The sequence below is a fragment of the Tsukamurella sp. TY48 genome (assembly GCF_019656655.1).
Lineage (GTDB): Bacteria > Actinomycetota > Actinomycetes > Mycobacteriales > Mycobacteriaceae > Tsukamurella > Tsukamurella strandjordii.
Genome location: NZ_BPMV01000001.1, coordinates 2,772,495 through 2,830,165, shown reverse-complemented (window position 1 = coordinate 2,830,165; position 57,671 = coordinate 2,772,495). Strand labels below are relative to the sequence as shown.

49 protein-coding genes, 1 tRNA gene and 1 riboswitch (2 of these 51 cut by a window edge) are annotated in these 57,671 nt (G+C 70.7%); of the genes, 19 read left to right on the top strand and 31 right to left on the bottom strand.

Annotated elements, in window-relative coordinates; genetic code table 11:
* The 8 genes from TTY48_RS13845 to TTY48_RS13810 all read right to left on the bottom strand — a co-directional run.
* A protein-coding gene (locus tag TTY48_RS13845) for an acetoacetate--CoA ligase (protein ID WP_220658034.1) crosses the window boundary here: on the bottom strand, window positions 1-1,765 show its 5' portion. Its footprint begins 122 nt before the window's first position; the window shows 1,765 of its 1,887 coding nt (coding positions 1-1,765); the start codon lies at window positions 1,763-1,765; the stop codon falls past the left edge of the window.
* 4 nt (window positions 1,766-1,769) lie between these two features.
* Entirely contained in the window at window positions 1,770-3,395 is a 1,626-nt protein-coding gene (locus TTY48_RS13840; RefSeq protein WP_220658033.1) for an AMP-binding protein, read from the bottom strand.
* Between the two features lie 28 nt (window positions 3,396-3,423).
* Complete coding sequence (locus TTY48_RS13835; protein ID WP_220658032.1) at window positions 3,424-4,266, bottom strand: CoA ester lyase; 843 nt, start codon at window positions 4,264-4,266, stop codon at window positions 3,424-3,426.
* 3 nt (window positions 4,267-4,269) lie between these two features.
* Window positions 4,270-4,779: a MaoC family dehydratase gene (locus TTY48_RS13830; protein WP_220658031.1), complete on the bottom strand. Its 510-nt coding sequence runs from the start codon at window positions 4,777-4,779 to the stop codon at window positions 4,270-4,272.
* The gene (locus TTY48_RS13825; protein ID WP_220658030.1) at window positions 4,776-5,924 is read right to left on the bottom strand and encodes an acyl-CoA dehydrogenase family protein; all 1,149 of its coding nucleotides are present in this window, start codon (window positions 5,922-5,924) and stop codon (window positions 4,776-4,778) included. The genes TTY48_RS13830 and TTY48_RS13825 overlap by 4 nt, the downstream gene beginning before the upstream one ends.
* Before the next feature lie 2 nt (window positions 5,925-5,926).
* Window positions 5,927-7,894: a biotin carboxylase N-terminal domain-containing protein gene (locus TTY48_RS13820; protein ID WP_220658029.1), complete on the bottom strand. Its 1,968-nt coding sequence runs from the start codon at window positions 7,892-7,894 to the stop codon at window positions 5,927-5,929.
* Between the two features lie 8 nt (window positions 7,895-7,902).
* On the bottom strand, window positions 7,903-9,435 hold the full coding sequence (locus tag TTY48_RS13815; protein WP_220658028.1) for a carboxyl transferase domain-containing protein: 1,533 nt from the start codon (window positions 9,433-9,435) through the stop codon (window positions 7,903-7,905).
* Window positions 9,436-9,534: 99 nt separating this feature from the next.
* Entirely contained in the window at window positions 9,535-10,155 is a 621-nt protein-coding gene (locus tag TTY48_RS13810) for a TetR/AcrR family transcriptional regulator (protein ID WP_220658027.1), read from the bottom strand.
* 57 nt (window positions 10,156-10,212) lie between these two features.
* Window positions 10,213-10,388, top strand: a riboswitch (M-box (ykoK) riboswitch).
* 274 nt (window positions 10,389-10,662) lie between these two features.
* Between TTY48_RS13810 and TTY48_RS13805 the strand changes: the two genes are divergently transcribed.
* From TTY48_RS13805 to TTY48_RS13790, 4 genes are all read left to right on the top strand, one after another.
* Window positions 10,663-11,385: an MgtC/SapB family protein gene (locus tag TTY48_RS13805; RefSeq protein ID WP_220658026.1), complete on the top strand. Its 723-nt coding sequence runs from the start codon at window positions 10,663-10,665 to the stop codon at window positions 11,383-11,385.
* Window positions 11,382-13,148, top strand: a complete 1,767-nt coding sequence (locus TTY48_RS13800) for an ABC transporter permease subunit (protein ID WP_255585674.1) — start codon at window positions 11,382-11,384, stop codon at window positions 13,146-13,148. The genes TTY48_RS13805 and TTY48_RS13800 overlap by 4 nt, the downstream gene beginning before the upstream one ends.
* Window positions 13,149-13,196: 48 nt before the next feature.
* Window positions 13,197-14,519 carry a nitrate/sulfonate/bicarbonate ABC transporter ATP-binding protein gene (locus TTY48_RS13795; RefSeq protein WP_220658025.1) on the top strand — a complete coding sequence of 441 codons (1,323 nt, stop codon included), beginning with the start codon at window positions 13,197-13,199 and terminating at the stop codon, window positions 14,517-14,519.
* Between the two features lie 191 nt (window positions 14,520-14,710).
* A complete protein-coding gene (locus TTY48_RS13790) occupies window positions 14,711-15,697 on the top strand; it encodes a M23 family metallopeptidase (RefSeq protein WP_220658024.1) in 987 nt (328 codons plus the stop codon).
* A gap of 65 nt (window positions 15,698-15,762) precedes the next feature.
* Here TTY48_RS13790 and pcrA read toward each other — a convergent pair whose 3' ends face one another.
* The 3 genes from pcrA to TTY48_RS13775 all read right to left on the bottom strand — a co-directional run bounded on the left by pcrA (window position 15,763) and on the right by TTY48_RS13775 (window position 22,186).
* A complete protein-coding gene (gene pcrA, locus TTY48_RS13785; RefSeq protein WP_255585673.1) occupies window positions 15,763-18,183 on the bottom strand; it encodes a DNA helicase PcrA in 2,421 nt (806 codons plus the stop codon).
* 193 nt (window positions 18,184-18,376) lie between these two features.
* Window positions 18,377-20,206 carry a hypothetical protein gene (locus tag TTY48_RS13780; RefSeq protein WP_220658023.1) on the bottom strand — a complete coding sequence of 610 codons (1,830 nt, stop codon included), beginning with the start codon at window positions 20,204-20,206 and terminating at the stop codon, window positions 18,377-18,379.
* 204 nt (window positions 20,207-20,410) lie between these two features.
* Complete coding sequence (locus TTY48_RS13775; protein WP_220658022.1) at window positions 20,411-22,186, bottom strand: hypothetical protein; 1,776 nt, start codon at window positions 22,184-22,186, stop codon at window positions 20,411-20,413.
* A gap of 43 nt (window positions 22,187-22,229) precedes the next feature.
* On the opposite strand from TTY48_RS13775, the gene TTY48_RS13770 reads away from it, so the two are divergent.
* From TTY48_RS13770 to TTY48_RS13750, 5 genes are all read left to right on the top strand, one after another.
* Window positions 22,230-22,514 (top strand): chorismate mutase, encoded by a 285-nt coding sequence (locus TTY48_RS13770; RefSeq protein WP_013127915.1) that lies wholly within the window; start codon window positions 22,230-22,232, stop codon window positions 22,512-22,514.
* A gap of 97 nt (window positions 22,515-22,611) precedes the next feature.
* Window positions 22,612-23,409 (top strand): Stf0 family sulfotransferase, encoded by a 798-nt coding sequence (locus TTY48_RS13765; RefSeq protein ID WP_220658021.1) that lies wholly within the window; start codon window positions 22,612-22,614, stop codon window positions 23,407-23,409.
* Window positions 23,406-24,332: a sulfate adenylyltransferase subunit CysD gene (gene cysD, locus TTY48_RS13760; protein WP_220658020.1), complete on the top strand. Its 927-nt coding sequence runs from the start codon at window positions 23,406-23,408 to the stop codon at window positions 24,330-24,332. The genes TTY48_RS13765 and cysD overlap by 4 nt, the downstream gene beginning before the upstream one ends.
* Window positions 24,332-26,221: an adenylyl-sulfate kinase gene (cysC, locus tag TTY48_RS13755; protein ID WP_220658019.1), complete on the top strand. Its 1,890-nt coding sequence runs from the start codon at window positions 24,332-24,334 to the stop codon at window positions 26,219-26,221. Before cysD ends, cysC begins: the two co-directional genes overlap by 1 nt.
* Window positions 26,218-27,132: a formylglycine-generating enzyme family protein gene (locus TTY48_RS13750; RefSeq protein ID WP_308443061.1), complete on the top strand. Its 915-nt coding sequence runs from the start codon at window positions 26,218-26,220 to the stop codon at window positions 27,130-27,132. Before cysC ends, TTY48_RS13750 begins: the two co-directional genes overlap by 4 nt.
* On the opposite strand, the gene TTY48_RS13745 is transcribed toward TTY48_RS13750, so the two are convergent.
* Both TTY48_RS13745 and TTY48_RS13740 read right to left on the bottom strand, forming a co-directional pair.
* Window positions 27,106-28,566 (bottom strand): sulfatase, encoded by a 1,461-nt coding sequence (locus tag TTY48_RS13745; RefSeq protein ID WP_220658018.1) that lies wholly within the window; start codon window positions 28,564-28,566, stop codon window positions 27,106-27,108. The two genes, TTY48_RS13750 and TTY48_RS13745, sit on opposite strands and share 27 nt — an antisense overlap.
* 67 nt (window positions 28,567-28,633) lie before the next feature.
* Window positions 28,634-30,097, bottom strand: a complete 1,464-nt coding sequence (locus tag TTY48_RS13740) for an NAD-dependent succinate-semialdehyde dehydrogenase (RefSeq protein WP_220658017.1) — start codon at window positions 30,095-30,097, stop codon at window positions 28,634-28,636.
* 70 nt (window positions 30,098-30,167) lie between these two features.
* Between TTY48_RS13740 and pgi the strand changes: the two genes are divergently transcribed.
* Window positions 30,168-31,811: a glucose-6-phosphate isomerase gene (pgi, locus tag TTY48_RS13735; RefSeq protein ID WP_374758709.1), complete on the top strand. Its 1,644-nt coding sequence runs from the start codon at window positions 30,168-30,170 to the stop codon at window positions 31,809-31,811.
* Window positions 31,812-31,818: 7 nt separating this feature from the next.
* Here pgi and TTY48_RS13730 read toward each other — a convergent pair whose 3' ends face one another.
* Window positions 31,819-32,919 carry a serine hydrolase gene (locus tag TTY48_RS13730; RefSeq protein ID WP_220658015.1) on the bottom strand — a complete coding sequence of 367 codons (1,101 nt, stop codon included), beginning with the start codon at window positions 32,917-32,919 and terminating at the stop codon, window positions 31,819-31,821.
* Window positions 32,916-33,137 carry a hypothetical protein gene (locus tag TTY48_RS13725; protein WP_220658014.1) on the bottom strand — a complete coding sequence of 74 codons (222 nt, stop codon included), beginning with the start codon at window positions 33,135-33,137 and terminating at the stop codon, window positions 32,916-32,918. Before TTY48_RS13725 ends, TTY48_RS13730 begins: the two co-directional genes overlap by 4 nt.
* A gap of 198 nt (window positions 33,138-33,335) precedes the next feature.
* On the opposite strand from TTY48_RS13725, the gene TTY48_RS13720 reads away from it, so the two are divergent.
* On the top strand, window positions 33,336-34,568 hold the full coding sequence (locus TTY48_RS13720; RefSeq protein ID WP_220658013.1) for an HNH endonuclease signature motif containing protein: 1,233 nt from the start codon (window positions 33,336-33,338) through the stop codon (window positions 34,566-34,568).
* A gap of 1 nt (window position 34,569) precedes the next feature.
* On the opposite strand, the gene TTY48_RS13715 is transcribed toward TTY48_RS13720, so the two are convergent.
* Window positions 34,570-35,262, bottom strand: a complete 693-nt coding sequence (locus TTY48_RS13715; protein ID WP_255585672.1) for an SDR family oxidoreductase — start codon at window positions 35,260-35,262, stop codon at window positions 34,570-34,572.
* 8 nt (window positions 35,263-35,270) lie between these two features.
* Window positions 35,271-35,912, bottom strand: a complete 642-nt coding sequence (locus TTY48_RS13710; RefSeq protein WP_220658011.1) for a YitT family protein — start codon at window positions 35,910-35,912, stop codon at window positions 35,271-35,273.
* Between the two features lie 61 nt (window positions 35,913-35,973).
* On the opposite strand from TTY48_RS13710, the gene TTY48_RS13705 reads away from it, so the two are divergent.
* A complete protein-coding gene (locus TTY48_RS13705; protein ID WP_220658010.1) occupies window positions 35,974-37,422 on the top strand; it encodes a PLP-dependent aminotransferase family protein in 1,449 nt (482 codons plus the stop codon).
* A gap of 54 nt (window positions 37,423-37,476) precedes the next feature.
* Complete coding sequence (locus TTY48_RS13700) at window positions 37,477-38,139, top strand: DoxX family protein (RefSeq protein ID WP_255585671.1); 663 nt, start codon at window positions 37,477-37,479, stop codon at window positions 38,137-38,139.
* A 126-nt stretch (window positions 38,140-38,265) separates the two neighbouring features.
* Here TTY48_RS13700 and efeB read toward each other — a convergent pair whose 3' ends face one another.
* The 3 genes from efeB to TTY48_RS13685 all read right to left on the bottom strand — a co-directional run bounded on the left by efeB (window position 38,266) and on the right by TTY48_RS13685 (window position 42,492).
* Window positions 38,266-39,519 carry an iron uptake transporter deferrochelatase/peroxidase subunit gene (gene efeB, locus TTY48_RS13695; protein WP_220658009.1) on the bottom strand — a complete coding sequence of 418 codons (1,254 nt, stop codon included), beginning with the start codon at window positions 39,517-39,519 and terminating at the stop codon, window positions 38,266-38,268.
* Window positions 39,509-41,542, bottom strand: coding sequence for an iron uptake transporter permease EfeU (gene efeU / locus TTY48_RS13690; RefSeq protein ID WP_220658008.1), 2,034 nt, complete (start codon window positions 41,540-41,542; stop codon window positions 39,509-39,511). The genes efeB and efeU overlap by 11 nt, the downstream gene beginning before the upstream one ends.
* Before the next feature lie 77 nt (window positions 41,543-41,619).
* On the bottom strand, window positions 41,620-42,492 hold the full coding sequence (locus TTY48_RS13685; protein WP_220658007.1) for a DNA-formamidopyrimidine glycosylase family protein: 873 nt from the start codon (window positions 42,490-42,492) through the stop codon (window positions 41,620-41,622).
* Between the two features lie 22 nt (window positions 42,493-42,514).
* Here TTY48_RS13685 and TTY48_RS13680 point away from each other — a divergent pair, with 22 nt between their 5' ends.
* Window positions 42,515-43,267, top strand: coding sequence for a 3'(2'),5'-bisphosphate nucleotidase CysQ (locus TTY48_RS13680; protein WP_220658006.1), 753 nt, complete (start codon window positions 42,515-42,517; stop codon window positions 43,265-43,267).
* An 18-nt stretch (window positions 43,268-43,285) separates the two neighbouring features.
* Here the strand turns inward: TTY48_RS13680 and cobF are convergent, their stop codons facing one another.
* Complete coding sequence (gene cobF, locus TTY48_RS13675; RefSeq protein WP_220658005.1) at window positions 43,286-44,065, bottom strand: precorrin-6A synthase (deacetylating); 780 nt, start codon at window positions 44,063-44,065, stop codon at window positions 43,286-43,288.
* Window positions 44,062-44,703 carry a TetR/AcrR family transcriptional regulator gene (locus TTY48_RS13670; RefSeq protein ID WP_220658004.1) on the bottom strand — a complete coding sequence of 214 codons (642 nt, stop codon included), beginning with the start codon at window positions 44,701-44,703 and terminating at the stop codon, window positions 44,062-44,064. Before TTY48_RS13670 ends, cobF begins: the two co-directional genes overlap by 4 nt.
* Before the next feature lie 143 nt (window positions 44,704-44,846).
* On the opposite strand from TTY48_RS13670, the gene TTY48_RS13665 reads away from it, so the two are divergent.
* Entirely contained in the window at window positions 44,847-45,650 is an 804-nt protein-coding gene (locus TTY48_RS13665; RefSeq protein ID WP_220658003.1) for a hypothetical protein, read from the top strand.
* A 1-nt stretch (window position 45,651) separates the two neighbouring features.
* Here TTY48_RS13665 and TTY48_RS13660 read toward each other — a convergent pair whose 3' ends face one another.
* On the bottom strand, window positions 45,652-46,254 hold the full coding sequence (locus tag TTY48_RS13660) for a pyridoxamine 5'-phosphate oxidase family protein (protein WP_220658002.1): 603 nt from the start codon (window positions 46,252-46,254) through the stop codon (window positions 45,652-45,654).
* 32 nt (window positions 46,255-46,286) lie between these two features.
* Between TTY48_RS13660 and rnhA the strand changes: the two genes are divergently transcribed.
* On the top strand, window positions 46,287-46,739 hold the full coding sequence (gene rnhA, locus TTY48_RS13655) for a ribonuclease HI (protein ID WP_220658001.1): 453 nt from the start codon (window positions 46,287-46,289) through the stop codon (window positions 46,737-46,739).
* 7 nt (window positions 46,740-46,746) lie between these two features.
* Here the strand turns inward: rnhA and TTY48_RS13650 are convergent, their stop codons facing one another.
* Together TTY48_RS13650 and TTY48_RS13645 are read right to left on the bottom strand one after the other, a co-directional pair.
* The gene (locus tag TTY48_RS13650) at window positions 46,747-48,117 is read right to left on the bottom strand and encodes an MFS transporter (protein ID WP_220658000.1); all 1,371 of its coding nucleotides are present in this window, start codon (window positions 48,115-48,117) and stop codon (window positions 46,747-46,749) included.
* Between the two features lie 45 nt (window positions 48,118-48,162).
* Entirely contained in the window at window positions 48,163-49,320 is a 1,158-nt protein-coding gene (locus TTY48_RS13645) for a metallophosphoesterase (protein ID WP_220657999.1), read from the bottom strand.
* 46 nt (window positions 49,321-49,366) lie between these two features.
* Between TTY48_RS13645 and TTY48_RS13640 the strand changes: the two genes are divergently transcribed.
* Window positions 49,367-49,443, top strand: a tRNA-Arg gene (locus tag TTY48_RS13640).
* 3 nt (window positions 49,444-49,446) lie between these two features.
* Here TTY48_RS13640 and TTY48_RS13635 read toward each other — a convergent pair.
* The 4 genes from TTY48_RS13635 to TTY48_RS13620 are packed head-to-tail and all read right to left on the bottom strand — an operon-like array spanning window position 49,447 to window position 53,225.
* Complete coding sequence (locus TTY48_RS13635) at window positions 49,447-51,030, bottom strand: VWA domain-containing protein (RefSeq protein ID WP_220657998.1); 1,584 nt, start codon at window positions 51,028-51,030, stop codon at window positions 49,447-49,449.
* A gap of 31 nt (window positions 51,031-51,061) precedes the next feature.
* The gene (locus tag TTY48_RS13630) at window positions 51,062-51,289 is read right to left on the bottom strand and encodes an antitoxin (protein WP_220657997.1); all 228 of its coding nucleotides are present in this window, start codon (window positions 51,287-51,289) and stop codon (window positions 51,062-51,064) included.
* A 9-nt stretch (window positions 51,290-51,298) separates the two neighbouring features.
* The gene (locus TTY48_RS13625) at window positions 51,299-52,489 is read right to left on the bottom strand and encodes an MBL fold metallo-hydrolase (protein WP_220657996.1); all 1,191 of its coding nucleotides are present in this window, start codon (window positions 52,487-52,489) and stop codon (window positions 51,299-51,301) included.
* A 1-nt stretch (window position 52,490) separates the two neighbouring features.
* A complete protein-coding gene (locus tag TTY48_RS13620) occupies window positions 52,491-53,225 on the bottom strand; it encodes an enoyl-CoA hydratase (RefSeq protein WP_220657995.1) in 735 nt (244 codons plus the stop codon).
* 23 nt (window positions 53,226-53,248) lie between these two features.
* Here TTY48_RS13620 and TTY48_RS13615 point away from each other — a divergent pair, with 23 nt between their 5' ends.
* The gene (locus TTY48_RS13615) at window positions 53,249-54,340 is read left to right on the top strand and encodes an NAD(P)-binding domain-containing protein (RefSeq protein WP_220657994.1); all 1,092 of its coding nucleotides are present in this window, start codon (window positions 53,249-53,251) and stop codon (window positions 54,338-54,340) included.
* On the opposite strand, the gene eccB is transcribed toward TTY48_RS13615, so the two are convergent.
* A complete protein-coding gene (gene eccB / locus TTY48_RS13610) occupies window positions 54,330-55,748 on the bottom strand; it encodes a type VII secretion protein EccB (RefSeq protein ID WP_220657993.1) in 1,419 nt (472 codons plus the stop codon). The genes TTY48_RS13615 and eccB overlap by 11 nt on opposite strands.
* Window positions 55,749-55,876: 128 nt before the next feature.
* Here eccB and TTY48_RS13605 point away from each other — a divergent pair, with 128 nt between their 5' ends.
* On the top strand, window positions 55,877-57,370 hold the full coding sequence (locus tag TTY48_RS13605) for a type VII secretion protein EccE (protein WP_220657992.1): 1,494 nt from the start codon (window positions 55,877-55,879) through the stop codon (window positions 57,368-57,370).
* Window positions 57,371-57,425: 55 nt separating this feature from the next.
* On the opposite strand, the gene TTY48_RS13600 is transcribed toward TTY48_RS13605, so the two are convergent.
* A protein-coding gene (locus TTY48_RS13600; RefSeq protein ID WP_220657991.1) for a WXG100 family type VII secretion target crosses the window boundary here: on the bottom strand, window positions 57,426-57,671 show its 3' portion. The gene runs 54 nt beyond the window's last position; 246 of the gene's 300 nt are visible here — the last part of the coding sequence; the start codon falls outside the window, past its right edge; it ends in the stop codon at window positions 57,426-57,428.

The following is a 57,671-nucleotide window of genomic DNA, read 5'->3' as shown; positions in this document are numbered from 1 at the left end:
TCTTGCCGGTCTTGGTGTGCGGGATGCCGGGGGCCAGGATGATCTCGTCGGGCACGTGTCGCGGCGAGAGCCGCGTGCGCACGTCGGTGCGGATCCGGGCCACCAGTTCGTCGGTGAGCTCCGCACCCGGTACCAGGGTGAGGAACATCGGCATCCAGTACTTCGCGTCCGGCCCGTCCACACCCACGACCATCGCCTCGGCGACCTCGGGCACGGCCTCGACCACCTCGTAGATGTCGGCCGAGCCCATCCGGATGCCGTTGCGGTTCAGCGTCGCATCGCTGCGGCCGTGGATGGTCACGGACCCGCGGTCGGTCAGTTCCACCCAGTCGCCGTGCCGCCACACGTTGGGCGCGATTCCGCCGGACCCGGGCGCATCAGCTCTGTCGGTCCACTCGTGCTCGAAGTAGGCGGCCCGGTACTTCGCATCGCCGGGGTCGTTCCAGAAGTGCGTCGGCATCGACGGCATCGGCTGGGTGATCACCATCTCCCCCACCTCGTCCACGAGCGGCGTGCGGTCGGGCGCCCAGGCCTCCAGCGCGCAGCCGAGGTAGCGCACCGTCAGCTCCCCCGGAACATGCGGCACCGAGGCGGTGCCGCCGCAGAAGGCGCTGCACACATCCGTGCCACCGGATACCGAGCTCACCGGGAGGCCTTGGGCGACATGCTCGTCCACCCAGGTGAACAGGTCGGGCGCGAGCGGCGAACCGGTACTCCCCACGGTGCGGAGCACCAGCGAGTGCTGCGTACCGGGGTCGAGATCGGCCTTGCGCGAGGCCTGGAGCTGGCCCGGGCTGGTGCCGAAGAAGGTGACCTTCTCGTCCTCGCAGATCTGCCACAGCCGATCGGCGGTGGGCGCCAGCGGGTGACCGGAGAAGCACACCACGGTGGCACCCATGAGCAGGCCGGCCACCTGGTAGTTCCACATCATCCAGCTCAGCGCGGTGTGCCAGAAGAAGACGTCGCCGGCGGCGATCTCGTTGTGCAGGCCCAGAACCTTGACGTGCTCGATGAGGATGCCGCCGTGGCCCTGCACGATGCCTTTCGGTTTGCCGGTGGTCCCCGAACTGAACAGCACCCACAGCGGGTGGTCGAAGGGCACGCGCACCGGTTCCAGCGGCGGCGTCTGCGCCGTCGGCTCCGGCAGTGCGGTGATCACGTGCGAGGAGGGAACGCCGAGCAGCGCAGCCAGTTCCGCGGTGTCGGCGCGCTTGTCCACGTCCTTATCGCCGAACCGGTAGCCGTCGCGCGCGAACAGCACCGTCGGCTGCAGCTGGGCCATCCGGCCGGCCGCGCCCTCAGGCGCGTAGTCCTGCCCGCAGCCCGACCAGATCGCGCCGATCGACGCGGTGGCGAGGAAGGCGATCACCGCGAAGGGCTCGTCGGGCAGGTAGGCGGCCACGGTGTCGCCCGTGCCCACCCCGAGCGAACGCAGCAGCTCGGCGGTGGCGGAGACCCGCGCCGGCAGCTCCGCCCACGGGATCGCCACGCGCGTACCGTCGTCCGACAGCCCGACGATCGCGTCACCCGGCAGCGACGACCACCTGAGCACCTGGTCGACGTAGTTCAGTTCCACCTCGGGAAACCACTGCGCGCCGGGCATCTCGCGAGACACCAGCACCGGGCCGGTGCGCTCGCCCAGCTCGAAGAAGTCCCACACGCCGCCCCAGAACTGTTCGGGCTGCTCCACGGAATAGCGGAACACCGCGTCGTAATCGCCGGTGGGGACGCCGACGGAGGCTGCGAAGCGATCGATCGAATGCACCCCGTCAGCCTTCCAGACCAAGCAGCGTCACGGACTCTTCCCGCATCTGCACCTTGCGAATCTTTCCCGATACCGTCATAGGGAAGGCCGATACCACGTGCACGTACCGCGGGATCTTGTGCCGAGCGATCTTCCCGTCGGCGAAGGCCTTGAGATCATCGACGGTGAAGGAGTCCACCCCCTCGCGCAGCTGGATCCAGGCCATCAGCTCCTCGCCGTACTTCTCATCGAGAACGCCGATCACCTGCGCGTCGAGGATGTCGGGGTGGGTGTAGAGGAACTCCTCGATCTCGCGGGGGTAGATGTTCTCGCCGCCACGGATCACCATGTCCTTGATCCGGCCGGTGATGCGCACGTAGCCGCGCTCGTCCATCGTCGCGAGATCACCGGTGTGCATCCACCCGTCGGCGTCGATCGCCTCGGCGGTCTTCTCCGGGTTGCTCCAGTAGCCCGTCATCACGGAATAGCCACGGGTGCAGAGTTCGCCGACCTCACCGCGCGGCACCGGTGTGCCGTCGATCGGATCGATCACCTGGATCTCCAGGTGCGGGCCGACTCGCCCGACGGTGCCCACCCGCAGCTCCAGCGCGTCGTCGACCCGGGTCTGGGTGGACACCGGGGAGGTCTCGGTCATGCCGTAGCAGATCGACACCTCGCTCATGCCCATCCGATCGACCACCTTGCGCATCACCTCTTCGGGGCACGGCGATCCGGCCATGATGCCGGTGCGCAGGCTGGACAGGTCGTAGGAATCGAATTCGGTGAGAGCGAGTTCGGCGATGAACATGGTGGGCACACCGTAGAGGCTGGTGCACTTCTCGGCGGCCACCGCGGCCAGCGCCTCCTGGGGCACGAAGGCCGGACCCGGGATCACCATGGCCGCACCGTGTGTGATGGCCGCGAGGTTGCCCATCACCATGCCGAAGCAGTGGTAGAAGGGCACGGGGATGCAGATCGAGTCCTGCTCGGTGTAGTTCAACAGCTCGCCCACGAGGTAGCCGTTGTTGAGGATGTTGGCGTGGCTCAGCGTGGCGCCCTTGGGGAATCCCGTGGTGCCCGAGGTGTATTGGATGTTGATGGGATCGTCTGCGCTGAGCTGATCACCGAGGTCGGTGAGGTCGGACAGTTCGTCGTCCGACGGTGTCGTGAGGTACTCCGCCCAGCCGTCACCGTCGAAGGTCACCACGTCGCGGAGTTCGGGCGCCTCGGGGCGGGCGGCCTCCAGCATGGCGGCGTACTCGGAGGTCTTGAAGGAGCTGAGCGTGAACACCGCCACGATCCCGGCCTGGTTCAGCGCGTACTCCAGCTCGCGTTGCCGGTAGGCCGGGTTGAGGTTGACCAGGATCACCCCGGCGAGCGCGGTGCCGAACTGGACGATCACCCATTCGGGGGTGTTCGGCGCCCAGACGCCCACCCGGTCGCCGCGCCGGATGCCCTTGCGCACCAGCGCCGCCGCGACGGCGCGCGCATCGTCGAGCAGCTCGCCGTAGGTCCAGCGGCGGCCCGAGGGCACGTCCACGAGGGCGGTGCGATCACCGAACCGGTCGGCGGTCAGCTCCAGCTGAGCGCCGATGGTGAGGGTGAGCAGGGCGGGTTCGGCGGCGCCTCGATCGTAAGACGGGGTGGTCATCTCGGTCTCCTCCAAGAAGCGGTTGTGATCAGTCGAATCGGGCGACGATGGCGCGGGCCTGGGCGAGCAGCGGGGCGTCGATCATCTGCCCGCGCACCTGGTACACGCCGTTGTTCTCGGCCTCGGCATCGAGTACCTCTCGGGCCCACGCGATCTCGTCGTCGGTGGGGCGGTAGGCAGCGCGGATCACGGGCACCTGGGACGGGTGGATGCACACGGTGGCGGCGTAGCCCAGCGCCACGGCGTCGAGCGCTTCCGCCGTGAGTCCCTCGGTGTCGGCGATGTCGATGTACACCGAGTCCAGGGCGAACTTGCCGTGCGCGGCGGCGGCCAGCCGCACGGACGAGCGGACGTGCCGCGGCACATCGCGGTAGGTACCGTCGGCGAACCGGCTGGATCGTCCGCCCATCGCGGCCACCAGATCCTCGGCGCCCCACATGATGCCGATGCAGCGGGGGTGGGCCGCGATCTCGTTCACGTTGACGGCGCCGAGCGGGGTCTCGATGAGGGCGATCACCTGCAGGCCGTCCACCTGGGCCACCTTGTCGAGCTGATGCGCCGATTCGGTCTTGGCCAGCATGATCACCCGGTACTGGGTGCGCCGCACGGTCTCGATGTCCTGCGCGAAATCGTGAGTGCCGAAGGCGTTCACCCGCACGATCGTCCGAGCGGGATCGAGCGGGGTCGCGAGCAGCGCATCGCGGGCGGCCGGCCGCGCATCGGCGGTCACCGCATCCTCCAGGTCGAGGATCACCGCATCGGCGCGCTCGGCCGCCTTGGCGTACCGCTCGGGCCGGTCGGCCGGGCAGAACAGGATCGCCGGACCGGGAGGCTGCCAGGCGGGGGCGTTGAGGTCCTCGTGGTGGAACATGACCTACCCCTCCGACGGTGCCTTGCGCACCAGCGTCGATCGTTCGGCGACGGCGACGACCACGCCGTCCTGATTGCGTGCGGTGTGCCGCAGGGTGACGATGCCCTCCCCCGGCCGGGACTTGGACTCCCGCTTGCCGGTGCACAGCGTCTCTGCGTAGAGGGTGTCGCCGGCGAAGACGGGGGCGGGGAAGGCGATCTCGGAGAAGCCGAGGTTCGCCACCAGGGTTCCCTGGGTGAGCTGCGCGACGGACAGGCCCACCAGGGTGGACAGCGTGTACATCGAGTTGACCAGCCGCTGCCCGCCGAAACCGGGCTGCTGCTCGGCCCAGTGCGCATCGAGGTGCAGGGCCTGGGTGTTCATCGTCAGCTTGGTGAACAGCACGTTGTCGGCCTCGGTGACGGTGACGCCGGGGCGGTGCTCGTAGAGCACGCCCTCCTCGTACTCGTCGAACCACAGGCCGCGCTGCACCACCCGCTTGTGCGGGGCGCCGATCTCGTCGGGCGCGCTCACGCCGTCAGCCCCAGGGACCGGGCGATCAGCATGAGCTGCACCTCGGTGGTGCCCTCGCCGATCTCGAGGATCTTCGAGTCGCGGTAGTGCCGGGCCACCGGGTACTCGTTCATGAAGCCGTAGCCGCCGTGGATCTGGGTGGCCATGCGGGCGTTGTCCATCGCGGCCTCGGAGGAGATCATCTTGGCGATGGCGGCCTCCTTCTTGAAGGGCTTGCCTGCCAGCATGAGCCGGGCCGCCTCGTAGTAGGCGACGCGGGAGGTGTGCGCCCGCGCCTCCATCCGCGCGATGGCGAAGGCGATGGACTGGAACTCGCCGATCGGCTTGCCGAAGGCGTTGCGCTCCTTGGCGTACTTCACCGATTCGTCCACGCAGCCCTGCGCGGCACCGGTCGCCACCGCGGCGATGGCGATGCGGCCCTCGTCGAGGATGGACAGGAAGTTCGCGTAGCCGCGCCCCTCCTCGCCGAGCAGGTTCTCCCGCGGCACCCGCACGTCCGCGAAGCTGAGCGGGTGGGTGTCCGAGGCGTTCCAGCCCACCTTGTTGTAGGCGGGCTCCACCGTGAAACCGGGGGTGCCGCTGGGCACGATGATGGTGGAGATCTGCTTGCGGCCGTCCGGCTTGGTACCGGTCACCGCGGTCACCGTCACCAGGCTGGTGATATCGGTGCCGGAGTTGGTGATGAACTGCTTGGAGCCGTTGATCACCCAGGTGTCGCCGTCGAGCTTGGCGGTGGTCTGGGTTCCGGACGCGTCCGAGCCGCAGCCGGGCTCGGTGAGGCCGAAGCCGGCCAGGTTCTCGCCCGCGGCGAGGCTCGGCAGGTACTTCTGCTTCTGCTCCTGGGTGCCGAACTTGTAGATCGGCATGGCGCCGAGTCCCACTCCGGCCTCGACGGTCATCGCGACCGACTGGTCGACGCGGCCCAGTTCCTCCAGTGCGAGGGCGAGCGCGAAGTAGTCGCCGCCCATCCCGCCGTACTCCTCGGGGAAGGGCAGGCCGAACAGGCCCATCTGGCCCATCTGCTTGACGACCTCGTACGGGAAGGAGTGCTCCGCATCGTGCTTGGCCGAGACGGGCGCCACCACCTGGTTCGCGAAATCGCGCACCGTGTCCCGAAGATCGGCGTATTCGCTGGTCAGTTCCATCGTCAGTTCTCTCCCGCTTGTTCCGCTGCGCCTTGCTCTGCCGTGACCACCGCGAGTACCTGTGCGGCGTTCACCTTGTCTCCCACGCGAACCGCCACCGTCACCGTGCCGTCGATCGGTGCGGTCAGCGGTTGCTCCATCTTCATGGCCTCGATGATCACCAGGGTCTCGCCCTTGGTGACGGCCTGCCCGTCGGTCACCGGCACCGCGACCACGGCGCCCGGCATCGGGCTGGCCACCTCGCCGTCGTGCGCGCCGTCCCGGTCCTTGGAGGCGCTGCGCGCGAGCGCCAGCTCGAAAGAACCGTCCACACCGCTCACCCAGTAGGTGCCGCCGGTCACCGCGACGGTGACCGGGGAGGTCCGCCCGTCCACGGTGAGCCGGTCACCGTGGAGCCGGGCCGTTCCCGCCCAGTCGATGCCCGGCCCGTGCACCGTGACCGCATCGTGGGCGACGGAAACCGCGACGTCACCGTCGAAGCGGATCACCACCGGCGCGGCGCCGCCGATGCGCCAGCCCGTCTCCGTGCCCCACGGTCCCTCGCCCCGGGAATCGGCCACGGCCCGCAGTCCCGCCGCGGCGTAGGCTCGGGCGGTGGGTTCGGGCCGGGTGTAGCTGGGCGCCAACCGATCCAGCAGCTCGGTGTCGAGATTGCCGGAGATCACATCGGCGTCGTCGAGCACGAACCGGCAGAAGTCGACGTTGGTGCGCAGGCCGGTGAGCTGCGTGGCCGAGAGCGCCTCGTCGAGCCGGCGCAGGGCCTGCTCGCGGTCCGCGGCGTGCACGATCACCTTGGCCAGCATCGGATCGTAATCGCTGCCCACCACGGTCCCGGCCTCGATGCCGGTGTCCACCCGGATGGGACCGCGGCGAGAGTGCCGCGGGTAGCGCAGCCCGGTCACGGTGCCACCGGTGGGGAGGAAGCCCGCGGCCGGGTCCTCGGCGTAGACGCGAGCCTCGACGGCGTGGCCGGTGAGTGTGATGTCGCCCTGCTCGACGCCCAGCACCTCACCGTTGGCGACGCGGATCTGCTGCTCCACCAGGTCGACTCCGGTCACCAGCTCGGTGACGGGGTGCTCCACCTGGAGCCGGGTGTTCATCTCCATGAAGAAGAACTCGTCCGGACGGTGCGCCGAGACGATGAATTCCACGGTGCCCACGCCTGTGTACCCCACCGAGCGGGCGGCGTCGCAGGCGGCGCGCCCGATGCGCTGGCGCGTGGCCTCGTCGAGTAATGCCGACGGGGCCTCCTCGATCACCTTCTGATGGCGGCGCTGCAGCGAGCACTCGCGCTCGCCGAGATGCACCACGTTGCCGTGCTTATCGGCCAGCACCTGCACCTCGATGTGGCGCGGTGTGTCCACGAAGTGCTCCATGAACAGGGTGTCGTCGCCGAAGGCGGCGGCGGCCTCGCGGCGGGCCGCGGCGACCGCGGCGGGCAGGTCCGCCGGGTCCTCCACCCGATGCATGCCCTTGCCGCCACCGCCGGCGCTGGGCTTGATCAGCACCGGGAAGCCGATGTCCTCGGCGGCGGCGATCAGGTCGGCGTCGGTGAGGCCGGGGCGGCTGATGCCCGGGACCACGGGGACGTCCCGCTCGACCACGGCGGCGCGGGCGGTGATCTTGTCGCCCATCGTCTCGATGGCGGCCACCGGCGGGCCGAGGAACTCGATCCCGGCCTCGTCGAGCGCGCGGGCGAAAGCGGCATTCTCGGAGAGGAATCCGTATCCGGGGTGGACGGCATCGGCGCCGGTGGCGCGGGCGGCGTCGACCACGGCGTCGATGCGCAGGTAGCTCTCCGTGGCGGCGGCGGGACCGAGCCGCACGGCCTCGTCGGCCAGCTTCACGTGGCGCGCATCGGCATCGGCGTCCGAGTACACGGCCACGCTGGCGATGCCGAGGTCCCGCAACGTCTCGATCACGCGACAGGCGATCTCGCCGCGGTTGGCGATCAGAACCTTCTCAATCATCTGCTCTCTCACATCCGGAAGACGCCGTAGGAGACCTCGGCGAGCGGCGTGCGCGACGCCGCATCGAGCGCGAGGCCCAGCACGGTGCGGGTGTCGGCGGGGTCGATCACGCCGTCGTCCCACAGCCGGGCCGTGGAGTAGTAGGCCTGGGACTGGCGGTCGAACTGGTCGCGCACCGATTCCTTGAACTCCTCGATCCCGTCCTGATCGCGGCGCACCGAGGCCAGAGTGTCGGCGGCCTGCGGCCCGCCCATCACCGAGATTCGTGCATTGGGCCACATCCACAGGAAGCGGGGCGAATACGCGCGGCCGCACATGGAGTAGTTGCCGGCGCCGAAGGAGCCGCCCACGATCACGGTGAACTTCGGCACCCGCGCGCAGGCGACGGCCGTGACCATCTTGGCGCCGTGCTTGGCGATGCCGCCCTCCTCGTACTGGCGTCCCACCATGAAGCCGGTGATGTTCTGCAGGAAGACCAGTGGGATGCGGCGCTTATCGCACAACTCGATGAAGTGCGCACCCTTCTGGGCGGCCTCGGCGAACAGCACTCCGTTGTTGCCGATGATGCCCACCGGGTGGCCGTGGATCCGGGCGAAGGCGGTCACCAGGGTGGTGCCGAAGTTCTCCTTGAACTCGTCGAATTCGCCACCGTCGACCACGATCTCGATCAGCTTGCGCACGTCGTAACCGATCTTCGGATCGGTGGGCACCACGTCGTAGAGGTCGCTCTGCGGGCGGGCGGCGGGCAGCGCCGGGCGCACGTCCCACTGCCGCTCCCCCTCGGGACCGAGCCGCGCGACGATCTGCCGCACCTTCTCCAGCGCCTCGTCGTCGGAGTCGACGAGGTGGTCGGTGACGCCCGACTTGGTGGAGTGCATGAGACCGCCGCCGAGATCCTCGGCGGTCACGTCCTCGCCGGTGGCGGCCTTCACCAGGGGCGGCCCCGCGAGGAAGATGGTGCCCTGATCGCGGACGATGATGGTCTCGTCGCTCATCGCGGGCACGTAGGCACCGCCGGCGGTGGAACTGCCGAGCACGGCGGCGATCTGCGGGATGCCCGCGGCGCTCATGTTCGCCTGGTTGTAGAAGATGCGGCCGAAGTGCTCGCGGTCGGGGAAGACATCGTCCTGGTTGAGCAGCATGGCGCCGCCGGAGTCCACCAGGTACACGCACGGCAGCCGGTTCTGCATCGCGATCTCCTGCGCGCGCAGGTGCTTCTTGACCGTGATCGGGTAGTAGGTGCCGCCGGAGACGGTGGCGTCATTGGCCACGATCATCACCTGCCGGCCGGACACGGTGCCGATCCCCGCCACGGCACCCGCGGAGGGCGCCTTCCCGTCGTACATGTCCTCGGCGGCGAGCGCGCCGACCTCGAGGAACGGGCTGCCCACATCGAGCAGGCGGCGGATGCGCTCGCGGACCATCAGCTTGCCGCGGCCCTCGTGGCGCTCGCGCGCCCGCTCCCCGCCGCCCTGCGCCACGCGGTCGAGCCGCGCACGCAGGTCGGCGAGGTTCGCCTCGTGCTCCTCACGGAAGGTCACTCCGCACTCCTTTGAGTTAATCGTCACTAACTGACAATCAGGATAGGGGTGATCCGGGTCACCTGTAAAGAGTTTGCGCTTTTCGGCCGCGCGGCGGGGTCAGTCGGCGATGCCGAGCGCGGCCAGCGCCTGCTCGCGCAGCACCGCCCGCAGCCGCGCGGCCGGCAGAGTCGGCAGGCTCGGCGCGGCGTTGAGCAGGCCGAACACCGCGTGCACCCGCGCCCGGTTCTCCACCGGATCGCCGCCCAGGCGGTTCAACTCGTCGGCCCACAGCTCCACGTACTGCCGCTGCAACCGGCGCACCCGGCGCGCCGAATCCGGCGCCAGCGACCACAGGTCGCGGTACTGCACCCGGATCAGGTCCGGCTCGGAGGCGGCGAACTCCACGTGGAAGTCGACCAGATCCACCAGCGCCCGGCGCGGATCGTCACCGCGATCGGCCGCCACGCGCCGCCCGCCCTCGTAGAGGTACTCGGAGATCTCCACCAGCAGCGCCGCCAGCACGTCCTGCTTCCCGGCGAAGTGCCGGTACATCGCGGGGCCGGAAACCCCTGCGGCCGCGCCGATGTCCTCCAGGCGCACGCCCGCGAAGCCGCGCTCCGCCATGAGTTTCGCCGCCGCCGCGAGCAACTCGCGCCGCCGCGCGGCCTTCGCCCGCTCCCGCGCCGTCGTCGGCTGCGCCGCGGGCGCCGCCGACACTCCGGTCGTACCAACCTCCATGGCGGCAGAGTACTCGGCTTGCCCCGCGACAGAGTGCATGTCATCCTTGACCGGCAAGGCGCCATTCGTTCGCTGAGGCTCCTTCGCGGAAACAGGCCAGCGACCCCGAACGTCGAGAGACGCCCCGGGTCAGGACAGGTACATCCGGCTTAAGGGTGTGCCCCGATTGGCTCCCGTACTGCACGTGCGGGTTTACGCCGCGAAGTGCTGAAGGTCTGACGTGGAGGGGCGTGATCTGTTCACCTCCCCTTCACCGGCGCGTGGAACGCGATTCATGGAGGTGATGTCATGTCGGACGACAGTCATAGTCCTCGGCTCGGCGGCATCCGCATCACCCAGGGAACCCGCTGAGCCGCAACACAAATCGGACAGATTTGTCGCGAAATGGTAGCAATCCACCGAGCCTCGCGGCGATCACTGCATTGTCCGGCTGAAATCGCAGGCACGCCACCGTCGCTCCGCTGAGCGGCGGGCAGACGCGTGCCCTCGGCAGGGAGGCCTACGCCCATGCACGTCACCACCAACGTCGACTCGCTCGACATCCTCATCCGGATCCTCGCCAGTCTCGGCTGCGGCACGCTCATCGGCATCGAGCGCCAGTACCGCGCCCGCATGGCGGGACTGCGCACCAATGCGCTGGTCTCGGTGGGGTCCGCACTCTTCGTCGTGCTCTCGGCGTACGGCTTCGCCGGCGGCGATCCCACCCGCGTCGCGGCCCAGATCGTCTCCGGCATCGGCTTCCTGGGCGGTGGTGTGATCCTCCGCGACGGCCTCACCGTGCGCGGCCTCAACACCGCCGCCACGCTGTGGTGCTCCGCCGCCGTCGGCGCGCTGTGCGGTGCGGGACTGTTCCTCCCGGCCATCATGGGCACCGTCGTCGTGATCGTCGTCAACACCGCCCTGCGGACGGTGGGGCACGCGGTCGACCGCGCCCCCGACACCGGCAAGGAGGCGCCCAGCCGCTACGAGTTCGTCGCCGTCACCCGCGACGAGAACGAGTCGCACGTGCGTGTCCTGCTGGTGCAGGCGCTCACCCGCACCGCCTTCCACCTGCAGTCCATCAGCAGCAGCAACACCACCGACGGCCAGGTGGAGGTGCGCGCCACCCTCACCGCCGACGGCCGCGACGATCGCGCGATGGAATCGGCGATCAGCCAGCTGAGCATGGAACCGTCGGTCACCTCGGTCCGCTGGGACGTGCTGCCCGAGCCCCAGGAGGCGGACCTGTGAGCACCACTCCCCTCGCGGGCTCGCTGCTGTCGGCCCGCGGCCGGGCCGAGGGCGGGCGCCGCGGTGCCGGCATCGCGGCCGACATCCTCGTGGTGGCCGGCGCCGCCGCCCTGATCTGGCTGGTGATCCGCGTCGGCCAGGGCATGGACACCCCGATCGATCTGCAGCACGCCGACGCCCGCGTCGACACCGATCCGTCGAACCTGCCGTACTACGCCGCGCGCTCGCTGCTGCGGATGTTCGTCGCGCTCGGCGCCTCGATCGTCTTCACCTTCGCCTACGCCACCCTCGCCGCCCGCTCGCGCCGGGCCCGGGCGGTGCTCATGCCCCTGCTCGACGTGCTGCAGTCGGTCCCGATCCTCGGCTTCCTGTCGATCACGGTCACGCTGTTCATCGCCCTGTTCCCGGGTTCCACCCTGGGCCTGGAGCTGGCCGCCATCTTCGCCATCTTCACCTCGCAGGCCTGGAACATGACCTTCGCCTTCTACCAGAGCCTGATCAGCCAGCCCCGCGATCTCGGCGAGGCGGCCGAGGACATCGGCCTGTCGCGCTGGCAGCGGTTCTGGCGGCTCGACGTGCCCAGCGGCATGATCCCGCTGGTCTGGAACGCCATGATGAGCTTCGGCGGCGGCTGGTTCTTCCTCACCGCCTCCGAGGCGGTCTCGGTGGCGGGCAACGAGTACGCGCTGCCCGGGATCGGCGCGTACGTCGCGAGTGCCTCGGCCGACGGTGACCTGGGCCGGGTGGGCTGGGCCATCGGCGCGATGATCGTGGTGATCGTGGCGGTGAACTTCTTCTTCTGGAGCCCGCTCACCGCCTGGGCGGAGCGGTTCCGGCTCGAGGACTCGGCCACCGGCCGCGAACCGAAGTCGGTGGTGCTCACCGTCTTGCGGCGCTCGCACGCCGCCGATGCCTTCGGTCGCATCGTCAACCCCGTCATCGTCGCCTCCGACCGGTTCTTCGGGATGTTCGGCCGCTCGGCGCCCGCGCACGACGTTCCGCCCGCGCGGCGCCGCATCGGCGACATCGTCTTCGGCGTCGCCGTGCTCGCGGTGGTGGGCTACGGTCTGTGGCGGGCCGCGGAGACGATCCTGCGCGACTCCGGGCTCGACGAGGTGGCCAATGTCTTCCTGCTGGGCCTGGCCACCATGGGCCGCGTCGCGCTGGTGATGATCTTCGCGACCCTGTTCTGGGTGCCGATCGGCGTGATCATCGGCCTCAACCCCAAGCTCAGCCGGGCCCTGCAGCCGTTGATCCAGGTGTGCGCCAGCTTCCCCGCGAACTTCCTGTTCCCGATCATCACCGCCGTCCTGGTGGCGTGGAACATCTCGCTCAACCTGGGCGGTGTGGTCCTCATGGCGCTCGGCACCCAGTGGTACATCCTGTTCAACGTGATCGCGGCGGCCAGCGCCATCCCGGGTGATCTGCTCGAGGCCTCCGACGATATGAACCTGCCCACCTGGATGCGGTGGCGCTACGTACTGCTGCCGGGCATCTTCGCCGGGTACGTGACGGGCGGGATCACCGCGGCCGGCGGCGCCTGGAACGCCTCGATCGTGGCCGAGGTGGTGTCCTACGACGGGGTGACCTATCACGCCTTCGGCCTGGGCGATTACATCGCCGACGCGACCGCCTCGACCGGTCCCGACCACGTCTCCCGGCTGCTGCTCGGAATCATCGTGATGTGCCTGTTCGTGGTGGGCACCAACTCCGCCCTGTGGCGCCGCCTGTACCGGGTGGCCGAACGCCGCTACTCGCTGTAGCGGCCCACCCCTTATTACTAGTAGCCCTTGTCCTCAGGAGTACCTCTCATGACCACCGTCACCCGGCCCGGCGCCGCACCCCTCATCCGTCTGTCCGGCCTCACCAAGAGCTTCGAGGGGGCCGCCGGCGACACCCTCACCGTGCTCGACGACATCGATCTCACGATCGCCGACGGCGAGATCGTGGCCCTGCTCGGCCGGTCCGGCTCGGGCAAGTCGACCCTGCTGCGCATCATCGCGGGGCTGATCCCGCCCTCGTCCGGCACCGTCGAGGCCGACGGTGCGCCCCTGCGCGGACCCAACCCCGGCACGGCCATGGTCTTCCAGTCCTTCGCGCTGATGCCCTGGCTCACCGTCCAGGACAACGTGGAACTGGGGCTGGCCGCCCGGAACGTCCCGCGCGACGAGCGGCAGGCCCGCGCGGTCTCCGCGATCGACACCATCGGGCTGGACGGCTTCGAGTCCGCCTACCCGCGCGAGCTCTCGGGCGGGATGCGCCAGCGCGTCGGCTTCGCCCGCGCGCTGGTGGTGCGGCCCGACCTGCTGCTCATGGACGAGCCCTTCTCCGCACTCGACGTCCTCACCGCGGAGAACCTGCGCGGCGAGCTCGTCGAGCTGTGGACCCAGGACGATTTCCCGATCCGCAGCGTGTGCATCGTGACGCACAACATCGAGGAGGCCGTGCTGCTGGCCGACCGCGTGGTGGTCCTCGGGTCCAAGCCCGGCCGCATCGTGCACGAGACCCGGATCGACATGCCGCGGCCGCGCAACCGCACCTCCGCCGATTTCGAGGCGATCGTCGACGAGCTGTACGAGGCCCTCACCGGCCGCACCGCCGAGATCGAGCACGCACCCGACCCGGGCGAGGCGACGCCGGTGAGCCGTCCGCTGCCCGACGCCACCGTCGGCGGGCTGGCCGGTCTGGTGGAGCTGGTGCACATGCACGACGACCGCGCCGACCTGCCGGACCTGGCGAACGACCTCAACTTCGAGCTCGACGACATCATGCCGCTGGTGGACGCCGCCGCGATGCTGGGCTTCGTCGAGGTCGACAGCAACGACATCAAGATCACCGAGGAGGGGCGCACCTTCGTCGAGGTGCCGCTGTCGGAGGCCGGCGAGGTGTTCGCCCGGCAGGCGTCGCAGCGCGCTCCCCTGGTGCGCACGGTGCTGCGAGCGCTGCGCAGCACCAGTGACGGTGCGCTGCGGCTGGGCTTCTTCCTGGACCTGCTGCGGCGCGGTTTCGGCCCCGAGGACGCGGAGCGGCAGATGCGGATCGCCATCGACTGGGGCCGCTACGGCAGCCTCTATGATTACGACGCCGATGACGACCGGATCCGGCTGGATCCGAAGGCCGAGACCCAATTGTGATCAAAGCCACATTCCGACACTCGGGATCGCAACAGGTTGTCTCGTCGCAATCATTTCGTTATCGTCGACGGGACGCGGATCACGAAGCGGTCACGATGGAGACATCGCCCGGTCACTTCGAGGTCGTCGACAAGCGGTTTCACGAGCGGAGTAGGGCGAGTATGACACGGAGTCGCGAGGAAGCCCGCGAGGTGAGTTTCAGCAGCGCCACGCAGGTTCTCGACCATGAGTCGATCACCGCGATCATCCCCCTCGACGAGATCGAAGCCCGCCTTGAGGCTGCGTACGCCGAGAGCTGGGCCGACGCACCCGAGGGCGAATCGGCGCTCGGCTACCGCCCCACCCATTCGGAGCTCACCCAGGATCTGATGATCCCCGAGGTGCTGTTCACCGGCACCCCGCGTTTCGACGCCCCCGCCGAGGACGACGAGGACACCGCCTTCCTCGCCCCGGTTCCGGAGGTCGCCCCCGAGCTCGCTCCCGCTCCCGTCCGCAAGGGCGCCAAGCACCGTGTCGCCGCACCGCCGCACGCGCTCAAGGGCCGCGCCGCCCTGCTCGCGCTCGCCGCGGGTGCCACCGTCGCCGGTGCCGCCGTGGCCACCACCTCGACCGATGGCCCGGCCACCTCGCAGCAGCCCGTGGTCCCGCCCGCCGGTGGCCCCGAGTCGAACGTCGCCCGCCAGGCTCCGGTTCCCGCCGCGCAGGACATGGATCAGTTCAGCGCCGCGCTCGCCGGCGGCAAGGCCCGCAAGGACGCCGATGACAAGAAGGTCATCGACTCCATGCGCCCGAAGGTCACCGCGCCCGTGAACGGTGCCACGCTCACCTCGAACTTCGGCACCCGCTGGGGCGCCATGCACGGCGGTCTCGACCTCGCCGCGCCGCTCGGCACCCCGCTCTTCGCCGCGGCCGACGGTGTGGTCACCGACGCCGGCCCCGCCTCGGGCTTCGGCATCTGGGTCAAGATCCGCCTGTCCGACGGCACCGTGCTGCTGTACGGCCACATGTACAACGTCAACGTGCAGCCCGGCCAGGTGGTCAAGGCCGGCGATCTCATCAGCTGGGTGGGCAACAACGGCTACTCGACCGGCCCGCACGTGCACTTCGAGGTGCACACCCCCGGCGGCACGAAGCTGGATCCGCAGAGCTGGCTCGCTGAGCGCGGCGTTCGGGTCTAGTCCGCCCCACGATCACAGAGAAGCGGCCCGGGAGATCATCTCCCGGGCCGCTTCTCTCGTTCCGGCTAGAGCTTCTCCATCGGCAGGCCGCCGAAGGTCATCAGGGTGACGGTGCCCGCGGACCCGAAATCGAGCGTGACCCGCTCCATGGGGCCCGTTCCCGTGACCGCGGTGACGGTGCCGAGCCCGAAGGAGTCGTGCGAGACCCGGTCGCCGACACCGAGCGTGAGCTTGTTGGCCCGCCGCGTGGGCTTGGGCGCCTTCTTGCTCTTCCACGCCGCGTCGGAGCTGCCGCGCTTGTCACCCCAGGTGCGCTGGCCGCCCCACGATTCCCGGTCTCCGCCGAAGACACCGCGGGAACCGCCGAACTGCGAGCGCGCGGGTTCCGTACGGCGCCAGTCGATCAGGTGCTGCGGGATCTCGGCGAGGAACCGTGATTCCGGGTTCTGCATGGGGTCGCCCCAGGTGGAGCGGATCATCGCGCGGGAGACGTAGAGCCGCTCGCGGGCACGGGTGATGCCCACGTAGGCGAGGCGCCGTTCCTCGGCCAGTTCGTTCTCGTCGCCGAGGGCGCGCATGTGCGGGAACTGGCCGTCCTCCCAGCCGGTCACGAAGACCACCGGGAACTCCAGCCCCTTCGCGGTGTGCAGGGTCATCAGGGTGACGACGCCCGCATCGTCGTCCGGGACCTGGTCGGCGTCGGCCACCAGCGAGACGCGTTCGAGGAAGGCGGCCAGTGAGCCGGGTTCGGGCGTGCCCTCCTCGACGATGGCGTCGGTGAAGTCCTGCGCGGAGAACTCGCGGGCCACGCTGATGAGCTCCTCGATGTTCTCCAGGCGCGCACCGTCCTGCGGATCGGACGAGCCCTCGAGTTCGGCGCGGTAGCCCGTCTTCTCGACCACCGCGTCGAGCAGGTCACCGATATCGGATTCTTCGTCGGCCGCGATCCGGCGCAGCTCCGTCATGAGGCCGGAGAAGGTGGCGATGGCGTTGCGGGAGCGTGGATTCAGCATCGCGACGCCGCCGTCGACCGCGTCCTCGATGGCCTGGTTGAAATTGGTCCCGCGGTTCTCGGCGTGCACGGTGAGGCAGGCCTGTGCGCGGTCACCGATGCCGCGGCGCGGGGTGTTGACGATGCGCTGCAGGCTCACGGTGTCGTTCGGATTGTCGATGGCGCGCAGGTACGCCACCAGGTCGCGCACCTCCTTGCGCTCGTAGAAGCGCACGCCGCCGACCACCTTGTACGGCACGCCGTGGCGGATGAACACCTCTTCCAACACGCGCGCGGCGGTGTTGGTGCGGTAGAACACGGCCACGTCGCTGTACTTGATGCCGTTGTCGGAGAGCGCATCGATCTCGGACACCACGAAGCTGGCCTCGTCGTGCTCGTTGTCGGCCACGTAGCCGGTGATGAGCGCACCGTCGCCCTGGTCGGTCCACAGCTTCTTCTCGCGGCGGCCGGTGTTCCGCGAGATCACGGCGTTCGCGGCCGAGAGGATGGTCTGGGTGGAGCGGTAGTTCTGCTCCAGCAGAATGGTTTCCGCGTTCGGGAAGTCCCGTTCGAATTCCTCGATGTTGCGGATGGTGGCGCCGCGGAAGGCGTAGATCGATTGATCGGCGTCGCCCACCACGCACAGTTCCGACGGCGGCACGGCGTCGCCCTCGTCACCGTCGGCGGTCTCCACGCCCACCAGCTCGCGCACCAGGACGTACTGGGCGTGGTTGGTGTCCTGGTACTCGTCGACGAGGACGTGCCGGAAACGACGGCGGTAGTACTGCGCCACATTGGGGTGCGCCTGCAGCAGGCCCACGGTCTCGCCGATCAGATCGTCGAAGTCGAAGGCGTTCGCGCTGCGCAGCCGGGCCTGGTACGTGCCGAAGACCTCGGCGACGGTGACGGCGAAGGGCTCGCCCGTCTTCGCCGCATCGGCGGCGGCGTCCTCGGGGCCGATCAGCTCGTTCTTGAGGTTGGAGATCTGGGTGGCCAGCGCGCGCGGCGCGAACTTCTTCGCGTCCAGCCCCATGTCCTTGACGATCATGGTGAGCAGGCGCCGCGAATCGTCGGCATCGTAGATGGAGAAGTTCGAGTTCATCCCGGGCAGCAGGCCCGCCTGGGCGCGCAGGATGCGCACGCACGTGGAGTGGAAGGTGGACACCCACATGGTGTTGGCGCGGGGGCCGATCAGCTGCGCCACGCGCTCGCGCATCTCGGCCGCGGCCTTGTTGGTGAAGGTGATGGCCAGGATCTGGCCGGGGTGCATGCCGCGGGCGGCCAGCAGGTAGACGATGCGGCGGGTGAGCACGGCCGTCTTGCCGGAGCCCGCGCCCGCCACGATGAGCAGCGGCGAGCCCTCGTGCAGGACGGCCGCCTGCTGCTGTGGGTTCAGCCCCTCCAGTAGCTCCTGCCCTCGTTCCTGCTTCTCCTGCGGCCGGGAGAAGGGCTTGCGCTGGCGGAGTCCGGACTGCTGCGGTGCTGCTTCATTCATCTCCCATCCAGCCTAGCCGCCGGGTCCGACAGGTTCCGGCGACGGCTCGGCCCGCCCCTTCGCGAAACTGCACCCCAGCGGGCGGCCGTGGACACTATGGCCGCAGTCGCCCGCTGGGGTGCAGTTTCGCGATGGAGGGCGGACGGGTCCGGCAGCCTGCCGGACCCGTCCGCCTTCGCGATTCCTCGGCCGATCAGGCAGCCGCAGCCGTCTCGACGCCCGCGCCGTCCGACGCACTGCCGCCGGCCGCCGAGCCCGCGCTGCTGTCGGCACCGGAGGTCCCCTCGGAGGAACCACCGGTCGTCGGGGTCTCGATCGTCGGGACCTCAGCCTTCGGCGTCTCGACGGGCGTCTCCGCCTTCGGCGTCTCGGTCTTCGGCGTCTCGGTCTTCGGCGTCTCGACCTTGGGCGTCTCCACCTTCGGCGTCTCGACGACCGGGGTCTCGACCTTCGGCGTCTCGACGACGGGCTTCTCGGGCGTCTCCGCCTTCGACGTCGCGGGCGTCACCGACGACCCACCGGACACCGCCGCAGTTGAATTCGCGGAGCCGGCCGCGGAATCGCTCACGGCGACGGGTGCCACCGTGTCACCCGAGGCCCGAGCGACCCCGGGCGCGGGCGCCTTGCCGGACGCGCCGTCGATGAACGACTTGGTGACACTGAGCAATGCCGGCAGCAGTCCCGGCGAGAACTCCTCGCCCGGGGCGAAGATGCCGTTCACCACAGTGCCGAGCGAGGTGGCGATGCCTGCGGACACGGCCTGGAGCACGGCGAACGGATCGCCGGCCATCAGGGCCTTGCCCACCTTTTCGAGCTCGGCCAAGGGCACGGCGCCGAGATCGCGGGTGAAGTTGTACGCACCGAGGGTGAGCCGCAGCAGGTCGTTCGAGGCGGCGTCGAGCCCCTTGCCGAGCGGTCCGAGGAACGGGTTGAGCACGGTCCCCGTCTGCAGCACACCGGCACCCAGACCCAGCACCACGGCGCCGAGCACACCGTGGATCTTGGTGTAGGAGAACGACAATTCGCCCTTGGGCAGGTTCTTGGTGAAGACCTCGACCAGCGAGGGCAGGCCGTATTCGCCGGTCAGTCCCTCGGTGACCGCCTTGAACGTGTCCTGCCAGATCTTGCCGATCTCCTGCAGCTGCGGGAGGCCGGGGAACGCGGGCACCGCGGTGGGCGAGGCCGCCAGGGTGGCGGCGGAGGCCGGACCGAAGGACACCGGCGTGCCGTCCTTGGTGGCGAAGGGGCCCTTGGTGGCCCATTCCGATCCGGCGAGGCCGGAGATGATCGCGGGGACCAGCCCGGTGATGCCCTTGACCACACCGAAATCGCCGAACAGCGATTCGACGGTGAACTCGCCGACCTTGCGGGCGGTGCCGATGAGGGCGTTGACGGCCCCGACGGGGTCGCCGGCGGTGAGCGCCTTGGTGGCGGCGCCGATCCCGTCGAGCAGGTGCGCGGGCAGGGTCACGACGGTGGCGAGCGGCGGCAGGACCAGCCCGATGATCGGCAGCATGGCGGCCTGGAAGGCATCGGCCAGCGGTCCGATCTGCGGCCCGAGCTGGTTCATGATCGGCGTCATACCGTTGAGCAGGGCGCCGAGAACGGGGCCGGTGAAGGTGTTCGCGACGGCCTGCCAGGCGTCGCCGTACTTCCCGGCGGCGATCAGCTTCTGGGCCTCCGCGAGTGCGCCGGGAAGATCGTCGCCGATGCTGGTGATGATCTGCTGGGCGCCCTCCGCGAGGACACCGCCGATCACGGTGACGTTGCCGACCTGGTCGCTGACCAGCTTGATGACGCCCGTCAGTGGATCCTTGACGAACTTCATGCCGGAGTCCACGGCCCAGTTGGCGAGGGCGCTCGCGGCGCCGCCGATGTCCTTGACGATCGGCGGGACGGTGGGCGCGGTGACCCCGGCGGCGGAGGCCGCCATCGGGGTGACCGCCAGCGTGGCCGCGGTGAGGATCGCCACGCCCGCCCCGGCGTAGCGCGTCGAAGCGGGGGATTGAACTGCGAGGTTCATGAGCACAAGCCCTTCGAAATGAGAGGTGACGCCGATCACACACGGATCGGACTCCGCGAAAATATCCCCACTGTGGCTATTTCGCGGCACATTGAAAGAAGCTTTGCGACACCAAACGCTCAACTGTCGCAGCGACCGACATCGCCGCAGCTCACGGCGATGTTTACGGGTATAGAAACGTGATTTCCGACGCCGGATCAGGCCTCATCGCTCGGGCGCCGAGGCCGGAATCAGGAGCCCGACGGGTCCGCCGCTCACGCACGCGACGAGTCCCGGCGACTCCGCCCGGGCCAGCAAACCGCCGCCCGCACCGGGCACCCGGACGTACAGCGTGTGCGGCCCCCGCTGGACGGGAACCCGCACGGGAGCCCCCGCGCGTTCCTGCTGCAGCACGAGCACACCGTCCTCCGCGGCGAGGTAGTTGACCTGCACCACCCATTCCCAGTAGGCCAGCGGCCCCTCGTACTGCAGGAGGACGGGCGCACCGTCGACCCGGGTGCCGCACCCGGGCACGTCCCCGACGGGCACCGACCGGACGCGGCTCACCCGGCCCGGCACGAACCGGCCCTGCCGATCGACGACGGTGGCCTCGGGCGAGGAGGTCCCGAACCGCGGCCGCTGCGCGGTGGTGGCCAGGAGGTGCGAGAGCGTGTTGTCCGGGTACGCGAGGCGGGCGATGACGTCGGTGCTGATCTCCTGATCGAGCATCGGCCGGCCGGCGTACGCCCGCGAGCCCTCGCGCACCTGCTCCAGGTATGAGCCGGTGGGGTTGTCCGCCCAGACCGGCGCGAACCGCACGGTGCTGGCGCTCGCGCTGACGGCGAAGACCAGCACCACCGCCGCCCACAGGCGCGGATCGAGCCGCCGACGCCGGGTGCGCGCCGTGATCACCAGCGCCCCGGCCAGCGCGAGCACCCACGCGAAATCGGCGAAGTACCGCAGCGACAGCGGCAACAGCGTGGACGTGTACTCCGAGCTGCGCAGGAAGAAGACCGGCGCCAGCGATGCCACGAAGTACGCGGCCGCCGCGCCCCAGGCGGCCAGGCCGCGCGGCGCCCGCCACCAGGTGACTCCGACGATCGCGACGATCGCGAGCAGGCCGATCACCGTGATCGCGACGTTCGGCACCACGACGGGCGGCCCCGGGTTCTCCCGCGTCCACGTCCACGGGCCGCCGAGCGCCGCGGGCGCCAGCACCGAGTTCACGGACCGGAACAGCGCGGAGAAGGTGAACGACACGGTGTGCTCCCCCGGCCGCGACGCGGTGATCGTGGACCAGAGCGCGAACCAGCAGACCACGATCAGCCCGTACCCCGCCCACAGCCACCGTCCCCGGCGCAGCGCCGGTCGCACCGCGTGACCGCGCACGTACCGTGCCAGGACCACGGCGGCCACGGCGACGAACGGGATCGCGAGGGCCTTCTCGAAGAACAGCAGGGAGACCAGCACCGCGGCGATCGCCCACAGCCCGGACCGCCGGTTGCCGCGCACGTACCGCACCGTCTCGGCCACCGCCACCGCCAAGCCGATCTGCAGCGGCAGGGCGTTGAGGCCGGACGCCCACCAGGCCATGGCGGGCAGCGTGAGCGGGGACAGCAGGAAGAAGACGAAGGGCACCAGGATGATCGGGCGGCGGCCGGCCACCACCACGAGCGCGCGGAGCGTGGCCAGCGAAGCGAGCAGCTGCAGCACCAGCAGGGTGCCGGCCGCGGCGGGCCAGCTCAGCGGCGCGAGCTTGGCGGTGAGTGCGGCGGTGAACAGTGCGGCGGGCATGAGATGCCCGTCGTAGTCGACGAACCACGCGCCCGGGTCACCCAGCGCCTGCCCGGACCGTCCCAGGAAGACCACGTCGTCCCAGTAGAAGCCGCCCCGGGCGAGCACGTATCCGCGCACCAGCAGCTGCAGGCACAGCAGCAGCACCGCGCCGCCCCACAGCAACCGGTGGGGCCGCGTCACGGGCGAACGGAGGTGGCGAGGCACGGTCCCCGATCGTATGCGGCGCGACTGTGGAAAACTTCACCCCATGAGCACACCCGACAGCACCGGCGGCGGCACGCCCCTCGCCGAGGAGGAGATCGCCGCGCTGCGCGAGGAGATCGACCGGCTGGACGCCGAGATCCTCGCCGCGATCAAGCGCCGCACCGAGGTGTCCCGGATCATCGGCCGCACGCGGATGGCGTCGGGCGGGCCCCGGCTGGTGCACTCGCGCGAGATGAAGGTGCTCGACCGGTTCTCGGAGCTGGGCCGGGAGGGCCACACGCTCGCCATGCTGCTGCTGCGACTGGGCCGGGGGCCGCTGGGGCGCTAGTGCCGCAGCACACCGCTTCGCGCCCGTCAAGAGCCTCGCGCACACTGACGAAAAACCCCAGGTTGCGAGCGGTTTTTCCAGCATTACACTGGGCCGCATGTCACAGCCCGAGAGCTACCTGGTGTGCGCCAGTCAGCGCAGCGGTAGCACCCTGCTCGTGGAGTCCCTGGCCGCCACCGGTGTGGCCGGCAACCCGCAGGAGTTCTTCCAGTACTACCCCACCTCCTCGCTGTCGCCGCAGCCCCGCGAATGGTTCGCCGGCGTCGACGATCCCTCGCTGATCGACCTCCTCGATCCGATCGACCCGGGCACCGTCGATCCGCGGACCGCGGAGCAGTGGCGCGACGATCTGTTGGCGGAGGGTCGAACCCCCAACGGAGTGTGGGGCGGCAAGCTGATGTGGAATCAGACGCCGCTGCTGATCGCCCGTACCCGCACCGCCTCGGGTTCGGTGCGCACGGCCGTCCGTTCCCTGTTCGACGGTGCCGACCCCGTGTACGTGCACGTCTTCCGGCCGGACGTGGTGCCGCAGGCGGTGTCGATGTGGCGGGCCGTGCAGACCCGGATCTGGCGCGACGATCCCGATCACGACCGCGAGCGCGACGAGCGGGCCGTGTACCGCGCCGAGGGCATCGCGCATCTGGCCGCGATCCTGCTGGAGCAGGAGCGGTCGTGGCGCGCCTGGTTCGCGGCCGAATCGATCGAGCCGGTGGAGATCGATTTCAGCGAGCTGACCGCCGATCCCCGTAAGACCACCGCCCGGGTGCTGGAGGCCATCGGCCAGGACCCGGCGCTGGCTCCCCCGCCCCCGCTCAAACCACAGTCCAACGCCCGCTCGAAGGAGTGGGTGGAGCGGTACCGCGCCGACGCCGCACAGAACGGATACCCCGCATGAGCACTCTGACCGCCGTGGACGAATTGCGCGTCCTCGAAGCCGAGGCGGTGCACATCATCCGCGAGGTGGCCGCCGAACTGGAGCGGCCGGTGCTGCTGTTCTCCGGCGGCAAGGATTCGATCGTGCTGCTCCGGTTGGCCGAGAAGGCCTTCCGGCCCTCGCCGCTGCCCTTCCCGATCCTGCACGTGGACACCGGGCACAACTTCGACGAGGTGATCGAGTTCCGCGATCGCCGGGTGGCGCCGACGGCCGAGAATCCGGAGGGGATCGAGCTCATCGTGGCCTCGGTGCAGGAGTCGATCGACACCGGCCGCGTCGCCGAATCCACCGAGGCGTCCGGATCGCGGAACCGCCTACAGACCCGCACCCTGCTGGACGCGCTCGAGGCCGGGAGGTTCGACGCGGCCTTCGGCGGCGCCCGGCGCGACGAGGAACGCGCCCGGGCCAAGGAGCGGGTGTTCAGCTTCCGCAACGAGTTCGGCCAGTGGGACCCGCGGGCGCAGCGCCCCGAGCCCTGGTCGCTGTACAACGGGCGCATCCGCCGCGGCGAATCGGTGCGCGTCTTCCCGCTGTCGAACTGGACCGAACTGGACATCTGGCGGTACATCGAGCTGGAGGGCCTGGAGCTGCCGTCGATCTACTTCGCGAGCGAACGCGAGGTCTTCGAGCGCGACGGGATCCTGCTGGCGGTCTCGGAATTCACGCAGCCGCGCGACGGCGAGACCGCGAGCCGGGAGTGGGTGCGCTACCGCACCGTGGGCGATCTGACCATCACCGGCGCGGTCCGCAGCCGCGCCACCGACATCGGCGCCGTGATCGAGGAGATCTCGGCGGCAACGGTTTCCGAGCGGGGCGAGACCCGCGCCGACGACCGCACATCAGCGGCCGCCATGGAGGACCGCAAGAAAGAGGGCTACTTCTGATGACCGATGTTCTGGCCCCCACCACCACCCGCCAACTGCTGCGCCTCGCGACCGCGGGCTCGGTCGACGACGGCAAATCCACGCTGATCGGCCGGCTGCTGCACGACACCGGCAGCCTGCCCACCGACCACCTGGAGGCCGTGACCGACGGCGACGAGGTGGATCTCGCGGCGCTGTCCGACGGCCTGCGGGCCGAGCGCGAGCAGGGCATCACCATCGACGTGGCGTACCGTTTCTTCTCCACCGACACCCGCAGCTACGTGCTCGCCGATACCCCGGGCCACGAGCGGTACACCCGCAACATGTTCACCGGCGCCTCCAACGCGCACGTCGCGATCCTGCTGGTGGACGCGCGCAAGGGCGTGCTGCGGCAGACCCGCCGGCACGCGCGGATCGCCACCCTGCTGGGCGTGCCGCACGTGATCGCCGCCGTGAACAAGATCGATCTGGTCGACTTCTCGCAGGAGCGGTTCGCACAGGTCCAGGCGGAGCTGGCCGAGCTGGGTACGCAGCTGGGCCTGCCCGAGATCCCGGCGATCCCGTTGGCCGCCAAGCTCGGCGACAACGTGGTGCACCGTTCGCCGAACACCGCCTGGTACACCGGCCCCACCCTGCTGGAGTACCTGGAGGGCGTGCAGCTGCGGGCGCCGTCGGCGCAGGCACGCGAGCTGCGCCTGCCGGTGCAGTGGGTCTCGCGGCCCACCACCGAGCAGCGCCGCCGCTACACCGGGCGGATGGCGGCGGGCACTCTGGCCGTGGGCGACGAGGTGCTGGTGCTGCCCTCGGGCAGCCGCAGCACCGTCACGGCCCTGGACACCCTGGACGACGAGCGGGCGGTGGCCGTTGCGCCGCTGTCGGTCTCGGTGGAACTGGCCGACGACATCGACGTGGGCCGCGGCGACGTACTGGTCTCCGGCGCCGCGGATGCGCATCTGCCGGTGGCGGCCCGCGAGATCGAGGCCACCGTGTGCTGGCTGGCCGAGAAGCCCTTGCGCGCAGGCGATCGCGTGGCGCTCAAGCACGCGACGGCGACGGTGCGCGCCACGGTCCAGTCGCTGGAGCGACGGCTCGATCCGGAGACGCTGATCGAGCAGGTGGGGCCGAGCGAACTGACGCTCAACGACATCGGCACCATCACGCTGCGCACCAGTTCGGTGGTGGTCGCGGACCCGTACGCCCAGAACCGGGACACGGGCGCGTTCATCCTGATCGACGAGGCGAGCAACGACACCGTGGGCGCCGGGACCGTCGCCGAGGCCCGCGAGGTGGTGCCGGGACAGGCCACGCGCAACGACATCCGGTGGCATCCCAGTTCGCTGGGGCGCGCGGAACGCTGGGCCAAGACGGGGCAGCGCGGCGCCACGGTGTGGTTCACGGGCCTGCCCGCCTCGGGCAAGTCGACGGTGGCGGTGGCGTTGGAGCGGGCCCTGGTCTCCCAGGGCCGGGTGGCGTACCTCATCGACGGCGACAACATCCGGCACGGAATCTCCGACGATCTGGGCTTCTCGCCCGGCGACCGCGCGGAGAACATCCGCCGGGTGGGACATCTGACCCGCCTGTTCGCCGATGCGGGGGTGATCGCGATCGCCTCGCTGGTCTCGCCGCTGCGCTCGGACCGGGAGATCGCGCGCGAGCTCAACAAGGCCGCCGACATCGACTTCCTGGAGGTGCACGTCAGCACGCCGGTCTCCGAATGCCGCAAGCGGGACCCGAAGGGGCTCTACGCCCGTGCCGATCGCGGCGAGCTGCGCGGCCTGACCGGCGTGGACGGGCCGTACGAGAAGCCCGAGGATCCGGACCTCAAGTTCGACACCACCGGCGCCGACACCGACGAGCTCGCGCAGCGCGTGATCGCCCTGCTCGTCGCGCGGGGAATACTGGACGCGTGACCTGCTGCTCGCCCACCGGCCCCGACCTGCCCGCGCGGCGGGTCGCCGCGGCCGGTGGCGGCGGCCACCCGATCCCCCAGGCCGTGGTCCCCGCCGGGGAGTTCGCGATGGGCGACGCGCACGGCGACGGCTACCGCGCCGACGGCGAGGTCCCGGTGCACCGGGTCCGGTTGCCCGGCTTCACGATCGATGCGACCACGGTGACGGTGGCCGCGTTCACCGCCTTCGCCGAGGCCACCGGCTATGTGACCGATGCCGAGCGGTTCGGGGCGTCGGCGGTCTTCCACGCCTCGGCCGCCGATCCCGCATCGGGGGTGCCGGTGCCGGGCGCGCCGTGGTGGCTGACGGTGCGCGGCGCCACCTTCCGATCCCCGGGCGGGGCGGGCACCGTCGGGCGGGCCGATCACCCGGCCGTGCACGTCTCGCACGCGGATGCACTCGCCTACTGCGCGTGGGCCGGGCGGGATCTGCCCACGGAGGCGCAGTGGGAGTACGCGGCACGCGGCGGTCTCGACGGCGCGCGGTACCCGTGGGGCGACGGGCATCCGGTGCCCGGCGAGGACTGCAGCATCTTCGTCGGCGACTTCCCCGATGCGCCGCAGGGCGCGGTCGGCACCGTGCCCGCGCGGTCCTTCGCGCCCAACGGCTACGGCCTGTACCAGGCGGTGGGCAATGTCTGGGAGTGGTGCACGGACCGGTATTCGTCGCGCTACTACCGGATTTCGCCGGTGGACTCCCCCACCGGGCCCGATCGGGGCGCCGCCCGCGTGCTCCGCGGCGGCAGCCACCTGTGCCACGACTCGTACTGCTACCGCTACCGGGTGGCCGCCCGCAGCCACAACACCCCGTCGTCCTTGGCGAGCAACATCGGGTTCCGCACGGTGTCAGGCGTTGACGGCGCCCGGCACTGAACGATCGGGCCGGTCCGCGTCGGCACGCGCCTGTTCGGCTAACTCGCGGGCGGTCAGCTCGCGGCGCGCACCCTGCGGACGGCGCGAGGGCAGCGGCACCTCGTCGGCATCGGGCTTGGCCCGTCCGGCGAAGAAGGCGGCCATGAAGTCCTCGGCGATCTTCGTGCCCTCGGCCTCGGTGGGCAGCACATCGCCGGTCTCCACGCGCCAGTTCGCCAGCACTCCGGCCAGGCGCCGCGCCACCCACTGGTAGGCGGGCTCGTCGATCACGTTGTGCCGTTCGTAGGGGTCCACGACGAGGTCGTACAGCTCGCGGCGGGCGCGGGGCGCGGCCGTCTCGTAGGGGTCGAGCGAGGAGGCCGACGAGCTGTCGGCGATGTCGAGCGGCAGCAGCAGCGCGGGGCGGTCGGCGTAGTTCTCGATGTAGCTGAACTGCTTGGTGCGCACGGCGCGGATCGGGTCGTAGGCGTCGTGGTAGGTCTTCTGCGTGAACAGGCCGGCCCGCACCTGCTCGCCGGCGGGCTCCAGCAGCTCGGCCGCGTGGGTCTCGCCGTCGAGGTCCTCGGGCAGCGGCACGCCGAGCAGATCGAGCACCGTGGGCGTCAGGTCGACGCCGGAGAACAGGTCGTCGTAGACCCGCGGCGCGAGGCCCAGGCTGCGCGGGGGCCGCACGATGAAGGCGACGCCGGTGCCCTCGCCGTACAGCGTGGACTTGGCGCGCGGGAAGGCGAGGCCGTGATCGGTGATGAAGACGATCCAGGTGTTCTCCGCGAGCCCGAGCTCGTCGACGGTGTCCAGCAGCCGGCCGACGGCGGCGTCGGCGTGGGTGATGCTGCCGTGCAGCCCGGACAGGTCCTCGCGGACCTGCGCGGTATCGGGCAGGAAGCCGGGCACGCCGATGGTGTCCGGGTCGGCCGGTTCGTACTGGTCGACGGGGTACGGGCGGTGCGTCTCGAAGAACCCGGCGGTCAGGAAGAAGGGCTCGGCGGCATCGGCGTTCTCGGCCAGCCACTCCTGCGAGCGGGCCACCACGTAGTCGCAGAGCGAGTCGGAGACGTCGACGGTGTCGAAACCGAGCTGCGACGGGTCCGCGCTCTCGTGCTGCATGCCGAACAGGGCGCTGCGGTACCCCGCCTGTCCGAGCAGGGCGGGGAGCGTCTGCACGCCCTCGCGGTACTCGAAACCGTGGTGGGCGAGGCCGACGAGGCCGTTGCGGTGCGGGTGCAGGCCGGTGAACAGCGAGCCGCGGGCGGGCGAGCACAGCGGGGCCGTGGCGTGGGCGTCGGTGAACCGGATGCCCTCGGCGGCGAGCCGGTCCAGGTGGGGGCTGACCACGCCCTCGGCGCCGTAACAGGTGAGGTGACGTCCCAGGTCGTGCCAGTGCACGAGGATCACGTTCTGCCGCGTGCCGGTGCGCTCCTGTAGGTCTGCCACCCTATGAAGTTGCCACACCCACCTGTGGTCCGGCGAGGTTTGCACTCACACTGAGCCAAGAGATCGGCTATTGCAGGGCGATGTACTTGGTCTCCAGGTACTCCTCGATGCCCTCGCTGCCGCCCTCGCGGCCGAAGCCGGACGCCTTGACGCCGCCGAACGGTCCGGCGGGGTCGGAGATCACGCCGCGATTGACGCCCACCATGCCGCTGTCGACGCGGTCGGCCACGCGCAGGGCACGGTCGAGATCGCGGGTGAAGATGTACGAGGCCAGGCCGTACTCGGTGTCGTTGGCGGCGGCCACCGCCTCGTCCTCCGTGCTGAAGCCGATGATCGGCGCGACCGGCCCGAAGACCTCCTCGCGCAGGATGCGGGCGTCGGCGGGGAGGTCGGCCAGCACCGTCGGCGGGAAGAAGTGGCCCTTGCCCTCGGGGGCGACGCCACCGAGCCGCAGCGTGGCGCCCTTGCCCACCGCGTCCTGCACCAGCTCGGAGACGATGTCGCGCTGGTCGGCGGAGACCAGCGGCCCGATGGTCACGCCGTCGTCGATGCCGGGTCCCACCACGTACTCGCTCATCTTCGCGACCAGCTTGTCGGTGAATTCCGCGAGCACGCTCTCGTGCACGTGGAACCGGTTGGCGGCCGTGCAGGCCTCGCCGCCGTTGCGGAGCTTGGCGAGCAGCGCCTGACCGACGGCGTGGTCGACATCGGCATCGTCGAAGACCACGAACGGGGCGTTGCCGCCCAGTTCCATGGAGGTGCGCAGGATGCCGGGCGCCGACTGCCCGATGAGCGCGGCGCCGACGCCGGTGGAGCCGGTGAAGGTGAGCTTGCGCAGCCGCGGGTCGGCCAGCAGGGGTCCGGTGAGCGCCGAGGACTTCGAGGTGGGGAGCACCGCGATCACCCCGTCGGGCACGCCCGCGTCCTTGAGCACCTCGGCCAGCAGCAGCATGGTGAGCGGCGTGAGGCCCGCGGGCTTGACCAGCATGGTGGCGCCGGCGGCGAGGGCGGGACCGATCTTGCGGGTGCCCATGGCCAGCGGGAAGTTCCACGGGGTGATGGCCAGACAGGGCCCGACGGGGACCTTGCTCACCAGGATGCGGCCGGTGCCGGCGGGTGCGGGCGTGTACCGGCCCGCGATCCGCACGGCCTCCTCGGAGAACCAGCGGAAGAACTCGGCGCCGTACTTGAGCTCGTTCGCCGATTCCGGGAGCGCCTTGCCCATCTCCAGGGTCATCAGCAGGGCGAAGTCGTCGGCGCGGGCGTGCAGCCCCTCGAACGCGGCGCGCAGGATCTCGCCGCGCTCGCGGGCCGGGGTGGCGGCCCAGGCGGGACCTGCGGCGACGGCCGCTTCCAGGGCGGCGGCACCGTCGTCCGCGGTGGCGTCGGCGACCTCGACAAGCACCTCCTCGGTGGCCGGATCGTGCACCGGAAAGGTTGCGCCGGAACTGGAGTCACGGAATGTCCCGTTCACGAAGATTCCCGTGGGGATCGTCTCGAGCAGGTCACGGACGCGCTGCGCGGTAGCCATACCAGCCACAGTAACCGCCCGGCGAGAACGCCCGCAGGACACTAGGCTGATGCGCATGAGCACGCTGGACATCACGACCACGACCGCCTGGCGAGCCCTGGACGCGAACCATCGCGCCGTCGCCCCGCTGCACCTGCGGGACATCTTCGCCGACGATCCGGCCCGCGGCACCGAGCTCGTTCTCCGGGTGGGCGATTTGTACATCGACTACTCCAAGCACCGGGTGACCCGCGAGACCCTGGCCCTCCTGGCGGAGCTGGCCCGCGAGGCCGGGGTGGAGGGCAAGCGCGATGCGATGCTCGCGGGCGCGCACATCAACTCCACCGAGGACCGCGCGGTGCTGCACACCGCGCTGCGCGCCCCCGCGGAGCCGCCGCTTTCGGTGGACGGGCAGGACGTGACCGGCGATGTGCACGAGGTGCTGGGCCGGATGGGCGACTTCACCGATCGGGTGCGCACGGGCGAGTGGCGCGGCGCCACCGGCGAGGCCATCACCGATGTGGTGAACATCGGAATCGGTGGCAGCGATCTGGGTCCGGCGATGGTCTACCGCGCTCTGCGGGCGTATGGCCAGCCCGGCCTCCGGTGTCATTTCGTCTCCAATGTCGATCCCGCCGATATCGTGGCCACGCTGGCCGGGCTCGACCCGGCGACCACGCTGTTCGTGGTGGCGTCGAAGACCTTCTCCACGCTGGAGACGCTCACCAACGCGCACGCCGCGAAGACCTGGCTGCTCGACGGGCTGGGGCTGGGCGACGAGGCGGTGGCCAAGCACTTCGTGGCGGTCTCCACCAATGCGGAGCGGGTGGCGGCCTTCGGCATCGACACCGCGAACATGTTCGGCTTCTGGGACTGGGTGGGCGGCCGCTACTCGGTCGATTCCGCGATCGGTCTGTCGGTGATGTGCGCGATCGGGCGCGAGCGCTTCGCGGAGTTCCTCGCCGGTTTCCGCGCGGTGGACGAGCACTTCGCCACCGCGCCGATCGAGCAGAACGCGCCGATCCTGCTGGGGCTCATCGGTCTCTGGTACTCGGACTTCTTCGGCGCGCAATCGCGGGCGGTGCTCCCCTACGCCAACGATCTGGCCCGGTTCCCGGCGTACCTGCAGCAGCTCACCATGGAGTCGAACGGCAAATCGGTGCGGGTGGACGGCACCGCGGTCACGGTGAACACCGGCGAGATCTTCTGGGGCGAACCGGGAACCAACGGTCAGCACGCCTTCTACCAGCTGCTGCATCAGGGCACCCGGCTGGTGCCGGCCGATTTCCTGGGCTTCGCGGAATCGACCGACGATCTGCCCACCACCGACGGCCTGGGCACCATGCAGGACCTGCTGATGAGCAATCTGTTCGCGCAGACCAAGGTGCTGGCCTTCGGCAAGACCGCGGAGGAGATCGCCGCGGAGGGAACCGATCCCGCCGTGGTGCCGCACAAGGTGATGCCCGGCAACCGGCCCAGCACCACGATTCTCGCGCCCAAGCTCACCCCGTCGGTGGTGGGTCAGCTGATCGCGCTCTACGAGCACCAGGTGTTCACCGAGGGCGCCGTGTGGGGCGTCAACAGCTTCGACCAGTGGGGCGTGGAGCTGGGCAAGGCGCAGGCCAACGCCCTGTTGCCGGTGATCGCGGGCGACGCTGCGCCGCAGGCGGATCAGGATTCGTCGACCGATGCGCAGGTGCGCTGGTACCGATCCGAGCGGGGCCGCGCGGTCTAGCGCTTCCCTAGCGCGCGCAGAGCGCGGCGCCGAACGCCGCTTCGATGGCGTCCTTCTGCGCCTGCGTCGCGGTCTGTTGATTGGCGACCACGGTGACGGCGCGGGAGGCGGTGGCACCGTTGTAGGTGCGGTAGCCGGGGATGGAGCCGCCGTGCCCCCAGACGGTGCCGCACGGGGTGGGCAGTTCCGCCTGGCCGAGGCCGTATCGCAGGCCGTCGCGGTTGACGAGCGGTCGCGGGGCGCGTCGTGCCTCGGCGAGCTGCGCCGGCGGGATCACCGTGCCCTTCTGCAGGGCGAGGAAGTAGCGGTTCAGGTCGGACGGGGTGGCCACCATCGCCCCGGAGGCGCCCGCCCACGACGGGTCGTAGGCGGTGATGTCGATCCGTTTCCCGTTCTCCACGGCGTATCCGGCGGCGTGGGGTGCGCGCGGCACGGTGTCGCCGGGGCCCGGGTAGTAGGTCTTCGTGAGCCCGTGCGGGGCGAGGATCCGGGTGCGGATCTCCTCCGCGAGCGGCCGCCCGGTGATCTTCTCCACGAGCAGTCCGAGCACGAGGTAGTTGGTGTTGCTGTACTCCGCGCGGGCGCCGGGGGCGAACCGCGGTGGGAACGCGGCGCGGGTCTTGCGTACCAGGTCGGCGGGATCGTGCATCGTCATCGCGGCGTCCTCGGTGTCGAGTTCGGGGAGGCCGAGATGATCGGGCAGCCCGGAGGTGTGCTGCAGCAGATCGCGGACGGTGATCCGGGTGCCGTCGATCCCGGCACCGTCGACGGTGTCGTCCAGGCCGATCCGCCGCTCGGCGACCAGCTGGAGGATCACGGCGGCCACGTAGGCCTTGGTGTTGCTGCCGATCCGCACGAAGCCGTCGGCGGGGAAGGGCGTGCGACGGTGGACGTCGCCGACGCCGGCGCTCGCGATCCAGTCCCGGCCGCCTTCGGTGACGACGACCTGCGCCCCGGGGTAGCCCGCGGTCACCATCGCGTCGAGGGCCCGCTGGACGGACTGCCGCCCGGCGGTGGAGACCGGTTCGGCGGACGCGGGCGCGACCAGGATGACGGTGGCGGCGACCGTCGCGGCGCAGGCGGCGCTGAGGGTGCGGGCCGGATTCACGACGACTTGGGGGTGTTCCAGACGCCGCCCTGGCAGGCGATCACGAACCCGGCGTCCACGTCGAGGCCGAGGGTGCCGTCGGCGTAGGCGCAGGCGGCGCCGCGGCTCCCCTTCTTGTAGTCGTAGTCGTCGGGGGTCGCGGCGGCCATGCCGGTTCCGGCGACGAGGGCTGTTGCGGCGAGGGCCGCCACGCTGAGGGACTGAATGAATGTGCGCATTTCGCACCACCTTTCGACCCCTCTGACGCTACGAAGTTCGAAGGTCCAGCACATCCGGGCTCGGCCCCGATCATTCCCCCGGGTCCGGCCGGGACAACTCAGGGTCGTCTCGGGGTAGCCCGAGGTGTGCGGCGATATTTGCGGTGGGCGGGTTTGCAGTGATGAAAACTTGTCAGTGGGTGGTCGTAGTGTTCGGGTATGGACGAGGAAGACGAATCCGGTTCCGCCGCAGGGGATGGCGGCGATGTCGGAGGTAGTGTGATTGCCAGTCTGGGTGCGTTGGAGCGGGCTCGGGCGCGGGTGATCTCCGATCAGTACCGGTTGATCGCGGAGTTGTTGCGGGTGCGGGTGTCTGAGCGGATCGCTGCCGGTGCCGCGCAGGACAGGTGGGAGACCGGTGTCGCAGCAGAGATCGGGTTGGCGCTGCGGGTCTCCCCGTATCGAGCCGCCGGGATGCTGTCGCGGGCCCGAGTCTTGGCGGCGGATCTGCCCGCCACCGCGGCACGATTACGCGACGGTGAACTTTCGCCGGAGGCGGTGGAGGTGATCATCTCCGGTCTGTCGCATCTGGAACCGCGACTGCGCACTGAGGCCGACACCGCCCTGTGTGGTGAGACCTTCGGTGCTGCCGGTTTGGGGTTGCGGCGATGGCAGGACACGGTTCGGCAGACGGCGTACCGGTTGGATGCGCGGGCCACGGTGGACCGGATCGGGCAGGCGGCGAAAGACCGGCGAGTCACGGTCCGTCCGGCGCCGGATTGCATGGCGCGGGTATCGATCCTGCTGCCGGTCGCGCAGGCCGTCGGGGTGTACGCGGCGTTGAAAACTGCAGCCGACGGGGTGTTCGGTGCTCCGGGGGAGGTGCGGAGCCGGGCGCAGGTCATGGCCGATACCGCGTTCGGCCGTCTCACCGGCCGTGACGCCGCGGCCGGCCAACCGGTCACGGTGAATCTCACCATCCCGGCGGCGGTGCTGCTCGGTGATCAGCCGGGCACCGCGCATCTCGCGAACGGTGGCACACTGCCGGCGGAGATCGCACGCCACCTGATCGGGACAGCTACCGAGCACGCCGTCGCCTGGGTCAAACGCTTGTACGTGCAGCCGGAATCCGGAGCGGTGGTCGCATTGGATTCCCGGTCGCGGTTGTTCCCGGCGGGGTTGGCGGAGGTGATCGCCGCCCGCGACCGCTATTGCCGCACTCCGTACTGCGATGCTCCGATCGCCCACACCGACCACATCGTCGCGCACACGCGCGGCGGCCCCACGAGCCTGGCCAACGGGCAGGGGCTGTGTGCGGCGTGCAACTACGCCAAGGAAGCCACCGGCTGGACCAGCCGCACCGTCACCGACCCGTCGGGGAGGCACACCGTCGAAACCCGCACGCCCACCGGCCATGTGCACCGATCCACAGCGCCGCCCCAGGCGGCGTGAGTCAGATGAGGCGGCGGGTGAGCTCGTCGGGACCGTGTCGCAGCACGGCGCCCAGCGGTGCCCACGGCCAGCTCGGGACCGCCGCCTCCTTGGGCTCGCGGTCGATCGCCTTCACCAGGGCCTTCACCCCGTCATCGAGGGAGACCTTCATCGAGGTCTTCACCCCCTTGTTGATGTCGGTCTCGATGAAACCGGGCTTGATCACGGTCACGGCGATATCGCTGCCCGCGAACTCGGCCTGCAGGCCCTCGCCGATCGCGGTGAGCCCGGCCTTGCTGGCCGAGTACACGGTCTGCGCCTTCGGCATACCGCGCTGCCCGGCGATGGAGCTGATCAGCACGAGGTGGCCGCGGCCCTGTGTGCGGAAGATCTCCAGCACGGCCTCGATCTGGGCGAGCGCGCCGGTGAGGTTGGTCTGCACGGTCTCCAGGTTCGCGTGGGCCTTGCCCGTGCCGAGGGGCGCGCCCTTGCCGATGCCGGCGTTGATGATCGCGCGGTCGAGGCCGCCGAGGCGTCCGACCACATCGTCGATCGCCCCGGGCACCGCGGCGAAGTCGGTCACGTCCAGGCCACCGATCTCGACGGCGCCGCCGTCGGGCACCGTCGAGAGTTCGGCCTTGAGCGCTTCGAGGCGATCGACGCGGCGCGCCAGCAGGCCCACGTCCTCGCCGCGTTCGGCGTACGTGCGGGCCATGCCTTCGCCTAGCCCCGAGCTGGCTCCGGTGATGAGGATGCGCATTCGTCCACCTTATCGGCGTGACGCGCGAGCTGCGGGCCGCCGAGTCCGGTGCGGGCGAACAACTGGATCAGCGGCCCCACGCCCACCGCGTAGAGCACGGTGCCCACGCCCAGGGTGCCGCCCAGGGCGAAGCCGAGGACCACCACGGTGACCTCCATCGAGGTGCGCACCACGCGCACCGACCACCCCGTCTTGCGGACCAGGCCGGTCATGAGGCCGTCACGCGGCCCGGGGCCCATCTCGGCGCCGATGTAGAGCACGGTGGCGAAGGCATTGCCGACGATGCCGAGCAGCATCATCGGGATCGCGATCACCAGGGCCGGGTGGTACGGGAACAGTGGCGACATCACGTCGAAGGCGATGCCGATCACGAAGACATTGGCCACCGTGCCGAAGCCCGGCCGCTCGCGTAGCGGGATCCACGCCAGCAGCACCAGCGCGCCGACCACGATGATCACGGCGCCCACGGACACGCCGAGCTTGTCGGCGATCCCCTGATGCAGCACGTCCCAGGGCATGTTGCCCAGGCCTGCGCGCAGAATCGCCGCCATCGCGGTTCCGTAGAGCCACAAGCCGACGAACAGTTTCACCAGTCGCACCATCATGGGAGCCACTCTGCCGCCGATTGGACCTTGAATACATAGCCAGTTCTGAGATACTGGCCTCATGTTCTCCGCGACTGGCACGATCGGCGCCGCCACTCTCACCCGTCAGCTCGGGTCCTGGCGGCCCGACGGTCCGCGTCCGGCGTACCTCGCCCTGGCCGAGGCGCTGCGCCTGCTGGTGCTCGACGGCCGCGTCCCGGTGGGCACCGCGCTCCCCAGCGAGCGGGCGCTCGCCGCGCACCTGGAGGTGAGTCGGACCACCGTGACCACCGCCTACGCGGAGCTGCGCGACAGCGGGCACCTGCAGTCCCGTCAGGGCGCACGCAGCGTGCTCACGCTGCCGCACGAGGTGCCGGCCGAACCCGCGGACACCGGAACCGAGGGCGATCTGATCCGGCTGAACATCGCGGCACCGTCGGCCCCCGACCAGATCGTGCACGACGGCTACCGGCACGCCCTCGAGTGCGCCCCGCCCTATCTCGCGGGAATCGGGCTGTATCCCGGCGGGATTCGCGCACTGCGCGAGTCGATCGCGCGGCGGTACATCGATCGCGGGCTGCCCACCACCGCCGAGCAGGTATTGGTGACCTCGGGCGCGCAGCATGCGCTGCGGATCGTGCTGGACACCCTGGTGCACCCCGGCGACCGGGTGCTCATCGAGCAGCCCACGCACCACGGCACCATTCTCGCGATCCGGCGGCACAACGCGCGCCCGGTAGCGGTGGGCCTGCATCCCGAGCACGGCTGGGACCTCGATCAGTTCGAGGCGGTGGTGAAACAGCAGAATCCGCGGATCATCTTCTCCATCGCGGACTTCCACAATCCCACGGGCCTGCTGCTCGACGAGGCCGGCCGCGTTCGGCTGGCCGAGATCTCGGCGCGGTACCGGGTACCGCTGATCGTGGACGAGACGATGGCCGAGCTGGGCCTGGACGTCCCCGCTCCCCCACCGCTGGCGGCGCTCGCACCGCGCGGCGCACAGATCATCACCATCGGTTCGGCGAGCAAAACGGTGTGGGCGGGCCTGCGGGTGGGCTGGATCCGCACCGAGACACCGCCCGACGGTCTCACCTCCGCCCGCTACGACATGGACCTCGCGGGCGCGGTCTTCGAACAGCTCGCGGCGGGCTACGCGCTCGATCACCTCGCCGACTTCCTCCCCGGCCGGCTCGATTCGCTCCGCACCGCGCGGGCGGTCGCGCTCGCCGGGATCGCCGAGCACCTGCCCGGCGCCACGGTCGCGGACGGCGTCGGCGGCCTGTGCCTGTGGGTCACCCTGCCGCGACCGGCCGGTACCGCCACCGCCGCCGCGGCCGCGGGTCTGGGCGTGCGGATCGCCCCCGGTTCGGCCTTCGGGATCGACGGTGCGCTCGAACGCAACATCCGCATCCCGTACACGCTCCCCGTGGACCAGCTCGTGCGCGCTCTCGAACTCGTCGGCGCCGCCTATCGCCAGGCCACCGGCAGCGCGTCCGCTGCCCCCGACCTGGTCGGCCAGCTGGTGGTGTGAGGCGGGACACATTTCCGCGTTCCCGGAATCACTCGGACCACGGTCCGGTTGAACGTGGGCAGAACCGTCGACCTCCGCTGGAAGGGACCCACCACCATGGGACAGAACAACACCGCACGTGACCTCGGACTCCTCGCCCTGCGTACCGCCGTCGGCGGCACCCTGGCCTACCACGGCGCACAGAAGCTGTTCGGCGTCTTCGGTGGCCACGGCCTCGACGCCACCGGCCAGGCATTCGAGTCGATGGGCTTCGCCCCCGGCAAGCCGAACGCCGCCCTCGCCGGCGCAGGTGAGCTGGCCGGTGCCGCCCTCGCGCTCGGCGCCGCGACCCCGCTGGCCGCGGCCGGCGGCGTCGGCGCCATGATCGTGGCCGCCGAGGTGCACCGCCCGCAGGGCTTCGCCGCGCAGAGCGGCGGCAACGAGTACCCGATCACCCTCGGCGTCGCCGCGGCCGCGCTGGCCCTCACCGGCCCCGGCAAGTACTCCGTCGACCACCTGCTGGGCGACCGCCTGAACAAGCCCTGGCTCGCCGCCGTCGCGCTGGGCGGCGCCGTCGCCGGCGCCGCGGCCACCATCGCGCGCCGCAACGCCGCGCTCGCGCAGACCGAAGCCGTGTCCGAGGAGATCGAGACCGAGGCCGCCGAGGGCGACTTCCTGCTCGGCGATTACGACCCGGAGACCGGCAAGAACGACGGCGCCGACAAGCTCATCAAGTAGTCGACGCCGCCGCGGCACTCACCGGCCGCATGAAGAACACGAATGCCGCCGTTCCCATCACCCAGGGGGCGGCGGCATCGTGGTGTCCGGCTGCGGGACGAGGGATGCCCTAACCCGTCCCGGCCCTCACGCAAACAGCCCGGAGCCCAAGAAGTCCCGGTCGTCCTTCACACCCGGCACCGCGAAGAAGTACCCGCCCCCGAAGGGCGTCACGTAGTCGGTGAGCGGCTCGTCGATCAGCCGCTTCTGCACCTCCTCGAACTGCCCCTGGATATCGCGCTGGAAGCAGATGAAGACGTGCCCGCAGGCCATGTTGCCGTTCACGTCCAGCCCCAGGTCGTAGTTGTACGACCGGCGCACCAAACGCTGCTTCTCCGTCTTCTCGCCCTCGCGCGGATTCGCGAGCCGGATGTGCGAATCCACCGGGATCACATCGCCGTCGGGGTCCTTCGAGTAGTCCGGTTCGTCGAACTCCTCGGCACCGTCGAGGGGTGCGCCGCTGTCGCGCCGCCGCCCGAACATGCCCTCCTGCTCGGCGATCGAGACGCGGTCCCAGAACTCGACGAGCATCCGGATCAGCCGCACCACCATGTACGTGCCACCCTCGGTCCAGGCGGGCTCGTCCGATCCGGCCCCGTCCAGCCAGATCAGCGACTCCGCCTGGCCCCCGGTGGGATTGGCGGTACCGTCTTTGAATCCCAGCAGGTTCCGCGGCGATCCACCCGGCCGCGGCGGGGTACCGTAACCCTGCATCTTCCACCGCAGCTGCATCGCGCCGCGGGTCTGCTTGGCGATATCGCGCAAGGCGTGGTGCACGGTGTCGGGGTTGTTGGCGCACAACTGGATCACCAGATCGCCGTGACACTGCGCCGGATCGGGCTGATCGTTCGGGAAGGTGGTCATCGGCGTGAGCCGCTTCGGCTTCACCCCCGCCAACCCGAACCGCCCGTCGAACAGGCTCTCCCCCACGCCGAGGGTCACCGTGAGGCCGTCGGCCGGGACCACCGGCCCCAGCACCGCACTGTCCGACGGCGGCTTACCGACGCCGAGATCGGCCGGGGCACCACCCGTGGTGAGGAAACGCGATCGCTCGGTGATGGTGCGCAGCAGGCCCTCCAGGCCCGCGCGGTCGGCGGCGATCACATCGAACGCGGCCACCATGAGATGCGACTGCTTGTTCGCCGGGTCCGGCGTCAGCACACCGGACTGGTGCTTCCCCTGGAACGGGTAGGTCTCGCTCACCGTCGGGCCGGTGCCCCGCGCGTCGCTGCGGGCGCCGCCCACCAGCACCGCGCCGAGGGCGGCCGCACCCACGGCACCGGCGGCCGTGCCCTGCAGGAACTTCCGGCGGTCGGTGCCGCCGTTCTTCTCATCGCTCATGCTTGGGCTTCTCCAGGAGGTTGGGCACGGCCGAGAGCGTCTCCAGCGCCTGGCCGACGGTGCCGTTGATCTTCTGCCGCTGCGCGAGCGGCGGGGTGTCGAGGGGCGGGTACGTCCCGTCGGGGCGCTTGACCGCGTCGAGCGCGCGGATCACCTCGTCGAGTTCCCGGCGCGCCGTGGGCAGCAGTTCCGGTGCGCGGGTCACCAGCAGCGGCTCGACGATCCGCAGCACGGCGCGAGTGGCATCGACACCGGCGGCGGTGGCCGCGTATCCGGCGTGCGCGCCCTGATCGCTGACCCCGGTGAGGTGATCGCGCAGGGCGTCCTCGAGGATCTCCTGCGCCCGCTTGGTGAGGGTCACCGGATCGCCCGCGATCTCGTCGGTGCGCAGATCGGTGCGGACCTTCTGCAGCCCCTCGCTGGTCTTATCGACCTGCGTCAGGAGCGCGGCGGGCGCCTCGCCGCGGTACAGGCCGTACTCGATCCGCCGGATGCCGGAGAACTCCGGATCGCGCACACCGTCGGCGAAACCGTCCGGCAGGCCCGCGACGGCCTTCCCCGCCGCACCGAAGCTGTTGTACGAGGCGCCGACCCGCTCCCACGCGGTCATGGTGTCGAGCCAGGCCCGCTTCGCACCGTCGACATCGCCGCCCGCGAGCGCCGACCGGACCCGGCCGAGCGCGGACTCCACGGTGGGCAGCACCTGGAGCACGTAGTCCTGGTACGTGGCGTTCACGCCCTCGAGGTCGGCCTTGGTGACGCGGTCGACGGCCTTGGGCGCTTCGCCCGAACCGCCGGTCACGGTGAACTGCTCCGACCGGGTGGGCTGCTGGCCCGCGAGGTAGCAGACGAACTGGTAGGTGCCGTTGCCCAGCGTCGCCGAGAGATCCGCGGTGGTGGCGGGACCGATGGTCTCGATCTCCCCCACCACGGCGCCGCCGGCGTCCACCAGGTTGATCTCGCCCGACTTGCCGGACTTGTTGGTCACCGAGATCCGCTGCAGCCCGGGGCCCGCACCGCTGAACTCGCGCGCGCAGTCCTCGGCCGTGACCGTCACGGCCCCGGCGACGGCGGGCTTCGACGGCAGGATCGCGATGATCAGGCCGGCCACCAGGAGCGGAACGAGCACGATCACCGCGGCCACCGGCCACACCTGCCGGCCGGCGAGGTTCTCGGCCCAGGTCTCGAACCGGCTCTTGGTGTGCGCCTCGGGCGGCGCCGGCGTGGTGCGCAGGAAGGCCCACAGCACGATCACCAGGTACGCCAGCCAGGCGAACACCTGGAGCACCGTCATCTTCGGGGACAGGTTGGTGATGCCGGAGAACAGCGCGACCCACCAGGCGTCGGGGTTGACGGTGCCGGTGAGATCGAACGCCAGCCAGGTGCGGCCCGGCAGCACGCCCGCGTTCTGCAGGTCGCCGAGGCCGTACGAGAGGACGCCGGCCGCCACCACGATGAGCAGGATCGCGGTGTAGCCGAAGAACTTGCCCAGGTCGAGGCGGACGGCCTGCCGGTACAGCAGCACGCACAACCCGAAGGCCACGAGCAGGCCCAGGGTCGCGCCGACGGCGGGTCCCACGGCGTCACCGGAGGCGCGGGCGGCGGTCCACAGGAACAGCGTGGTCTCCAGGCCCTCGCGCGCGACGGCGAAGAAGGCGGTGAGCACCAGCGCGCCCGCGCCGAGCGCCATCGCGGCCTCGACATCGCCGCGCAGACCCTTCGAGAGCGTCGCGGCGGTGCGGCGCATCCAGAAGATCATCACCGTCACCAGGATCACCGCGAGCACGCTCAGCGTTCCCGCGACCACCTCCCGCGCCGTCGCCGACATCTCGGAGGTGGTGAAGGTCAACACCGCACCGAAACTCACCGACAACGAGGCCGCGCCGAGCGCGCCCAACCACACCGGCACCCGCGAACCGCCCGATTTCTTCACGGCGGCCAGCAGGATGCTCACGATCAGTCCCGCTTCCAGACCTTCACGCAGGCCGATCAGGAAGTTCGGGACGGCATCACCCCAGTTCATGGAGTAGAAGGTAAGGCACGCCTTCACCGCACTATGCAGCAATGCCTAACCTCAGGGCGTTTCGGGCGATATGCGCCCTACTTCAACAGCTTGGACATTCTGCGGTCAGCGAGGATTTTCCCGCCCGTCTGGCAGGTGGCGCAGTACTGGAAGTTCCGGTCGGCGTAGGACACCTCACGCACCGTATCGCCGCACACGGGGCACGGACTGCCGGTGCGGCCGTGCACCTTCATCCCCGAGCGCTTCTCCGCCTTGAGCGTGGCCACGTGCTGCCCCACTGAGCGGGCCACCGCATCGTCGAGCTCCGCGTGCATCGCCGCGTACAGCGCATCGACCTGCGCCTCGTCGAGCGATTTCGCGATGGCGAAGGGCGAGAGCTTCGCCGTGTGCAGGATCTCGTCCGAATAGGCGTTACCGATCCCCGCGATGGTGCGCTGATCACGCAGCAGAGTCTTCAACTGGGCCCGCGAGCCCGCGAGGATCGCGCCGAAGTCCTCTCGACTCACCGCGAGCGCATCCGGTCCGAGCGTGGCCACCATCTCGATCTCGCTGGGATCGCGGACGATCCACACCGCGAGCCGCTTCTGCGTGCCCGCCTCGGTGAGATCGAAACCCTCCCCCTCCGGACCCACGTGCACCCGCAGCGCGATCGGCGATTTGCCGCCCGGCTTGAGCGGGGTGGGCGAGAGCTTGTCGGACCAGCGCAGCCATCCCGCCCGCGACAGGTGCGTGACCAGCGCGACGCGATCGCCGTTCTTCTCGGTCCACAGCACGAAGTACTTGCCGATCCGGTCCGTCCCGGTCACGGTGGCGCCCACCAGATCGTGCGGGCCGGGCGCGAAGGTCTTGAGCACCGACAGCGCCGCCACATCCACCCGGCGGATCTGCGTTCCCACGGCCTTCTCGGCCACGTACTGCGCGATAGCGGCGATCTCGGGAAGCTCCGGCATAGGCCCACTCTAGGGTGGGGGTATGACCTTTTCGAGCCGTTCCGACGGTGGCATGCTGTCCGACATCGAGCTCGCGGCCGAGATCGCCGACGGGGCGGGGCGGATCCTGCAGGCCATCCGCCACGGCTCGCTGCTCGAGGACGGCATCCTCGGTGACACCGGCGACCGGCTCGCGCAGGCCTGGATCGCCCGCGTCCTGCGTCGCTACCGCCCCCAGGACGCCGTGCTGTCCGAGGAGGCGCCCGATTCCACCGAGCGGCTCAGCGCCGACCGGGTGTGGGTGATCGACCCGCTCGACGGCACCCGCGACTACGCCGCGCACCGTCCGGATTACGCCGTGCACGTGGCGCTCACGCAGAACGGGCAGCCGGTGCACAGCGCCGTCTCACTGCCCGCGATGGACCGGGTGTTCCGCTCCGACACCGTGACCGCGCCCACTGGACCGCTCACCGGCAACCTCGCCCTGAGCCGCAGCCGCGCCACCCCCGGGATGTTCCGGGTGGCCGATCAGTTGGGACTGCAACCGGTCTCGCTCGGCTCCGCCGGCGTCAAGACGATGGCCGTGGTCACCGGGCAGGTGGATGTGTACCTGCACGCCGGCGGCCAGTACGAGTGGGATTCGTGCGCGCCGGTGGGCGTGGCGCGGGCCGCCGGCCTGCACTGCAGCCGCCTCGACGGCTCCGAGCTCACCTACAACAATCCCGATCCGTACCTGCCGGACCTCGTGGTGTGCCGCCCCGAACTGGCCGAGCGGGTCCTGTCCGCGCTCAACTGATCCGGTGCGCGAACGGATTCAGGCGGTGGGGCGGCGCAGCAGGTAGATGTCCATGATCCAGCCGTGCCGCTCGCGCGCCTGCGCACGGGTCCGGGCGATCCTCTCGCCCACCTCGCCGACGGGCCCGTCGATCAGGATCTCCTCGGGCGTACCGAGATACGCGCCCCAGTAGATGTGGTCGGTGGGCCGCGCGGTCCGCCGGAAGGTGCAGTCGGCATCGAGCATCACCACGGTGTTGCCGCCCGCCCCGTCGGAGAACCCGTCGCCCGCCAGGCGCCGGCCGGTGGTGATGTGGATCGGCTCCCCCACCCGGTTGAGCAGGATCGCGTGCGCAGCGGTGAGCGCCTGCACGCTGGTGATGCCCGGGATCACCTTCGGGGCGATCGGCAACACGGCACCCACCCGCTCGATCACCCGCAGCGTCGAGTCGTACAGCGACGGATCGCCCCACACCAGGAATCCGGCCCGTCCGCCTTCGGGCACGTGCTCGGCGATCGCCGCCGCCAGCGCCTGTGCGCGGGCGTCGTGCCAGGCGTCCACGTTGGCCGCGTAGGCACCGTCGGGCCGGGACTCGCCGCGTTCGGCCGACCGGTCGCGGGGCGGATCGGGCACCAGGATCACCGGGGTGTCCGGGGCGTGCCGCGCGAGGATCGCCTGCCGGGCATCGGTGAGCGAGGAGGCCGAGGGCTTGTCGAGCACGAAGAAGGCATCGGCCTCGCCCATCGCGTCGACGGCACCGAGGGTCACGTGCCCGGGATCGCCGGCGCCGATCCCGATGACGAGCGCGGTGCGGCTCACGCCGACGGCTCGATGGGCTCGCTGTACATGTTCAGCGTGGCCGTGAGCAGGTTGATCCGGTTCTGCTTGAGGGTCTCGTTGTCCGGGTCGATGACGCAGTACGAAGCGGTGCCCTCGTGCACGGCGAGCAGGGCGTAGCCGAGGGCCTCGGGCGCGGTGACCCGGCGGCCGGCGGCCTCCAGCACGTGCATCACGGTGGGAATCATGTTGGCCAGCAACATCTGCTGCGCATCGCGCACCGTCTGGTTGAGCTCGGGCGTGCGGGTGCACAGGGCCACGAAATCGCCGTTCACGCGCTGCCAGCGCTCGTTGACCGGGATCGCGCGGACGGCCATATCGATCAGCTTGCCGTAGTCGGCACCCTGCACCACGTTGCTGTCGACCACCTTGGCCAGGACGTCCATGATCCACTGCACGTGGTAGCGCCAGACCTCGATGAACAGCTCTTCGAGGCTGGTGAAGTTCGAGTAGAACGCGCCCCGGGTGAACCCGGCGGCATCGCACACCATCTTCACGGTGGTGGCGCCGTAGCCGTGCTGCGCGAAAACGAAGTAGGCGGCCCGGATCAGCTTGCGGCGGGTCTTGGCGCGTCCCTTGGCGTCGGGTGACTCCTCGCCCGACTGCACCGCGGCGGTCACCCGAGCACCGCTACGGGACAGATCCTCGGACGTTGTCTCATTCGATCAGTGTACCGGCGGGCCGCCACGGCTTTGGCGCGACTTCAGCGACCGCCAACCCGCAGGTCCTAGCGTTGCGGACACATCGCCGTAGGAGGTCCGCAATGCCCGATTCGAAGTCCGCCCCGTCCGCTCTTCCGCGGTACGCGGGCGTCGTGGCGGCCGCCCTGGGCGGCGCCGCGCTGATCGCCGCGGCGTTCCTCACCTGGTTCTCGGCGACGGCCGACCTCCCCGCGCTGCCCGGCCTCCCGGCGCAGGTGAAGGCGGAGGTCACGGGGTTGGGCGAGGTCTCGGCGCCCGCCGTGGGCGGGGTCGACGTGGCCTCGCAGGTCCCCACGGACGGCGCCTGGGTCGGTGCGGCGGTGATCGCCGCCGGTGCGGTGGCGATCGTGCTCGGCGCCGTCGCGGCCTTCGCTCGCCCGGCCACTGTCCGACGGTCCGCGGCCGGTCTGGTGGCCGCGTCCGGGCTCGCCGGCATCGGCGTGGCCGGGTACGCCCTGATGCGGCTCGTCGGTAGCCGGACGGTGCCCGTGCAGGGCGTCTCGCTCGAGCTCGACGTGGCGGCCGGGCCCGGACCGTTCGTGGCGATCGCCGGCGGCGCCGCGGTGGGTGTCGCCGCGGTCCTGCTGCTCCTCGCGCGACGGGCGGTCCCGGCGCCCCCGATCCCGGCGGCGGTGCGGCACGAACAGCGGCCGGTTCCGTCGGCGCCGGTGCCTCCGCCGCTCCCGCAGCGGATTCCGGCACCCGACGCCCGGTGGGCGCGCCCGGCACCGTCGCCCCGGCTCCCCTCCCAGCAGGACACCGTGGTGGTCAAGCGTCCGCCGCGGCCGGTGCGGGTCTCGCCGAATCCGGTGACCGAGGCGATCCCCCGGCAGAACTCCTACGACGGGCCCACCGGCCCCCTGTGAGCTACCGCGCCTCCAGTTCGGCCACCCGGGCCCGGAGCCGCTCGATCTCGGCGGTCAGCTCGTCCTCCCGCTCCGCCGCGACCTTCTGATAGGCGGCGCCGAGCTGCGCCAGATAGTCGCGGTCGAACCGCGGGATGATGCTGCGCGAGCAGTTCCAGTCGAAGGCCTCCACCGCGATCTCGATGGCCCGGCCCGCCTCGTCCTCGACCACTCGTCCGCGACCGAAGACCTTGAGCCGGATACGGCGCGGATAGTCCACGAAGAACATCGCGAGGCGGTCGTCGTCGGCCAGGTTCCCGAGGGTGACGAACTGGTTGTTCCCCGGCAGGTCGGTGAACCGCAGCCGCCCCGTCGCCGCGTCGTACCGCACGAATCCGGCCGGGCCGCTGCGGTACTGGAGGTACGGCCAGCCGGTGGGGGTGACGGTGGCCAGACAGAACTGATCGGCGCGGGTGATCATGAGCAGCTCGCGGTCGGACAGCTCCTGCGGCCCGTCGTCGCCGCGCTCCATCTGCCGCCCGTAGGCCACGTAGCTGCCGTTCGCGCGTTGCCGCTCCAACGCGTCATCGCCGAAGACGAGGTGGTGGTAGTGATTGTTCGGCACGGTTTCACCGTAGCGCCCGGCGGCGCATACCCTTGGTCCTCGTGGCGGACGAGATCGTGATCTACACCGATGGTGCGTGCCTGGGCAATCCCGGGCCCGGCGGCTGGGGTGCGGTGCTGCGCTTCGGCGAGCACACCAAGGAGCTCTACGGCGCCGAGAAGGACACCACCAACAACCGGATGGAACTGATGGGCGCCATCTCGGCGCTGGAGGCGATCACCAAGCCCTACCCCGTGGTGCTCTACACCGACAGCTCGTACGTCAAGAACGGCATCACCAAGTGGGTCGCCGGTTGGCAGCGCAACGGCTGGAAGACCGCCAACAAGCAGCCGGTGAAGAACGTGGAGCTGTGGCAGCGGCTCGTCGAGGTCGCCGGCCGCTACGAGATCGACTGGCGCTGGGTGAAGGGGCACGCCGGCAACGAGGGCAACGAACTCGCCGACCAGCTCGCCTCGCGCGGCGCCGCCGAGGCCCGCGACGCCTGAGCCGGGCTCAGCCGATCAGCCGGCCGTCCGGGTCCGGCCAGCGCGGATGCGCACCGTCGATCACGTACGCGTGGGTGTGCTCGAACCAGCCGTCGCCCACCGGCGTGGCATCGGCGATGATCGCCGGGTCGACCTCGCCCTCCTTGTGGCTGTGGGTGATCTCCACGGGATCCTGCCGCGGCCACGAGGCCACCGCCACGGCCAGACCGATCAGCGCCAGCACCAGCATCGCCGACCAGGTGACGGTGAGTCCGGCGGCGCCGGTGAGCCACCCCGTGAGCGGGTAGGTGATCAACCACGCCACGTGCGAGAGCGAGAACTGCGCGGCGAACACGGCGGGCCGGTCGGCGTCGTTGGACGAGCGCCGCAGCACCTGCCCCGACGGGGTGACCACCGCGGCGGTGCCCGCGCCGATCACGAACCAGATCGCGGCCAGCAGCGCCCAGCGCCAGGTGCCGTCGATGAACCGCGACAGCACCACCGCCGCGACCAGCGCCACCGGCAGCACCGCTCCGCCCGTGAGCATCACCGTGCGCGTGGGGGTGCGGTCCAGTAGCCGCGGCACCACCAGTGCGACCACCATGGTGCCGAGGCCGTTCGCCGCGAGGACGAGCGCCATATCGGCCTGATTGCCGCCGAGCTCGTCGCGGGTGTAGTTGACCGTGTTCACCATGACGATGGCGCCCGCCGCGGCCACCGTGAGGTTCAGGCCCAGCAGGCCGCGCAGCCGCGGGGTGGCCACGAAGATCCGGGTGCCCGAACTCAGGCGCTGCAGGAACGATCCCTCGGGCGCCGCATCGGGGTTCGGCACCCGCGAGCGCAGCACCAGGGCGGCGGCGATCACGAAGCCTATCGCGGTGCCCACGAACAGGTACTGGTAGCTCATCACCAGCAGCGCGGCCGCGGCCAGCATGGGGCTGAGCAGCGTCTCCATCGTGGTCGCGAGCTGGGAGGCCGACAGGGCCCGCGTGTACTGCCGCTCGTCCGGCAGGAGGTCGGGGATCACGGCCTGGTAGGTGGGCGTGTACGCGGCCGACGCCGCCTGCAGCAGGGCCACCAGCAGGTAGATCTGCCAGATCTCGGTGACCACCGGCAGCGCCAGCACCACCCCCGCCCGGATCAGGTGCAGCGCCACCAGCAGCGCCCGCCGCGGCAGCCGGTAGGCCTGCGCCGCGACGACCGGCGCGACCACCACGTACAGCGCCATCTTGATGGTGAGCGCCGTGGCGAGGACACCCGCCGCCGATGCCCCCGCCAACTCGTAGGCCAGCAGGCTCAGGGCCACCGTCGTCAGGCCGGAGCCGAACAGGCCCACCACCTGCGCCGCGAACAGGCGGCGATAGTCGGGGTCGACGAACGGGGATGCACTGTCGGACATCGAGGCTCCTCTCCTGAGCAACCTCATGATGCCGCCCCCGACGGGCTAGCGCGAGAGGATGTTCACGATCGCGATCTCCGGCGGCGCGGCCACTCGGACCGGCGGTCCCCAGGCGCCCGCACCTCGACTGGTGTACACCGGCATACCGTCCACCTGCTCCAGGCCGGCGATGGTGGGCTGGTCGAGCCGGACGAGGTAGCGGAAGGGCCACAGCTGGCCGCCGTGGGTGTGCCCGGCGAGCTGCAGATCGACTCCGCGGCGGGCGAACTCGGCGGCCTGCTTGGGTTCGTGCGCCACCGCCACGGTGAACTCCCCGGGGGAGACTCCCGCGAGCGCGGCGTCGTAATCGGGGCCCAGCGGCTCCTTGCCCTTGCGGTCGTTGACGCCGACGAAGGTGACGGACGAACCGCCGCGCGGTCCGTCGCGCCAGATCCGCACCGATTCGTTGACCAGCGGCCGCACGCCCACCTCCCGCCAGCGCTGCACCCAGTTACGGGCATCGTCGGCGTAGTACTCGTGATTGCCCGTCACGGCGAAGACGAAGGGGCTGCGGAGATCCTTGAGCGGCGCGAGGTACTCGCCGATCCGCTCGACGGTGCCGTCGATGAGGTCGCCGCCGAGGATCACCACGTCGGGCTTCTGCGCATTCGTCGCATCGACCACGCGCTGGGTGAAGGCGCGGGTGCGCACCGGCCCCACGTGCAGGTCGGTGATCAGCGCGATCTTCAGGTCGCCGGGCTCGGCGGGCGCCGCCGGCAGGGCGACGTCGGTGTGGGTGATCCGCGGCGACGACGCCTCGAACAGTCCGTACACCGTGGCGGTCACGGCACCGATCAACCCGACCGCGGCGATGGTGCGCAGGAGGCGCCGCGCACCGTCGGCCAGACCGGGCCGCAGGCGCACCGCGATCCGCGCCCCGACCCAGGCGATGCCCAGCACGATCAGCGTGATGAGCAGGTAGAAGATGGTGGCGAGCCAGGTCAGGCCCACCGCGCTGATCCACCGGACCGGTCCGGGCGGCAGTACACCGGCACCCGCGAGCAGGCCGACGGCCGTGGCCACGGTGAGCAGTCCGGCGACGATCAGCCCGGCGGTCCCCACGGTGCGCGCCCGCGGCGAGTTCCACCGCGCGACGATCCGGCGCCGGGTGACGAACAGCGCCGCGAGGATCACGACGAGGAGCACAGTGATACCGGACGGCACGCCGATTCCCTTCGATGGTTCGAGCAAAGCTAAACTGTGGCTGCACGCCCTCGTAGCTCAGTTGGATAGAGCGGATCTCTCCTAAAGATCAGGTCGCACGTTCGATTCGTGTCGGGGGCACCAGGCCTACTTGGCCCGCTTGGCCACCGCCGTCACGAAATCGGTGAGCATCTGCTCCTCGGAGTCGGCCTCCTGAGCGGTGCCGCCCGTGGCGTCCGCGATCCGCTTGAGCGCCCCGAGATCGGCGTCCTTGCTGATGCCCACGGTGTGGATGTTCACCGGCCGCGCGGGATCGACCAGCGCGCGCAGCCGCGACACCAGATCGTCGAGCGACATGCCGCCCGGCTTCTCGTCCGAACCGTCCGTGAGCAGGATCAGCGAGTTCGAGTACGCCGGGTCGAAGTTCTCCACCGCGCGCCGGTACGCGGCGAGGGTGGTGTCGTAGAGCGCCGTGGCACCGCCGACCTTGCCGGGCAGCCCGTTCACACCGTCCAGCAGTGCCTGACGCTGCGATTTGTCGCCGCGCCGGGTGTCCAGCGGCGCCGTGGGCACGACCTCGGTCCAGTCGGGGCGGGTCGCCGTGCCGATGGAGAAGGTCCACAGGCCGACGGCGTTGGCGTCGGGGATCTGGGTGACCACCTTGGTGAAGCCGGAGGCCAGCATGCCGATCCGGGTGGTGTTGCCCGCCGAGTCGTTCATCGACCCGGAGGTGTCGACCACCACGAGAGCCTTGAGCGGCACGGCCAGGGTGGCGAAGGACTGTTCGGCCTTGGTGAGCTCGTCGGTGTTCGGTTCGGGCAGCGCGGTCACCTTGCCGACGCCGGCGGGCGGCGCGGGGCTCAGATCCTTACCGCGCAGACCCTCCTCGCCGAGCGCGACGATGCCCGCCTCCGAACCGAAGGCCTTGGCGAGGGTGTCGGCACCCGTCTTCGCGTCGGTCGCGCGATCGCCGGACGCGGTGACCGTGAGCAGCAGATCGTCGCGCGGGGCGCCGGTCTTGGGCACCACCGCGGCTACCCCCGGCTCGTCCTTCTTGGCGGCGAGGTACGCGTACTCGGGGACGACCACGACGCCGCCCTGCGATTTCGCGGTCCGCACCGGATCGCCCGAGACGCGCTTGGCGGCCTGGGCGTACTGCGCGAGGGCGGCCGTGAGGGCCTGCCGGTTGGCGCCGGGTTGCTGAGCCTCGGAGACGCCCGCGGTGACGGGCGCCGAGGCGTAGGTGGAATCCGCGGGAACCGCGCGGATGGTGGCGGCCTGGAGTGCCTCCAGCCAGCTCGCCGGCTGAGGAACCGAGGCCCCGGCCAGCACGATCGGCGAGCTCGCCACCTCGGTGGCGGGCAGGTCGCGGCCCAGCTGGGCGGAGACCGCCGCGACCCGGGTGTGCGACGGCGCCAGCCACAGGTCGGGGGTCTCGCCGCCGCCCGTGAGGCTGCCCGCGACCTGTGCGTCGGGCACCTCACGGACGGTGTAGGTGGTGCATTTGTCGGCGACCGCCTTCGCCTCGGCACGGACGGCCGAGGCGAGGGCGGGGTCGGCCATCACCGTGTATTCGGACCGTTCGCCGCAGCTCGCGACCTTGCCGCCGAAGATGGCGACGAGACCGGCGACCAGCACTGCGACGAGTCCGATGCCGAGCGCGATCCGCAGGTAACTGCGGCCACGCGGAGTTGCCGCCGGCGCGGCGCCGGGGGCGTGATGACGACCCATGAGTCGATGACGCTACTTTCTCAATGAAGATCTACTGCTGGTCGGGCTTGGGCTGATCCGCCTGCGGATCGCGCGCCTCCTGCTCGACCTGGATCTCCTTGTCGTCGATGAACTTCTTGGCGGCATCCTGCGCCTTGTTCACCTGCTCGGAGAACTTGCCGCCGGTCTTGCTGTCGACGAAGTCACCCGCCTTGTCGATGATGCTCGGGTTCTTGCCCAGAGCGTCTTTGGCCTTGTTTGCGATGTCCTTGAAATCCATGGCCACAGGCTAGCCGACCTCGGTCCACCAGTCGCCACTGCTTCGCGTTCCCGAAGAATCTCCGCTGTGGTGATCTACCTGCGGGATCCTCCCCGCGGCCGCCGCGACACCGTCCACCCGGCCGCCCGGCTTCGGCACCACGGTGGTGATGCCCGCCTCCCGCGCCGCGACCAACAGTCGCTCCACGGGCTCGGACCAGTCGTGGAAGGCGAGGTTGAAGGTGGCCCAATGCACCGGCACCAGCGGCGCTTTCGGCTTCGCGATCATCTGATGGATCGCGACCGCCTCCTCGGGATTGGTGTGCACATCGGGCCACAGCGGGTCGTAGGCGCCGATCGGCAACAGCGTCAGATCGAAGGGACCGAAGTGGTCGCCCACCAGCTTGAACCGCTCGGTGAAGCCGGTATCGCCGCCGAAGAAAACGCTGTGCCCCTTGCCCTCGGCCCGCTGCCCGATCAGCGACCAGGAGGCCCACTGCGTGGAGTTGCGGGTGAGGCCGCGACCGGAGAAGTGCCGCGCCTCGGTGCACACCACCTTGAGCTCATCGGTGCCGCCGCGGCCGTCGTCCCGGCGGAGCGTGTGGCTCTGGTCCCAGTCGAGCTCGATGATCCGGTCCTCTGGGACGCCCCAGGCGCGCAGGTGTCCGCCCACGCCGATCGGCACGCAGAAGGGCACGTCGCGGTCGCGGGTGAGCTCGTCGATCGTGGGCAGGTCGAGGTGGTCGTAGTGATCGTGGCTGATGATCACCGCGTCGATCGGCGGCAGCGCACTGAGCGCCACGGGCACGGGATGCAGCCGGGCGGGTCCGATGGTGGGCGACGGGGACACCCGCTCGCCCCACACCGGATCGGCCAGGACACGGAAGCCGTCGATCTCGATCAGTACCGAGGAGTGGCCGTACCAGGTGACGGCCAGGTCGGCGGCGTCCACGGGACTCAGCGGCGCGACCAATGGGATGGGGCGCGACGGCCGGCCCTGGCCGTGGCGGGCGCGGCCGACCACGCCGCGCAGGATCTTCCCGGCGTCGAACCGCTCGTGCGGGCTGTCGGGATCGGAGTTGGTGTACACGGTGTCGGCCTGCGCACCCATCGAGCGCTTGAGGCCGCGGCCCGCGCGCAGCAGGTACACGCCGGTGGCGCCGAGCAGGCCGCCGCCCACCGTGCCCGCGGCCAGCGCGGCGGAACTCCGCCGGCGCGGCATGTCAGCGCCCCGAGAAGCGCGGCTCGCGCTTCTCGAATCGGGCCGTGAGCGCCTCGCGCAGATCCTCGGAGTCCCAGACGGCGTGCAGCCGGGCCTCGTCGTCCTCGGTGAGCGGTTCGCGGGCGACGTCGTTCTTGAACAGCGCCTTGTAGTTCTGCAGCGACAGCGGCGCCAGCCGGGTGATGCCGCGCGCGTATTCGAGGGCCGCCTCGCGGTCGCCGATGCGGTTGGCGAAGCCGAGCTGGGCGAGCTGCTCGGCGCCCAACTTCTCGGCGGCCATGAGCACGCTGCGGGCGTGGCCGCCGCCCACCAGGTCGACCAGTCGGCGCAGGGTCCACTTGTCGATGGTGACGCCGAGCTTGGCGGCGGGGATGGCGATGGTGGCGCTCGGGTCGAGCACGCGCAGATCGGCGACCATGGCCAGCTGCACGCCGGCGCCCACCGCCGGACCGTTCACGGCGGCGATCACGATCTGCTTCATGTCTTCGATCCGCTGGTACAGCCGGATGACCCGTGCCATGAAGTTCTTGTCGAGCACGGCGCCCGAGCGCAGGTCCGCTCCCGCGGAGAACACCGTGCCCTGCCCGGTGAGCACGATCACGAACGCCCCGTCTTCCTCCGCCCGGTCGATCGCGGCCTCGAAAGCCTCGATGAGCTCGGGGTTCAGTGCGTTCCGTGCCTCCGGGCGCTGGAACTCGATGACGGCGACCCGGTCCTCCAACGTGTATCCGATCATGGCCCGCAATCTACGCTACGGGGGTGAAGGATGTCGTTGTGGTCGGTGCTGGCCAGGCCGGTCTCTCGGCCGCCTACTTCCTCCCGAGGTTCGGGATCGACGATTTCGAGGTTCTCGATCACAACGCGGGTCCCGGTGGTGCGTGGCGGCAGCGGTGGCCCTCGCTCACGCTCAGGGCGGCGAACCACGTGCACGACCTGCCGGGCTGGGGTTTGCATGACGCGTTGGGCAACCAGTGCGACGACATTCCCGCCGCAACGGGCGTCGCCGAATACTTCGGCGAATACGAGAAGCGGTTCGCGCTGCCTGTCCGCCGGCCCGCTCACGTCGCCTCGATCACCCGCACCGGCGACGCCGAGGCCCCGTTCCTGGTGTCGGGGACGGTGGACGGTGCGCCGTACGCCGAGCAGGCTCGCGCGGTGATCAACTGCACGGGCACGTGGGACCGGCCATTCTGGCCCACGGTGCCGGGCGCCGCCACGTTCGCGGGGCGGCAACTGCACGCGCACGACTATCGGACCGCCGAGCCCTTCGCAGGGAAGACGGTGGCGGTGGTGGGCGCGGGCATCACCGCGGTGCAGTTGCTGCTGGAGATCGCGCAGGTGGCGAATACGGCGTGGTTCACGCGCCGCGAGGTGCAGTGGGACGAGAGCCCCTTCGATCCGGAGAAGGGCCGCCGCGCGGTGGCCCGGGTGGACGAGCGGGTGCGGGCGGGCCTGCCGCCCGGCTCGGTGGTGTCGGTGACGGGGCTGCCGGTGAACGAGTCGATCCGGCGGGGCATCGCCGACGGGGTCCTGGTGCGGCGCCCCATGTTCGCCTCCCTGACCCCCGACGGTCCGCTGCTGGCCGACGGTTCGCTGGTGCCCGCCGACGTGATCCTGTGGTGCACCGGCTTCCGGTACTCGATGGATCACCTGGCGCCGCTGAATCTGCGTGCACCGGGCGGCGGCATCGTGATGACGGGCCGCCTGGCCACCGAGGTGGCCGGGGAGCCGCGGCTGCATCTGCTGGGCTACGGTCCCTCGGCGTCGACCATCGGCGCGAACCGGGCGGGCCGCGAGGCGGCGAAGGCGGTCGCGGAGGCGATCGGCATTCGGGCGCCGGTCACCGACTGACGGTGATGCTCTTCCCGTCCCGAGTCATGGCAGCGGCCTTCGGATCGAGGTCCGGCCCCTCGGGCAGTGCCGACAGCACCGACCACGCGACCGGCCGCGCCTTGTGCATCAGCCCCAGCGTCTGGGCCACCTCGGCGTTCGGGATGCCGTAGCGGACACCGGAATCGGAGACGTAGAACAGGCCGTCCCGGCGATCGCCACCCGGCTGCGCCGCGAGCACGTACTCGCCGGTGCCCGGCGGTACGTACGCGAGATCCAGATCGTCGCCGGCACCGTCGGCCCCGGCCAGCGTGACGGGCGTGCCCGGTGTGGGTGCCGCACCGAAGGTCCGCAGTTCGACGGTGCCGCCGCCCTTCCCGTCGGCCCCGGCGGCGACGCAGGCGACCGGCGCGTCCTTGACCGTGCGCAGCTCGGGCCGCGCATCGGGCAGATCACGGACGGGCACCGACCGCACCGTCTTCGCGGCGGCGACGGTGGCAGCGGGCACGGTCGCGATCGATGTGGCGGTGGTATCGCCCGCGCGGATCAGATCGGCCGCCCAGCGCCCGATCGGCTGCACGCCGTCGGCGAGCACCACGTACAGCCTGTCCCGATCGGCGTCGGCCACCTTCACCACATCGCCCACCGCCGCGTCCGGGATCGCGGCGGATCGCTGCCCGCGGCCGGCGATCTGCGGGACCGCCAGCGGATCGGTCTCCGCGAAGGCGTTGAGCAGGGCTGCGCTGACCGCCCGCGGCCGCGCACCGTCGAGCCCGGCGACCCGCCGGACCGCGGCATCGCCGAGGTCCACTGGCGCCCGCACACCGCCGAACAGCAGGTAGTTCGTGCCCTCTCGGGAGACGAGGACCGCACCCGAGTCCGCGGCACCGGTGGCCGCCGTAGTCACCAACGTGTCGAGGGTGTCGCGCGCTGCGGGCTTGTCCGCGGCGGCGGCCGTGGTCCGGTCGCACAGCAGCCACGGTGTGGCCCCGTCCTTCCACGCCGACGCCGGGCCGAGGATCTGTGCGGGGCCACCCACGATCCCCACCTCGGGACCGCGGCGGAAGCTCTGCAGCCGCTTGTCCTTGACCTGGGCGGGTTGGGCCGCCTCCCCCACCGCGAGCCGCGCCGAGGCCAGACCGGTGACCGGGTACAGCACATCGTCTCCCCGCACGTACAGGGCACCGGACTCCTTGGCCAGCACGATCTTCGAATCGCCCACCGCGCCCTGCGGCCGGATCAGGGCGAGCACGCCGCAGCCGCCGGTGATCACCAGAGCCAGGATGAGGCCCGCGATGAGCGACCGCGATTGCGAGGCCATCGGGTCCGAGATCATCCGTGGGTCGCGCCGCAGAAGCGCATGGTCCATTCGGCGCAGCACGAAGCGGTAGCCGCTCACCTGCGCGCGCGTGGTCAATTGACGTCGCATCGATTCGCCCCTCCCCCAAGGCGCACCGCGTCCGCTTTCCCCAAAGCAGACGCCGTTCCTCGCAGAATACGGTACTTTGCCACCAGGGCAGCGCGTTTCGGGGGAGACGGCTGGATCGGGGGAAGAAAATGGAACAGACCACGGGATTCACGCGCTCCGTGACCGGAGCGGTGCCCGCAGCGCTGGCCGCGCCCACCCGCTGGGAGCGGCACCGATGGCCCGCCGCCGGGGCGATCCTGCTCGCGGAGGCCTCGGCGGCGGTGGCCGGCCTGGGTACCGCCGCGGCAGGTGGGCCGCATTGGGCCGCGGGCCTCGCCGCGCTCACGGTGGGCGGTGCCGCCCTCACGCGGCGCCGCGGCACCTCGGCCGCGGAGTGGGCCACGGGCCGCCTGCGCCGGCCTGCCCGATCCACCCACGCCACTGCCGCGGCGCCCTATCCGGGCGGCGGGGACATCGGCATTCGGCACGAGAACGGCCTGATCACAGCGGTTCTTCGGCCCACGATGGACGTTCCGCGGATCGTCGCCGTGCGCGGCCGGGACGATCCGTCGCTCCCGCTGGACGTGCTCGCCCGGGTGCTGCGCCACGCCGATACCCCGGCCGCACGGATCGACGTGCTGCTCGCCGGGGGCCGCGCACCGTCGGGGCCGATCGCGCCGCGCACGCGTTATCAGATGCTGCTCGGACCGATCGCCCGCTGGGCGGTGAGCGATCTGCGGATCGCCGTCTCGATCGATCCCACGGCGTGCGCACCGGCCATCGCCCGCCGTCGCGGCGATGCTGCCGCCACCGCAGCGCTGGCCGCCCGTCGGGTCGCGGACGCACTTGCCGCGGAGGGCATCCCGACGCTCCCGGTGGGCTCGGCCGAACTGGCCTCGATCGTCATCGAGTCGCCGGAGGATGCAGTGCACGCCGATCCCGACGCGCTCGCCGCGGGCGATCTCGACCATCTGCTGGGCCGGGCCGATCCCTTCGGCACCGCCGTCATCACCGTGCGCCCCGGCGATGTCCGGCGCGCGGGTGGCATTCCCGATGTCCGCGTCGAGGCGCGGCTGTATTCGAGCGGCCTGGTGCCGGGCGACGGTGACCGGAACGCGCACGCGGTCAGCGGAACCGAGCCCGCACTGCGGACGCTGCACGTCCCCCTCGCGGGGTGCGGCCAGATGCTGGGCGCCGACACCACGGGCGGCCCCGTCTCCACACGGCTGCACGGCCCCGGCGTCCGCACGGTGTGGGCCTCGGTGGCCGACGATCCGGCCCGGCAACTCGTGGAACGCGCGGTGGCCACCGGCGCGCGCGTGCTCATCGTGACCGGCCGGCCCGCGCTCTGGGAGCCCCTGGTCGGTTGGGTCGATTCCCCGGAGGCGCTGTGGATCTCCGGGTGGCGCTACCCGCCGCACCTGGCGCACCTGAGTCCCGCCGACTACACGGTGACGGTGCTCGACGGGACCGCCTCCGGGCTCGCCCCGGGCTCCGTGGAGCCCACGGGCACCGTGTGGCGGATCGAGGGCCTGGGAATTTCGCCGGTGATGGAGGCCGATGTGGTGCTGAGCCAGCCGCAGCCGGGCATGCTCACGGTGCGCACCACCGGCGGCGCGGCGACGGTGCGCCTGGTCGCCTGATCGGGGACACGAAAAGGGCCCGGCGACATGGTCGCCGGGCCCCTTCGCTGTGCGATCAGCCCTGCCAGTCCTTGGCGGCCCGCTGATTGGTGGCCTGCATGTTGTCCACCGCGTTGCCCGCCGCCGTCTGCACGGCCTTGAGCAGGTTGTTGATGTCCTCGAAGCTGCTGTTCCACTTCGTCTGGACCGCCTGGTAGGCCGTGGCCGATTCCTCGTCCTGCCAGGCGTTGTCGAACTTGTTCTGCTCGGTGCGGATCGCATCCGCCTGCTGCAGCAGCGTGCCGTACTTGGCGTTGATGTC

Coding starts and splice junctions, on each gene's coding strand:
- TTY48_RS13840 (WP_220658033.1), bottom strand. CDS start 3,395: ATGACCACCCCGTCTTACGATCGAGGCGCCGCCGAACCCGCCCTGCTC.
- TTY48_RS13835 (WP_220658032.1), bottom strand. CDS start 4,266: ATGTTCCACCACGAGGACCTCAACGCCCCCGCCTGGCAGCCTCCCGGT.
- TTY48_RS13825 (WP_220658030.1), bottom strand. CDS start 5,924: ATGGAACTGACCAGCGAATACGCCGATCTTCGGGACACGGTGCGCGAT.
- TTY48_RS13820 (WP_220658029.1), bottom strand. CDS start 7,894: ATGATTGAGAAGGTTCTGATCGCCAACCGCGGCGAGATCGCCTGTCGC.
- TTY48_RS13810 (WP_220658027.1), bottom strand. CDS start 10,155: ATGGAGGTTGGTACGACCGGAGTGTCGGCGGCGCCCGCGGCGCAGCCG.
- TTY48_RS13805 (WP_220658026.1), top strand. CDS start 10,663: ATGCACGTCACCACCAACGTCGACTCGCTCGACATCCTCATCCGGATC.
- TTY48_RS13795 (WP_220658025.1), top strand. CDS start 13,197: ATGACCACCGTCACCCGGCCCGGCGCCGCACCCCTCATCCGTCTGTCC.
- pcrA (WP_255585673.1), bottom strand. CDS start 18,183: ATGAATGAAGCAGCACCGCAGCAGTCCGGACTCCGCCAGCGCAAGCCC.
- TTY48_RS13780 (WP_220658023.1), bottom strand. CDS start 20,206: ATGAACCTCGCAGTTCAATCCCCCGCTTCGACGCGCTACGCCGGGGCG.
- TTY48_RS13770 (WP_013127915.1), top strand. CDS start 22,230: ATGAGCACACCCGACAGCACCGGCGGCGGCACGCCCCTCGCCGAGGAG.
- TTY48_RS13765 (WP_220658021.1), top strand. CDS start 22,612: ATGTCACAGCCCGAGAGCTACCTGGTGTGCGCCAGTCAGCGCAGCGGT.
- cysD (WP_220658020.1), top strand. CDS start 23,406: ATGAGCACTCTGACCGCCGTGGACGAATTGCGCGTCCTCGAAGCCGAG.
- cysC (WP_220658019.1), top strand. CDS start 24,332: ATGACCGATGTTCTGGCCCCCACCACCACCCGCCAACTGCTGCGCCTC.
- TTY48_RS13740 (WP_220658017.1), bottom strand. CDS start 30,097: ATGGCTACCGCGCAGCGCGTCCGTGACCTGCTCGAGACGATCCCCACG.
- TTY48_RS13725 (WP_220658014.1), bottom strand. CDS start 33,137: ATGCGCACATTCATTCAGTCCCTCAGCGTGGCGGCCCTCGCCGCAACA.
- TTY48_RS13720 (WP_220658013.1), top strand. CDS start 33,336: ATGGACGAGGAAGACGAATCCGGTTCCGCCGCAGGGGATGGCGGCGAT.
- TTY48_RS13715 (WP_255585672.1), bottom strand. CDS start 35,262: ATGGCCCGCACGTACGCCGAACGCGGCGAGGACGTGGGCCTGCTGGCG.
- TTY48_RS13710 (WP_220658011.1), bottom strand. CDS start 35,912: ATGATGGTGCGACTGGTGAAACTGTTCGTCGGCTTGTGGCTCTACGGA.
- TTY48_RS13705 (WP_220658010.1), top strand. CDS start 35,974: ATGTTCTCCGCGACTGGCACGATCGGCGCCGCCACTCTCACCCGTCAG.
- efeB (WP_220658009.1), bottom strand. CDS start 39,519: ATGAGCGATGAGAAGAACGGCGGCACCGACCGCCGGAAGTTCCTGCAG.
- efeU (WP_220658008.1), bottom strand. CDS start 41,542: ATGAACTGGGGTGATGCCGTCCCGAACTTCCTGATCGGCCTGCGTGAA.
- TTY48_RS13685 (WP_220658007.1), bottom strand. CDS start 42,492: ATGCCGGAGCTTCCCGAGATCGCCGCTATCGCGCAGTACGTGGCCGAG.
- TTY48_RS13680 (WP_220658006.1), top strand. CDS start 42,515: ATGACCTTTTCGAGCCGTTCCGACGGTGGCATGCTGTCCGACATCGAG.
- TTY48_RS13665 (WP_220658003.1), top strand. CDS start 44,847: ATGCCCGATTCGAAGTCCGCCCCGTCCGCTCTTCCGCGGTACGCGGGC.
- TTY48_RS13650 (WP_220658000.1), bottom strand. CDS start 48,117: ATGTCCGACAGTGCATCCCCGTTCGTCGACCCCGACTATCGCCGCCTG.
- TTY48_RS13635 (WP_220657998.1), bottom strand. CDS start 51,030: ATGGGTCGTCATCACGCCCCCGGCGCCGCGCCGGCGGCAACTCCGCGT.
- TTY48_RS13630 (WP_220657997.1), bottom strand. CDS start 51,289: ATGGATTTCAAGGACATCGCAAACAAGGCCAAAGACGCTCTGGGCAAG.
- TTY48_RS13625 (WP_220657996.1), bottom strand. CDS start 52,489: ATGCCGCGCCGGCGGAGTTCCGCCGCGCTGGCCGCGGGCACGGTGGGC.
- TTY48_RS13620 (WP_220657995.1), bottom strand. CDS start 53,225: ATGATCGGATACACGTTGGAGGACCGGGTCGCCGTCATCGAGTTCCAG.
- eccB (WP_220657993.1), bottom strand. CDS start 55,748: ATGCGACGTCAATTGACCACGCGCGCGCAGGTGAGCGGCTACCGCTTC.
- TTY48_RS13605 (WP_220657992.1), top strand. CDS start 55,877: ATGGAACAGACCACGGGATTCACGCGCTCCGTGACCGGAGCGGTGCCC.